Here is a 57,671-nt window from a genome sequence, read left to right as displayed (position 1 = left end):
CAATTTCTGCTGCTGTTGGGACAGTTGATCAATTTCGCTACCCACTTGTTCAGAAGCTGCGGCTTGATCCAAGATCTTCGCACTCAAATCACGGATATTAACGACACTTTGGTTCACTTCACCGGAAACCGATTGTTGCTCTTCTGCCGCTCTCACGATCTGGTTGTTCATATCACTGATCGCTTCTATAGAAGTAAAGATCGAACCCAGATCTTCGACCGCTTTTTGAACATGTAATGCCGTGTCGTTAGCGAGAATATTACCTTCTTGTATCGCTTCAACGACATCTTGAGTGCCCGCGTGGACCTTGTCGATCACGGTTCTGATTTCACCAACCGATGACTGTGTGCGACTTGCGAGGTTTCTTACCTCATCAGCAACGACGGCAAAACCTCGACCTTGCTCACCTGCACGAGCCGCTTCAATCGCCGCATTCAATGCCAGTAAGTTGGTTTGCTCAGAGATCCCTTCAATCACACTTAAGATCTCAGTGATGTTACCGTTATTTTTAGCCAACTCTTCAACAATAGGCACGGCGCTCGACATACGATCCACCAGCTTTCTCATTTCACCGGCAGAAAGTTCGATAACCTGTTGGCCTTGCTGAGCAGAACGATTCGCTTCACAAGCGGCATCAACGGCTATTTCAGCATTTTGTACCACTAAGCCCGAAGTCTGAGTCATCTCTTCTGCCGCGGTCGCCACAAGATCCACTTCTTTAAACTGAGACTCACTACTTTCACGAGTACTTGATGCAGAGGCCTTCGCCTGGCTTGTCGTGCTCGCCACTTGCTCAGTGGTCTGAATCACCTCTTTAATAGTGTGTTGAAGCTTGTCTAAGAACAGGTTAAACCCTTGTGACAACTGACCAATTTCGTCTTGAGATTTCACTTCCAAGCGTTGCGTTAAATCACCTTCACCAGAAGCAATATCGTTCAGTCTTTCAACTACCTGTCGAATAGGCTTAACAATGGACAGTGAAGCAAAAGCGATGATCGCTAGACCGAAAAGAATAAAGCTAATACCCGCAATCACTTCAGTCTTAATACCTTCACTTAGCTTAGTACTAATAATGGCATCCAATTGATTCGCGTCAGCAACCACACTCTCTCTTGGAATCTCAAACAGCACACCCCAAGTTTGGTTGGCGGCAACAACAGGTGCAAATGCGAGTAACCACTCACCATTCTCACTCCATTGAGTCGTGACTTCACCACCAAAGATAAAGTCCGTCATTAGATCGCTACTTGTATTGTTGCTTTGAAAACTCGAACCAACCGCAATACTTTGATCATCAGAAGCGATAACGGAACCATCTAAACTCACGACGTAAACCGCCCCTGCACCTTCAAACAAGCTTTGATCCGATTGAGTGACAACATTGGTCAAACCATCGAGCCTTAAGTCGATGCCCAAGAAACCAATCGCCACATCATCAACGATGATAGGCACCGAAATCGAAGACGTAAGCAGTTCTTGACCAACGCTACTCACAACTCTTGGCGTACTAATACACGTTTGGCCAGATGACAAAGGACAGAAAAAGCGTTCGCTATTGCTGTTATCACTCAATGTTGATTCTGATAACACGTTTGGAAGAACGTTCTCGCCATTATCTGCGACCTTCCAATAAGGAGCAAAACGCCCTCTTTCATTCGAGCCGACATAATCCGCATCGACATAATTCGCATCTTCAGCATCAAGTAAATCGGGCTTGAAGACTAGGTAAGCTCCTTGAATAGAATCAAAGTTCAAAACAGAACGACGAACCATTTCATCTAACGCAGTACGAAGCTCTTCACTTGGGGTAAAGTTTTCGTCTGCGTTGTTCTTTAGAAACTGAGCACTAGAAGCCAACATTTCTGCTCGATAAATAGCTTCATCGACATAACGTTGAGTTTCCTGAGCATTAAGCTGAGAAACGGATGCCAACAACTGTTGAGTTTTGTTAATCACCGATTCTGAGCTTTGAGATTTTATGACCTGTTGATTGCTCGTCGCGTTGTAGATCGAGAAACCAATGAGAGACAGTGACGTAATGATTAAACAACAACCTGCTAAGAGGGTTATTTTCCACTGTACTGATAGAGAGCGCATTTAATATCCTTATTTAAGCCAAAAGACTTCCATAACCGTAACCATCACATTAGTAACAAACTGCTATGCACAATGTGAATGAGTTAGACGAATAGCTTAGCGGATAATTACAGCACAAATTACGTGCATATAAAACGAAAGTTTATAGAAATGTTAATAAATCGTGTACTTTGTCTGTTATTGCTTTGATTTCAAGAGCTTTCAGCTTGTCAGACTTAGGCTTCTTTGTGCCTACGCTTCCGGTCATGAATAACGCAAATTGATTCAGAGTAATGCAACATTTTAAGGAAGCCAATGACTCCTTATTATTTTATAACCCCAATAAAATCGGATTAGTTTTTATAATCCAAGCTATAGATTTTTATCTTGATCAACTTCACACTTTTTGGTTGCTAAGTAGACGCTCAATCTCTAATATCTCGCGCCTAGATTCCCAGGTTACTTTACTTATTTGGCTCTCCTTAATGGAACGCCAAGGCTTTTTACGTCCTAATTTTTGGAGAGATACGCAAATGTCCGCCACGTTTCCATTAGCGAAACTTACCTTTTTAATCGCTATTCTGACTGCCGTGGGTCAAATGACTCAAACGATGTACGTGCCTTCTATCGGTCATATGGCGGGTGAGTTCTTGGTTTCAGCATCTTCGCTTCAAGCTGTGATGGCGTGCTACCTGATCCCTTATGGTCTGTCGCAATTTGCATACGGTCCACTTTCTGATCGCCTAGGTCGCAAACCAATCATCGTTGTCGGTTTGATCATCTACATCATCGGTACTTTGGTGGCATTGTTTGCTCACGAATATGAATGGTTCTTAGCAGGTAGCTTTATACAAGGTTTGGGCATCGGTTGTGGTGGTGCGATGTCTCGTACATTGACTCGCGACTGTTTTGAAGGCGCAGAACTGCACCGCGCAAACAGCTTAATTAGCATGTGTGTGATTTTCTCACCATTGATGGCTCCTGTATTAGGTGGGTACTTAACAGAAGCTTTCGGTTGGCGTTCTAGCTACTTGTTCCTGGCGCTGTTTGGTATCGCAGTGGTGATCACCATGATGACGAGCATGATGGAAACTCTGCCAAAAGAACGACGCAAACATGAATCGGTTGCCAACAGCTACAAGTTCGTTCTATCTGACAAACGTTTCCAAGGTTTCTTATTGGTATTGGTCGCAACATTTGCAGGTGTAGCGGTATTTGAAGCTGCGGCAGGTGTATTACTTGGCGGAGTACTTGGCTTGCCAGCAACCACAGTAAGCTTGTTGTTTGTATTACCCATTCCAGGTTACTTAGTCGGTGCTGGCCTATCCAGTTACATCGCACAACGTAGCAGTGAGCGCCGCGCTCTGAATGTTGGACTAGTTGCTATCTTGGTAGGGTCTACCGTGGTGTTGATACCAGGTCTATTTAGTCAAACAACAGCATTAACTTTGATCGGTGGTGCTACGATTTACTTTTTGGGCGCTGGTATCTTATTCCCGGCGGCAACAACAGGGGCGCTTTCGCCATTCCCGTACCACGCAGGTACTGGAGGTGCAATTTTGGGTGGTATGCAAAATCTAGGTGCTGGCATCGCAACACTACTGGCCTCGTTCTTCCCAGCTCAAGACCAACTTCCGCTCGGTTGCTTGATGATTGCAATGTCATTCATCGCCATGCTTGGTTTACGTTGGGTTAATCGTAAACCTGACCATTCAAACGAAATGCCATTGGCTATCTAAAGTAAACTCTACCTCAGCTCAAACAACGAAGAGGGACAGACTGAAAAGTGTGTCCCTTTTTCATTGCACGTTTCCCCCAGCTCACATCTACCATCGATTCCATTAAACATTACTTTGATTTATTGAAAACAATAACAGACACTTACGCTGAAAGTACCAATCCAGAATCCCATTATAAATAACATCACTGGAAGAAAACTAACCACTAAAGGATGCTGGCATTAAAACGAGTAAGGTACACAATAGGATATACAGATGCGTTTCGCTTTAACCACATTAGCCGTATCGGCCGCACTTGTCGCCGGATGCAGCAATCAAGGAATAACAACCATGGACCACAACTCTCCATCGCAACTCATCGCACATCAAACCCAAGCTCCCGTAGCTAAGAAAGTCCCTCATGCAATGACGATTCATAGTGATACCCGAATCGATGGTTATTACTGGATGCGTGATGATGAGCGCCAAGACCCAGAGATCTTGCAGCATCTTGAGCAAGAAAACCAGTACGCAGAGGCCGTGCTGAAACACACTGAAGCATCACAAGAACAGTTATTTGAAGAGATCAAAGGCCGAATCGCAAAAGACGACCATTCGGTTCCAGTTCGCAAAGGCAGCTACTACTACTCGAATGAAGTCACAGGTGACAACGAATACCCAGTTCACTTGCGTGAAAATGACTTTTTAGGTACAGACAAGCAAGTCATCTTAGATGTTAACGAACTAGCAAAAGACCATGAATTTTTCAGTATTGGTGGCTTAACGATCAGCCCAAGCGAAAACTTGTTGGCCTATGGCGAAGACACGCTGAGCCGCCGTATTTACACCATCAAGATTAAAGACCTCACGACAGGTGAATACCTAACAGATGAAATTGAAGGAGCTTCGAGCGCTATTGCATGGCAAAACGACAACCAAGCCTTTTACTACATCAAAAAAGATCCACAAACATTACTTGGTTATCAAGTTTACCGCCATGTGTTAGGCACACCTCAAACAAGCGATGAGCTAATCTACGAAGAAGCCGATAGCGCTTATTACACCTCTTTAAGTAAAAGCAAAGATGGTGAACAGGTCTACATTTGGCACTCGAGTACAGAAACCAGCGGTGTTTCAGTCATAGATGCCAACAACCCAAACGCTAAAGCTGAAGCTTTCTACCCACGAGAAACGGGTATCGAGTACAGCATCGCTAAGCTAGGTGATTGTTACTACATCTACACCAACTACCAAGCGGTCAACTTCCGTTTAATGAAAGTCACTGCTGAAGAGATGCATGACCGCTCTAAATGGGTCGATGTCATTCCTGCTGACGAGAATACTCAGCTTGTTGACTTCGAGCTGTTTGATGACCATCTGGTTTACGAGCAACGTGCGAATGGCTTGTCTACAGTGAAAGTTCGTCAACTCTCAACAGGGAAAGAGTTCCCACTTGAATTTAACGACACTGCTTTTGCTGCTTACCTAACAAGTAACTATGAATTAGATAACTCAAAAGTTCGCGTCTATTACAGCAGCTTAACCACACCAGGTACTTACTATGATTTCGACCTAAGTTCAGGAGAATCCGAAGTCATGAAACAAACACCTGTATTGGGTGATTTCGAAGCGGATAACTACCAATCAGAGCGAATTATGGTAACGGCTCGCGATGGTAAGCAAGTACCTGTCTCTCTGGTTTATCGCAAAGATTTATTCAAGAAAGACGGCACTAACCCAATCTACCAATACGGCTATGGCTCTTACGGATCTACGATCGAACCTACCTTCAGCTCAACTCGCCTAAGCCTACTGGATAGAGGTTTTGTTTTTGCGATCGCTCACATCCGCGGTTCAGAGATGCTCGGGCGCCCTTGGTATGAGGACGGCAAAAAGCTAACCAAGCAAAACACGTTCAACGACTTTATCGATGTAACCAAAGGGCTAGTTGAAGAAGGCTACGGCGCACAAGATAAAGTGTTCGCCGTTGGTGGTTCTGCTGGCGGTCTATTGATGGGCGCAATCATCAACCAAGCACCAGAACTGTACTGTGGCATCGGAGCACATGTTCCGTTTGTGGACGTTGTCACAACCATGCTTGACGAATCGATTCCTCTTACCACCAACGAGTATGACGAATGGGGCAACCCGAACGATAAAACCTATTACGATTACATGCTAGGTTACTCACCATATGACAATGTGAAGGCTCAAAGCTACCCGAACATGTTGGTAACAACAGGCTTGCATGACTCACAAGTACAATACTTTGAACCCATGAAGTGGGTGGCGAAGCTGCGTGAGATGAAAACAAACAACAACGTGCTGCTGTTCAAAACCGATATGGAAGCCGGTCACGGTGGCGCTTCTGGTCGATTTAAGCGATTAAAAGAAGACGCACTTGAATACGCGTTCTTTTTAGACTTGCTAAAGACTCAGTAGATTCTGCGTAAAAGTGAGTATTCACACCATTTTGTCGCCATTTAGGGGCGACAAAATGGCGACAGAAATTATTAAGCATGCTTAAATACGATTAATCATGAAACCCACCAAATCAGCAAGCCCTTGAAAAGCAAGCAATCACAAGGGTTTACGAGAGGTATAAAAACAAATGAAAGTAATTAGCTTCAACATCAATGGCCTTAGAGCCCGTCTTCATCAGCTTCAGGCTATTATCGATAAGCACCAACCTGATGTGATTGGTCTACAAGAGATCAAAGTGCACGATGAAGCCTTCCCACTAGCCGATGTTGAAGCTATGGGTTACAAGGTTTACTTCCACGGCCAAAAGGCTCACTACGGTGTGGCTATGCTGTGTAAGCAAGAGCCGATTTCGGTACAAAAAGGCTTTCCTACAGACAATGAAGACCATCAAAAACGCATGATCATGGCGACGTTTGAAGACGACAATGGTGAGAAGATCACTGTGCTAAATGGTTACTTCCCTCAAGGCGACAACATCAAGCATGAAACCAAATACCCGTACAAGCGAGAGTTCTACAAAGACTTAATGACGTACCTGAACGATTACCACAACAAAGATGAACAAGTGATCGTAATGGGCGACATTAATATCAGCCCTACCGATATTGATATCGGTATTGGTGAACCTAATGCGAAACGTTGGTTGAAAACCGGTAAATGTTCTTTCCAACCAGAAGAACGCGAATGGTTGAAAACATTGATGGATTGGGGCTTTGTGGACAGCTTCCGTTTGCTACACCCTGAAGTGAACGATCAATATTCGTGGTTTGATTACCGCTCAAAAGGTTTCGTGGACAACCGTGGCCTGCGTATTGATGTAGTCCTAGCAACTCAAAAGCTTGCTGATAAGTGTACTGAAGCGGGCATCGACTACGAGCTACGCGGCATTGAAAAACCGTCAGATCACGCTCCGATTTGGTCGACGTTTAAGTAGTTACTTTTAGGTAACAAAACTTAGCCATATAAAAAAGAGAGGAGTTAATATCTCCTCTCTTTTTTCTTCGTGACTCGATCTGCCATATACCTAATTAAGCGGCCAAGCGGTCGTGCCGTCAACATCTAACGGCGTCTTAGCAAATTCATCTAAGCAATAGCCTTGATTAGATGATGCAAAATATGTCAAAGGCATGTTACTTAGACTAAGAGCAGTGACTTGTTGCTTCGCTTTATCACTGAAACTGAATCCCCACATATCTAAGTATTGTGTCATATCCCTTTCTGCAACGTAGCTTAATGCGATAAGTAACCAGTCATTGTTGGTGATGCCTTCGGCTTCCTGTTTGGTGTAATCTGAAAAACCAATCGAGCCTTTACCGTTGTTCCAAAGAGTATCACTGGCTTTCAAGCGATTAAACTCGCGTTCAATCAAGTGTAAGCGCCCTAGTAAATGCCAACCTGAATTCAATACACCTTGCTGCTCAGTCAACATCATCATTTGAATGAACATACGAGCCCCCCAACTCCAACCCGTTTGATTTTGAGCCGCCATAAAAGCGTTTGGATCTGGTTGAGTTCGGCTCTGCTGTAAAAGTTGATACTGCCCTTTAAAGTCTAGGCTTTGGCAAGACGATACCTTTGTCGTGTCTTTGTAATACTTTGATTTACTAAAATACGAATAATAGTTGGTTGTTGAGTGGCCTTCCCATCCAGCGAATCTAAAACGTCCTCTTTCCAGTCCATGACCAAGCTCGTGCAAATCACCATGCCCTAGAGGATGAAAAGACCAATAAGCATCGTAAGGGTTTCCTGAACAACCGTAACCACAAGTCGCTTGATCGGCATTCATGTGCTTCACAATATCAATGTTCGCAATTTCCCAACCCTTTGCCTCTCCGTATTGATGAATTTCAGCAATTTCATCAATTCCTGGCCCTTTGAAACCTGCAAGTGCATGAGGAAGGTTGTGTACGTAACGCTCAGTGGCGAGAGCCATATCATGCGGCTGTGCCCAATCAGAAGCTCCAATAGACTCTTTCATCTTGTCTAGCTTAGAGTGAACTTCAAATCCGGGAGTCACCAACTCAGCCCAATCAAACTTTCCTTCTTCAAGCTGCGCGACAAAGCTATCGTTGTCCGCTTTACTTCGCCAAACAGGGTGTTGGGCAACATTTTCAAAACGGAGCTCTACATCGATATCGTTGGTATCAAAATGAACTTGTAATGTCCCGCCATAGGCAGAGGTCAGGTATATCGTTTCTCCATGTTTTACGGGGTAAGTTACCGAAGTCAAAAACTTCGGCCTTGCATAGCCGTCTTTACCCGAAAACTCATGAGTCGCACCACTACGTAGTGTGTTAAGGGCAATCGACGTTGCCACTTTGTTATTATCTAATCGCGTCACTTTGATCGTCTTACCCGGTAAGGCGTATACACCCGCCGCACGGAAATTTCTCTTTGACTCTAAAGTAATATTCTTGCTGATGAGAGGGACATTCTTAAAGTTCTTGGTGCTGAAGTTCCCTAAACTCGGCTGTGCTGCATTATGTTGTCGAGTGTTGTATGTCGCGTAATCACTGTAATACGATCGAAGAAAGTCGATTCTATCTGTTACGTCTTTACCCATTGGGTACTTAACGTCTTGTCGGTAGCGATCAGCAAGTAGCAGTAACAGCTTTTCATATTCGTAGTTCTTGGATGCAAAGAGATCAATTTTTTTGCTATCAAGCGTCGTTAGGTGTGAACGAATACTGTTCGCTGCCTTATAGAACTCTTCATCCATGTTGGACTCATCTGGGCAAGATTTGTCATCACATAAATTTAAGTCAACAGTGAAACTATCGAGTTTCAGGCGCTGTAAAAGTGCTTGCTGTTTGACGATATTATCTGGCATGCGATCAATCAGTTGCGTTGAATCCCAATTTGACAGCCCTAGCCTGCGCCAATAGTTATCACCAACATACGTCATATGCATTTCTGCAAATAGTGCGTTGCCTAAGTCCGTCATACCGCCATCAAGATGCAAGTACAGCACGGGAATCTTTCTGTTGAACGCCAAACGTAACCCCGTCATTACATCGTTAATTTCGTCACCATCATTTAACTTTTGAGACAAAATCAATAAATCAGGGTTGTTCGTTTCAATACATTGGCTTAATTTGCTGCCGTCACAGGCGTTATCATCATTGATAACCATCGAAGGATTGATGTTGCTCGTTAGCCAGTTTCGCGTTGCTTTGTCATCAGGAAAATAATAAGACTGATCCATCTGAGCCAAGACAACATTCTTAGGTGAACTTGTGCCTGATGCCCAACCCACCAAGTTTTTCAACCACACTTCCATTTCTGCGTTGACTGAATCCGTTGAACGTTGCTTAGTTCGAAATGGGTTACTTGCTAACGCAGCGTAACGACTACCGCTCGATGTATAACCTGCAATACCAATCGCAAGCTCTTGGTCAGTATATCCACTCTGCATCGCTTTATTGGTTTGCAGGATGACATCGTTGAAGCCGTAAGTTGGTAAGATTATCGCGGCATCGTGTGTTGGATCCCAATGAAGATTGCGCAGCGGCGTGCCGTCTGAATTTTTAGACAGAGACTGTTTAATTTGACTGTAATCAGATTTGTATTGGGCAACGAGCGTTTGGCTGGCGTCAATAAACTCATTGGCATTAGATACAAGGGATGCATCTCCGGATTCAAGCGCTTTTTGTACCGCCGTTTTACTCGGAGGTTGAGCGGAATCACTAGAACCACCACATGCAGAAAGTAGTAGAGACGGCGGCAGAATTAGACACAAAGATAAGATGTTTTTTTTCATTGTTATACGACACTCAAAAAAATTGGAGCAAGTGTATCTATGGGTTTACTTAAGTCAATTGATTCGACTAATGGGTTCGTAATTTATGGAGTGAATTTAACAAATACCACTTAAACTTATTAGAACCCGAACAATTGAATTGAAATTAAAAACGGCGCTACAAGAGCGCCGTTTATCTAAGAAAATCTGTATCGTAGAGTTAACTTAACGGCCTTAAGTAAGCAAGGAAACGCTTCTCTGCAAATTTGAAAATCGCAATGATGATAAACGTTAGCGCCATGTAGAATAGACCTGCAGTTAGAAAAGACTCGAATGGAGCGTAGTAGCGTGAGTTGACCAAACGTGCTGCGCCAGTTAGGTCCATAATGGTTACGATACCTGCTACTGCAGAGCCATGAAGCATAAAGATAACTTCGTTACTGTAAGCCGGTAATGCACGACGCAGAGCACTTGGCAAAATGATGCGGCGGTAAGTCTTTGGTGTGCTCATGCCGTACGCTTTTGCTGCTTCAACTTCACCTTTCGGTAAGCCATTAATAGCACCACGAATGATCTCTGCAGTATATGCTGATGTGTTTAGAATAAACGCAACTAAAGCACAGAACCACGCGTTTTCCCATAGTGTATCTTTTACTGGGAAGAATTGGTCCATACCGTAGTAAATCAGGTACAACTGCACCAATAACGGCGTACCACGGAAGAAATAAATGAACGACCAAGCTGGTGCATTAATCATCATATTTGGACTGTTACGAGCGATAGCTAATGGTATGGCTACGAATAAGCCAACAATCAAAGCGACACAAACCATCCAAGCCGTTGTCCACAAACCACCAAGGTAAATCGGCAGGCTTTCAATTATCAATGAAAAGTCCATAACTACCTCGCGTGGATACTGAATTTACGTTCAACCAACTTAAGTAAGCCCGTCGAAACACTGGTGAAGAATAAGAAGATGATTGCTACCGTCATATAGAAGGTAAATGGCATTTTGGTTGAACCCGCCGCCAGAGCGCTAACACGTACCATGTCTTCAAGGCCAATAATAGAAACCAGCGCGGTAGTTTTTAGTAAAACCAACCAGTTATTACCAAACCCTGGCAGTGCGTGACGAATCATTTGCGGTAATAGAATACGACGGAACGCTAAAACAGGGCCCATGCCATAAGCCTTTGCCGCTTCCATCTCACCGCTGTCGACAGCCATTATTGCACCACGGAAGGTTTCTGCCATGTACGCGCCAAAGATGAAGCCAATGGTTAAGACACCAGCAATAAATGGGCTAACATCAATATAATCAGGTAGGTAAGCGGTCCATTCGTGGTTAGGGTCACTTGATGTGAACCACTCATTGAGCCACTCATTGATGGAATACAAACTGTTGTTTAAAAGGATTTGTCCACCAAAGAAAATCAGCATCATCAATACGAGATCGGGGATACCTCGAATAACGGTTGTGTAGAGGGTTGCAATAGCACGAGCCCAGCGGTAAGGCGCTAGTTTTGCTAAGGCACCTAGCATACCAAGAACCATAGCTAAAATTAGCGACAGTAAGGCAACTTCGATTGTAAGCACCGCCCCTTTCAGGATCGACGCTTCATATCCTTGTAAATCAAACATAATGAATTCCAACAGAACTGCGAAAAAGTTGGTAAGACAGGGAGAGGTGAGCCTCTCCCTTAAGAAGTGACGCTAGAGATTACTTACCGTATACGTCGTAGTTGAAGTATTTAGCAGCGATATCTTGGTAGATGCCTTTTTCACGTAGCGAAAGGATTGCAGCATCTAATTGCTTAGTCAGATCTTTGTCTTGCTTACGTAGAGCAATACCAAAACCTTCACCGAACCACTTAGGATCAGTTAGTGATGGACCAACAAACTCGTAGTCTTCACCACCCGCTTTGTTTAGTACACCTTCTTCTAGAGCAGATGCATCACCCAGTACAGCAGCAACACGACCGTTAGCTAGATCAAGGTAAGCTTCGTCAAATGAACCGTAACGAACGATTTCTACTGTGTCGCCGTAGTTATCTGTTAGGTACTTGTCGTGAGTTGTTGCACGTTGAACGGCAATTTTTTGACCACTTAGATCATCAAAGTTAAGGCCTGCACCTTTTTTAGCGATGAACTTGTTTGGGATAAGTGCGTATTTACCTGTGAAATCGATCTTTTTCTTGCGCTCTTCCGTGATAGACATTGCCGCAATGATCGCATCATATTTACGAGCAAGCAGAGAAGGAATAATACCATCCCAATCTTGTGCAACGATCTTACACTTCACCTGCATTTCAGTACAAAGCGCGTTAGCCATATCGACATCGAAGCCTTTCAGCGAACCGTCAGCTTCTGTCCAGCTAAATGGAGGGTAAGCACCTTCAATACCGAAACGTACTGTTTTCCATTCTTTTGCTTGAGCTACGCCCGTTGCAGCAGTTGCAGCAAGTGCCGCGACTAATAACCACTTTTTCATATCCCTACTCCTGTGATTTAGGTTTTTATGTTTTGCTAATTTTAATATTGTGTTTGTTGTTACTTATTAACTTACTTGTTGTGTTTCATTGTTAACACTGTCGCCATTTACCTTAGCAACAGCATTTCAATTCTGATTAGTAAATCGATGAGATAAATTGTTGTAATCGCTCAGATTCAGGCTCAGTAAACAGTTTAGCTGGATCGCCCTGTTCTTCCACCAAGCCTTGATGTAAGAACATCACATGATTTGATACGTCACGAGCAAAAGCCATTTCATGTGTTACCACAAGCATGGTTCTTCCTTCTTCTGCTAGATCGCGCATTACACCAAGTACTTCCCCTACTAACTCAGGATCAAGTGCCGATGTTGGTTCATCAAATAGCATTACTTCAGGATCAACCGCTAACGCTCTTGCAATCGCCGCACGCTGTTGCTGTCCGCCAGATAAATGACCCGGGTAGTAATCTTTGCGTTCATATAGCCCTACTTTCTTCAGTAGCAGCTCAGCATTTTCAATCGCTTGTGCTTTAGGTACACCTAAGACGTGAACAGGCGCTTCGATAACATTTTCGAGAACGGTCAGATGAGACCACAGGTTGAAACCCTGAAAAACCATCGCCAGACGAGAACGGATTCGCTGTACTTGTTTTTCATTGGCAGGAACAGAAACACCTTGGCGGTTGTTTTTCATTTGAATTAATTCACCATTAACCCAAATCTCGCCAGCAGTAGGTGTCTCTAAAAGGTTGATACATCTAAGGAAAGTACTTTTACCCGACCCTGAAGATCCGATAATCGATACTACATCGCCTTTATGCGCAGAAAGTGAAATTCCCTTTAAAACTTCATTTTGACCAAACGTTTTGTGTAAATCCTTTATGTCCAGCGCTGGTACATCTTTCATGCGCTTTCTCTCCCAAGTTTGTGAAAATGCAAGGTACTCCGACCTTTTCATGCGATACAAACTAGCACCACACGAAACAACATGCAACAAATTATTAACCTAATAATTGAGAATAAATAGCGATTAACTCTGACTTATTATGCAATGAATAGCGTTTTAGTCTCAATTTACTGAATGAAATGTATCAACAAGCTGTAATTGCGACTCTGACATTGTTTAAATAAAGTTAATCAAAATGAGATTCTCGTAGCTTGATGCCTCACAAGAAAAACACGTTTTGTGAACTTAAAAACTGCGCTTCCGACAAAATCTAACACCCGCAGTAGTACACCAAACTCACTATACGAGAACGTCATTTAAAGGCCGTTGAGTGGTTAAAACTCCATAGGCAACTAAGAGACCAGTTGCTAATAGTAAAACCACTCAGTAAGTCAGAGGTATCCGGCTGATGCTATGTAGAGCAAGGCATGAAGAAGATAGCTAACGTCAATTTGTGAAAACTAATTACACAATTCATCAACGGTACGTTAATGAATCGCTTCGTTTTGTAGCTTTCTTTCACATAAACTCATAAAGTGATCAAGATCAATCACCCTAAAGGGTAAGCTTGTTAGACTCAGCAGCAAAGAATAAGGCGTTAAAAATGCCAAACATTTCTTTTAACTTAGCTGCATAAAGCACATCAAAACCGTGCAACATAATATTAATAAGTTATAACTAAGAAATAACGCAATTACGCAATTACGCAATTACGCGAAATTTTATAATTCAATTTTAGAATTACTAACATAAAAATATGAGGAATCTATGTCAGACGTTGTGAATAATGCGAACTCTGAAGTAGAAGAGAAAAGCTATAAAGAGCTACACCGCCCTGCTTCTGAATTTGAGAGCCGCTCAGATTACTTAGATCACGAACTTCAAATCATGAAGCCTCGTCGTTTTGGCCTAAACCTTCCAGGCCGTGATTTCCGTTTTGAACTTGAAGATCTTGTTCCTGCACTTGCTGGTACCATCGGTATCATCGCGATGTACTCTGCAGTAATGATGTCTTGGGCTGATGGCCTAACTCAAGCTTGGGATCACGTAAACCTAGGTAAAGACTTCGCGATTGAAGTTGCTCGTGTAGAAATGCTGATTCCTGCACTGCTGTTCTGTATCCTTGCTTCTGGTTTCTTCAACCCGAAAGCAAACCTTGCCGGTAACCACGGCCCAATGATTCCTCTTATTGGTACCATCGCTCTCGCTGGTGCTCACCCTCTTGCATTGGCTATCCTTATCGGTGTCTTCGGTCTAATCCTAAGTTTCCTAAAAGGCGGCTCCAAGCTGGTTAACCTGACTTCGGAAGGTACCGCTGGTGGCTTGCTCATTTTCTTAGGCCTAACAGGCACCATGAGCCAAATTAACTCAATTCAAGCATGGGCGGTTGGTCTTCAATCTTCTACTGTTGAAGCGGGTAGCATGGGTTACGTTGGTTTAATCGTTCTTGCTATTACTATTGCTATCTATGCTTTCTTAGCAAAAGTGAACAAGCGTTGGTTAGCTATCCCAGTTTGTGCATTCACAGGCCTTGCTATTGCATTAGCATTGGGCGCTGGTTTCGATATCGTATTCGAAACTGAAATGGGTATCCCAAACCTAAACCCAGTTTACTGGTGGGGTTCGACTTCTGAAGGTTGGATGCTTGGCTTGCCAAACGTTGAACACTTCATCGCTTCTCTACCATTTGCAATCCTAGCGGTAGCGATGTGGTCACCTGATTTCCTAGGTCACCGTATCTTCCAAGAACTAAACTACCCTAAAAAGTCTGAAAAAGTTCTGATGGACGTTGATGACACTATGACTATGTGTTCAGTTCGTCAAATGGTAGGTACAGCGGTTGGTGGTGGTAACATCACGTCTTCTTGGGGTACTTACATGATCCCAGCAGCAATCGCGAAACGTCCAATTCCTGGCGGCGCAATCTTGCTTGGTTCTCTATGTATTATTGTTGCGATTCTTGGTTTCCCAATGGACGTTGCAGTATGGCCACCAGTGATGCGTGTTGCGCTACTTGTAGGTGTATCTCTACCTCTACTTGAAGCGGGTATGCAAATGGTTAAGGATTCAAAGGATTCTCAAGCAGCTGGTATCTGTATCTTCGGTTCAGCGGTTGTTAACCCTGTATTAGCATGGGCTCTGACTATGCTTCTTGATAACAACGGTCTAATTGGTGATAAAGAGCGCGCGAAGCGTCTATCATTTGTAGACAAGATTGTAATCCCAGTTGGCGTTTTAGTTATCTGTTTAGTAGCAATGCTTGCAGTTGGTATGCTAGAAAGTCAGTATGGCCTAAAAGCTTGGCTATAATGCTCATTACTACACAAAAGTAGTATCGGGATTAAAAAAAAGTTTGGGTGGCAACCCCTGCCACTCAAATTTTTTCAACTTTTTTTGGCATTTATTGATTTAGTTTAAGGTTTGCAGAAATTTTTTAGCGTAGTCTTGAATACATAGAGTAAAGACAACATATAAAAGGTAGTGACAATATATATAACCATATGACGCTCATATGCTCATATATATTGTTATTAATAAGAGTGTACTACCCTTACGAGGGGCGCTGGCTCAACAGTGTTAATGTACGTATTTTTTCTACTAAAAAGGTAGGTATGTCATGGCAGAGCAATTTGCTAAAGCTTGGGAAGATTTTGCTGCAGGTGAGTGGCAAAGCGAAGTAAACGTTCGTGATTTCATTCAAAAGAACTACACGCCATATGAAGGCGACGAGTCTTTCCTAGTTTCTGAGGGTACTGAAGCAACTAACAAGCTTTGGTCTTCGGTAATGGAAGGTATCAAACAGGAAAACGCAACTAAAGCACCTGTAGATTTCGATACTTCTGTTATCTCTACCATTACTGCTCACGATGCAGGTTACATTGAGAAAGATCTTGAGACTATCGTTGGTCTACAAACTGAGAAGCCACTAAAACGTGCAATCATCCCTAACGGTGGTGTACGTATGGTTGAAGGTTCTTGTAAAGCATACGGTGAAACTCTTGACCCAATGGTTTCAAAAATCTACTCAGAATACCGCAAAACACACAATGCTGGCGTTTTCGATATCTACACTCCTGATATCCTAAAATGTCGTAAGTCTGGTGTTCTGACTGGTCTTCCTGATGCTTACGGCCGTGGTCGTATCATTGGTGACTACCGTCGTGTTGCACTTTACGGTATCAACTTCCTAATGAAAGACAAAGCTGCTCAATTCGCTTCTCTACAAGAGCGTTTCGAGAACGGCGAAGATCTTGCTGCTACAATGCAATTGCGTGAAGAGATCTCTGAGCAACATCGTGCTCTAGGTCAAATCAAGCAAATGGCTGAGAAATACGGTTTCGATATCTCTGAGCCAGCTCAAACTGCTCAAGAAGCTATTCAGTGGACTTACTTCGGCTACCTAGCTGCTGTTAAATCTCAAAACGGTGCTGCAATGTCTCTAGGTCGTACTTCGACTTTCCTAGACATCTACATCGAGCGTGATATCGCTGCTGGCAAAATCACAGAAGACCAAGCACAAGAGATGATCGACCACTTCGTAATGAAGCTGCGTATGGTTCGTTTCCTACGTACTCCTGAGTACGATGAGCTATTCTCTGGCGACCCAATCTGGGCTACAGAGTCTATGGGTGGTATGGGTGTTGATGGTCGTACGCTAGTAACGCGTTCGAACTTCCGTTTCCTTAACTCTCTATACACTATGGGTCCTTCTCCAGAGCCAAACATCACTGTTCTTTGGTCTGAGCAACTACCTGACGGCTTCAAGCGTTTCTGTGCGAAGGTATCTATCGATACTTCTTCTATCCAGTACGAAAATGATGACCTAATGCGTCCTGACCTTGGTTCTGATGATTACGCAATCGCTTGTTGTGTATCACCAATGATCGTTGGTAAGCAAATGCAGTTCTTCGGCGCTCGTGCTAACCTTGCAAAAACTATGCTTTACGCAATCAACGGCGGCGTTGATGAGAAGCTTAAAATGCAAGTTGGCCCAGTTGGCGACAAGATCACTGACGAAGTACTTAACTACGATGACGTAATGGGTCGCCTAGACACATTCATGGATTGGTTAGCTAAGCAATACGTGACAGCTCTAAACAGCATTCACTTCATGCACGACAAGTACAGCTACGAAGCGTCTCTAATGGCTCTTCATGACCGTGACGTTCGTCGTACTATGGCTTGTGGTATCGCTGGTCTGTCTGTTGCAGCTGACTCACTGTCTGCAATCAAATTCGCGACTGTTAAACCAATCCGCGACGAAGATGGCATTGCAACTGACTTCGAAATCGAAGGCGATTACCCTAAATACGGTAACAACGACTCTCGTGTAGATGACATTGCTTGTGAACTAGTTTCTACGTTCATGAACAAGATCCGTAAGCTTAAGACTTACCGTGATTCAATCCCTACACAGTCAGTTCTTACTATCACGTCTAACGTGGTATACGGTAAGAAAACAGGTAACACTCCAGACGGTCGTCGTGCTGGCGCTCCTTTCGCTCCTGGTGCAAACCCAATGCACGGTCGTGATGAGAAAGGCGCTGTAGCTTCACTAACGTCTGTAGGTAAACTACCGTTTGCTGATGCTCAAGATGGTATCTCTTACACTTTCTCTATCGTGCCAAACGCACTAGGTAAAGAAGAAGATAGCCAACGTGCTAACCTTGCAGGCCTAATGGATGGTTACTTCCACCACGAAGCTGGCATTGAAGGTGGTCAACACCTTAACGTGAACGTTCTTAACCGTGAAACTCTAGAAGACGCAGTTAAGCACCCTGAGAAATACCCTCAGCTAACGATTCGTGTTTCTGGTTACGCTGTACGCTTTAACTCTCTGACTACAGAGCAGCAAGCTGACGTAATCGCACGTACATTTACTGAGTCTCTATAAGCTCACGCTCAATAGACAGTAAAAACTATTAGCCTCGCCAATGTGCGGGGCTTTTTTATATCTACTCTAAATCTCATCAATACCCCCTCCCCCAAGAAAGATTAGATTGGCCACAAAAAGCACACTCGCATTCACTTTTTTTCTACAAATCCACTCAAACTACGGTACTATTTCTGTTCATCATTTTAGAGTAACCGCTACATGAAATACCTTCGTTATTTACCACTGATTCTCCTCTCTTGTTCATCACTGGCATCTGAACGCTCTACGTTAACTTTTGCGTTAGACAACGATGGTATCTTTGGTGTCGATCAAGACTATACCAACGGTTTATTTCTGGGTTACACATCGTCAAGTATTACGCCATACGCTTGGGTAAAACCATTGAGCCTTTCCTATTGGGGCGCAAGCTCTTTAGATAAGTGGGAAATCACCATTGGTCACAAGATGTACACGCCTTCTGACATTGAATTAGAAAAACCATCAGCCAATGATCGTCCATACGCAGGTTACCTACATACAGAATTCAACTACATCAGCTTGAACCCACAACAAGCCCAGCGTTTTAACATCACGTTTGGTACTACAGGCGAGCGAGCACTTTCCGAAGACGCTCAAAAACTGGTTCACTCAATCACTAAATCAGACGAACCTATGGGTTGGAAGTATCAAGTTGATGATGAGTACGCAGGTAGCCTTGGTTACTTAAGTCATTTCAACCTAATGCGTAATCAAGCATTAGCGAATACTGACTTCGAGATATCTAACGTATCAGAGATCAACGTTGGTAATTTTAGAAGCGACATTTCTACTGGATTTATGTTCCGTTGGGGTACTGACTTGGGCGGCAACTTTGGCGCAGCGAACATCAGCACAGAAAACCCATTCAAAGCAGGCATGATAGGTGCTTCAAATACAGGTTGGTTTACTTACGCAGGTCTTGAAGGGCGTTACCGATTTAATGACCTGACTGTCGAAGGGGATCGTTCCGGTGTTAATGATTATGCAAAGAAAAATGGCCAAGATCCTGCGATCTACGATGTCACTTTAGAGAACATTCAAGCGACAGCGATACTTGGTGTTGCTTGGTATAACCAATACGTTGGTGCATCTTTCGCACTTACCGCAAAAACACCCGATTACCAAGAAGCAACAAAGTCAGTGTACGGTACTGGTGGCATCACTATGTTTGCTTTCTTCTAGCCATAGAAAAGGCTTTCACCGCCTGCTTTTCAAGTTAAATAAAGGCAATCATCTTCACAGGTGATTGTCTTTATTTTTAAAGACCTAGTTACCATTTGACCCTATTTTATGTACCGTTTTTGTAATAAAATAAACGGTATAAATTCCTATACGAGAATAGCTCATGTCTACAACTGGTCGCATTCACTCATTCGAATCTTGTGGTACTGTCGATGGCCCTGGTATCCGCTTTATTGTGTTTCTTCAAGGCTGCTTAATGCGTTGTATGTACTGCCATAATCGCGATACATGGGATCTTCATGACGGAAAGGAAGTAACGGTCGAAGAGATCATTAACGAAGCAAAATCATACCGTCATTTCATGAAAGCCTCTGGCGGTGGTATCACCTGTTCAGGTGGCGAAGCGATGCTACAACCTGAGTTTGTTCGTGATTTTTTCCGCGCGGCTCAAGCTGAAGGCATCCACACTTGTCTTGATACTAATGGCTATATTCGTAAACACACTGAAGTGGTCGATGAAGTACTAGAAGCCTCTGATCTGGTAATGCTGGATCTTAAACATATGCGAGATGAAATTCACCACGATTTCATTGGTGTATCAAACCGACGTACTCTGGATTTTGCACGCTACCTACACAAAATAGGTAAGAAGACGTGGATTCGTTATGTGATTGTTCCTGGCTACACAGATACGCCAGAAGATGCGCATCTTCTGGGTGAATTCATTAAGGACATGGATAACATCGAAAAAGTAGAACTGCTTCCATACCACAAGCTAGGTGCTCATAAGTGGGAAGCATTGGGTCACGACTACCCTCTTGAAGGTACAAATCCGCCAAGCAAAGAAAAAATGGACGAGATTGTTGCTATCCTCAGTCAATACCATTCAAACGTAAAATACTAATTTAGACTTACGTTAATAGTGATTTCAAACGCCTCAATTTCGATTGGGGCGTTTTCTTTTTTGGTTAAAACAATCCTTTCACTTTTCTTTACAACTTTTGTTTATCAATTCAAAAAATCATATTAAATCCGTGTTGAGATCATGTTTCCACTCTTAGGAATGCTGTTACTCTTACTGCAACAAAATAATATAACATTTAGTTTTTTAGTGAGGTTCCTCCCATGGAAATGACCAATGCTCAGCGTCTAATTCTATCAAATCAATACTACCTAATGTCTCAAATGGATCCTGAGAACTCAGCTAAATACCAGCGTCTACAAACGATTGTAGAACGTGGTTACGAACTCCAAATGCGTGAGCTTAACAAAGAATTTGGTTGTTTAACTGAAGCAGAATGTCGCGAAATTATCGACATTATGGAGATGTACCATGCGATGCAAGAGTCGAATAAAATGCTTGCAGATCAAGAGCGTGCGGAAGTCGACCAACGTCGTCTACAATTCCTAGGTTTCGATATCGCTTCTGAAGCACAAATCGTACATTACGTGCGTTTCCTTGTTGACTCTGAAGGACTTTACCCTCAATTTGACAAAGCAGATCACCACTTCAATAGTCAAATGCCAATGTTAGAAAAGTACCGTCGCATGCTAACAACGTGGCGTAACTGCCCTCGTCAGTACCACCTATGTGCGACAGAGCTATCTCAAATATTTAGTGCTTAGTGCATTAGAAGATTAGCTTTAACTAGGCTTATAAAATTTCAAAAAAAGGGTTACTCATCATGAGTAACCCTTTTTTAATATTCATATATAAAGCGATAAGCCAAAGCACCTAGAATACATAAGCGACACCGACGTTAGCGGCCATGTTAATGCCACTTTCAAGTATTGGGCTATTTTCAATATCACCTTCAAGGTTGGTATAACGCACACCGCCGGTTACTCGAACATTTGGCGTCACATGCAGATAACCACCTAAGCCAATAAAGTATTGGCCATCCCAGTCAGCGTCAAATTCATCTAAATTGGTTCTCGCCGCTTCCGATGAACTCACTCCGTACAGGTGATTATTCAAACGCTTACTGTTATACGAGTAACCAATAGATGGTGTAATCGCCCAGCCATTACGACGAATTGGTAGGCGCCATGCCGCTTCTGCATAGATGCCATTGTGCCTAAACCCTAAGTCTGAGCCCGCTGTCGCTTCAAACATACCGACCAATGTAATCACTTGATAGCTTACACCTCCCAACACCGACGCTTTACGCTCATCTAACTTCTGGATATCAGCATTATCAGAGTCACTTGGCTTTAATGTTCTTGGATCATAAACCGCTCTAAACACAATATTCTGTGGTGAACCTGCAGGTAGCAAGCGATAACCCGCACTGAATCCACGCATGAAAAAATGCTCACCTTCATAACCAATCATGGGAATCACCGTACGATTTGACGGCGTCTCTTTATAGACAGCAGGAGAATAAGAAGCGGCAACGCCCAGTGACCACTGCGATATTTTTGCATGCGTTGCTGTCGAAGCCAGTAACGCCACACTGATAGCCACTATTTTTAACCCATTATTCTTCACTATATTTACCTATTTATTGAGCAACTTTGGATAACGCTGCGCATTATATGGTACTTCATTCCAAAAAATCAATAGAGCTCAGTTATACATCTAATACACATAAATCCAGTGTGAGTATTGTTAAGCGACCTAAAATCACAAAACAAACGGTTAGATCCGCTCGAATGTAAAATAATTCGATTCCACACGCCTCAAGTTGCCTATTGCGCTCGCTACGTTTTTCACACGCAAAATTGTAAATAAATACATAATTGTTAAGCAAAATTGTCGAAGCGGGTCTAACCTTAAAATGTAGGGAGAGCCTATTTTTCAATCGCTCGTCAGTTTTGACTGGTTAACAAGGGGAATGTGACTATGAGTATTTTTGACCACTATCAATCACGTTATGAAGCAGCCAAGGAAGAAGAGCTGACATTGCAAGAGTTCTTAGGGCTGTGTAAAGACGATAAAAGTGCTTACGCGAATGCTGCCGAGCGCTTATTACTCGCCATTGGCGAACCGGAGGTCATTGACACTGCTCAAGACCCTCAACTAAGTCGTATTTTCTCGAACCGTGTCATCTCACGCTACAGTGAATTTAAAGATTTCTACGGCATGGAAGACGCGATTGAACAGATTGTTTCTTATCTAAAACATGCAGCGCAAGGTTTAGAAGAACGTAAGCAAATCCTTTATCTACTTGGCCCTGTGGGCGGTGGTAAATCATCCCTTGCTGAAAAACTCAAGGCACTGATGCAAAAGCTACCAATCTATGTGCTGTCTGCCGATGGTGAGCGAAGCCCAGTGAATGATCACCCCTTCTGTCTATTTGACGTAAACGAAGATGGCGATCTTTTGAAACAAGAGTACGGAATAGAGAAACGTTACATACGCTCTATCATGTCACCTTGGGCAGCGAAACGCCTCCATGACTTCGGTGGTGACATCTCCAAATTCAAAGTCATCAAACTGCGCCCTTCTATTCTCGACCAAGTTGCAATTGCGAAGACAGAGCCTGGTGATGAGAACAACCAAGATATCTCGTCTCTGGTTGGTAAAGTCGATATTCGTAAGCTTGAGCACTTCTCTCAAGATGATCCCGATGCCTATAGTTACTCTGGTGCGCTGTGTAAAGCAAACCAAGGTGTTATGGAGTTCGTAGAGATGTTCAAGGCACCAATCAAAGTCTTGCACCCACTTCTAACGGCAACGCAAGAAGGTAACTTCAACGGTACCGAAGGGCTCTCTGCACTGCCATTTGACGGTATGATTCTAGCTCACTCAAACGAATCCGAGTGGCAGACCTTCCGTAACAACAAAAACAACGAAGCCTTTCTCGACCGTGTGTACATTGTAAAAGTCCCTTACTGTCTGCGCGTCTCTGAAGAAGTTAAGATCTATCAAAAACTGCTTGAGCACAGTGAGCTATCCAAAGCCCCTTGTTCGCCAAGCACACTCGATCTGCTATCGCAATTCAGCATCCTATCGAGATTGAAAGAGCCTGAAAACTCTTCTCTATTCTCAAAAATGCGGGTTTACGATGGTGAGACTCTAAAAGACACCGATCCAAAAGCGAAGAGTTACCAAGAGTACCGAGACTACGCAGGTGTTGACGAAGGCATGTCTGGGCTATCAACGCGTTTCGCCTTTAAGATCCTGTCTCGTGTATTTAACTTCGACCAAGCCGAAGTGGCTGCAAACCCGGTTCACTTGTTCTACGTGATTGAACAACAAATCGAACGTGAACAGTTCCCTCAAGAAACCGCTGAGAAGTATCTTGAGTTCTTGAAAGGATACCTAGTACCGCGTTACGTAGAATTCATTGGTAAAGAAATTCAAACCGCTTACCTAGAGTCTTACTCTGAGTACGGACAGAATATCTTCGACCGCTATGTCACCTACGCGGACTTCTGGATTCAAGACCAAGAGTACCGCGATCCAGAAACAGGACAGCTATTTGACCGTGCTTCTCTGAATGGTGAACTAGAAAAAATCGAGAAAACAGCTGGGATCAGTAACCCTAAAGACTTCCGAAATGAGATTGTGAACTTCGTGCTTCGTGCCAAAGCCAACAATAACGGTCAAAACCCAGTTTGGACGAGCTACGAGAAACTGCGCACTGTAATTGAGAAGAAAATGTTCTCTAACACAGAAGAGCTACTTCCTGTTATTTCGTTCAATGCTAAGACCTCAACGGATGATCAGAAAAAACACGACGACTTCGTTGCTCGTATGATGGAAAAAGGCTACACCGAGAAACAAGTGAGACTGCTATCTGAGTGGTACCTAAGAGTTCGTAAATCCTCATAACCAAACTGTATTGAGCTGCTCAATTGGGCAGCTCGTACAAACCAATAACTTTATACCCTAACGAACGAATAGCTTTAGTAAACTAATAACTCTTATACCCGAATAAAAAGTAGGATCGCAAAATCAGCTGAGAGGGAGTTCTTATGGCACAATTTATCGATCGGAGGCTCAATGGCAAGAATAAGAGTGCTGTGAACAGACAGCGTTTCTTACGACGCCATAAAGAGCAAATCAAAGAATCTGTGGCCGATGCAGTCAACCGACGCTCAATCACCAATACTGAAACCGGTGAAGACGTCACTATTCCTCATAAAGACATCAAAGAGCCAAGCTTTCACCAAGGTCAAGGCGGCGTAAGAGAACGCGTTCACCCAGGTAATGACCAGTTCATCACGGGCGATAAAATTGAACGTCCTAAAGGTGGTGGTCAAGGTGGTGGCTCAGGCCAGGGTGACGCAAGCCCTGATGGCGAAGGCCAAGATGAATTTACCTTCCAAATTTCAAAAGATGAATATCTTGATATTCTCTTTGAAGATTTAGCTCTGCCTAATCTAGAGAAGAATCAGGTCAACAAAATCACCGAATGGAAAACACACCGCTCTGGTTACCAAAGCGCGGGGATTCCATCTAATATCGCTATCGTTCGTTCACTGCAACAATCTCTGGCTCGTAGAACCGCGATGACAGCAGGTAAAAAGCGCGAGCTCAACCTACTGATGGAGCAACTTGACCAAGTAAAAATGACAGAACCAGCACAACCTTTCGAAGAGAGTCGCTTAAAAGAAGAGATTGCTGAGTTACGTAAAAAAATTGAAAGCGTGCCGTTCATTGACACCTTCGACCTGCGTTTTAAAAATTATGAGAAGCGCCCTATTCCATCTAGCCAAGCCGTTATGTTCTGTCTAATGGATGTATCTGGCTCAATGGATCAAGCTACCAAGGACATCGCAAAACGCTTCTACGTACTGCTTTACTTATTCCTCAATCGCACATATGAAAACGTCGATGTTGTGTTTATTCGTCACCATACTCAGGCTAAAGAAGTTGACGAACATGAGTTCTTCTATTCACAAGAAACTGGCGGCACGATCGTTTCTAGTGCACTGAAACTAATGAAAGAAATTGTCGCAGATCGTTATCCTGCTAATGAGTGGAATATCTACGCAGCACAAGCTTCTGATGGAGATAACTGGGCGGATGACTCACCTCGCTGTAAAGAACTGTTGGTCAATACGCTATTACCGACTTGCCAATATTACTCTTACATCGAGATTACTCGCCGTTCACACCAAACGCTTTGGCACGAGTACGAGAAGCTAGAAGCGAGCTTCGATAACTTCGCCATGAAGAACATTAAAACGGTGGATGATATTTTTCCTGTGTTTAGAGAACTGTTCCAGAAAGAGACTGCGTAAGGGAGTTTGCCATGACAGCGAAATCAAACGTTGCAGAGAAAGACAAATCTGCACAGAAGAAAAACAACAAGATGCTGCCTGATGGTCCAGATTGGACGTTCAACCTCTTGGAACAATATCACGTAGAAATTAAGCGTGTGGCGCAGCATTACCGTTTAGACACTTACCCGAACCAGATTGAAGTGATTACCTCTGAGCAGATGATGGATGCTTACTCCAGCATTGGTATGCCCATCAACTACAACCACTGGTCTTTTGGTAAGAAGTTCATCCAAACAGAGCAAAACTACAAACACGGCCAAATGGGCTTAGCGTACGAAATCGTGATCAACTCAGATCCGTGTATCGCTTACTTAATGGAAGAGAACACGGTCACGATGCAAGCGTTGGTAATGGCGCATGCCTGTTACGGCCATAACTCGTTCTTTAAGGGTAATTACCTGTTCCAAACTTGGACTGATGCAAGCTCGATTATCGACTATCTATTGTTCGCGAAAAAATACATTACCGATTGCGAAGAAAAGTATGGTGTGGCTGAAGTCGAGAAACTTCTCGATTCTTGTCATGCTCTCATGAACTACGGCGTAGACAGATACAAACGCCCAGAGAAGATTTCCATTGCGGAAGAAACCGCAAGACAAGAAGAACGTGAAGCTTACCTGCAATCTCAAGTGAATGAGCTGTGGAGGACCGTTCCCCAAAATAAAAGCAAGGAAGAAGAAACCAAGATACGTTTCCCTAGTGAGCCTCAAGAAAACATTCTCTACTTTATTGAAAAGAACGCCCCACTGCTTGAACCTTGGCAACGAGAGTGTGTTCGTATTGTTCGCAAGGTAAGTCAATACTTCTATCCTCAGAAACAAACTCAAGTAATGAACGAAGGCTGGGCAACCTTCTGGCATTACACCATTCTTAACCATCTTTACGACGAAGGCTTGGTGAGTGATAAGTTTATCTTAGAATTCCTACACAGCCACACCAGCGTGGTCGCACAACCCGCCTACAACAGCCCTTATTTCAGTGGGATAAACCCTTATGCGCTTGGCTTTGCAATGTTTAGAGACATTCGACGTATCTGTGAAGAACCAACCGATGAAGACAAAGAATGGTTCCCTGAGTTAGCCGGAAGTGATTGGTTAGAGGCGGTGCACTTTGCCATGCACAATTTCAAAGATGAAAGCTTTATCAGCCAATACCTTTCACCAAAAATCATTCGAGACTTTAAGTTGTTCTCTGTTCTCGACGACGACCGCAAAAACACCATTGAGATAAGCGCTATTCACGACGATCCGGGCTATCGCTTAATTCGTGAAAAGCTTGCGGCGCAGTACAATCTAAGCAACCTTGAGCCGAATATTCAGGTGTTTAATGTCGATGTTCGCGGTGACCGCTCGATGACACTGCAATATGTACCTCACGGCCGTATCCCGCTTGATAAAGGCTACGACGAAGTGATGAAACATCTCTATCGCTTATGGGGCTTTGATGTGATTCTGGAAGAGCTCAAAGACACAGGTCATCGAGAGATTCTGACCACTTGTCCAAAACGCAATGACTATGGAGCCAAGATTTAATATCAATCACAGTAAGTCAGTGCTTGGTATAAAACTCCGCTCCCCCTACAACATAGTGGTCACCCGCTCGGAAGTGGAGCAATAAAAAAGCGCATAAGTCTTATGACTTATGCGCTTTCTTTTTAAGGCTCAAACGTCTTCAATAGACGCAAGGCACTAAACCTAGATACTAGATACTAGATACTAGAGCTAAAACTAAATAAGCTTAAACAATCGGCTTTTGACCACGTTCAATCAGCTTCATCAGCACGCTGTCTGCAGATTTACCTGCCACGCCCGCTAGTTTGTCTGAAAGCTTTTTCTTCTGTACGTAGTGAATCGCTAGAACTGTTTTGTCCTTACATGCCGCTACGACTAAATCATCAGAAGTGCTAATCTCATCCACCAGCCCAAGTTCATGCGCTTGTGTACCAAACCAGTGCTCACCCGTTGCTACTTTTTCAAGATCTAGCGCAGGTCGGTGGTCACGGATGAAATCTTTAAACAAACCATGAGTTTCCTCTAGCTCTTCTTTAAACTTCTCGCGTGCTTTATCACTGTTCTCACCAAACATAGTAAGCGTGCGTTTGTACTCACCTGCCGTTAGCTGTTCGAATTCAATGTCGTGCTTTTTAAGCAGTTTGTTGAAGTTTGGCAGTTGAGCGATAACACCAATAGAACCAACAATAGCAAACGGTGCAGATACGATTTTGTCTGCGATACATGCCATCATGTAACCGCCACTTGCTGCGACTTTATCTACCGAGATAGTCAGAGGCAGACCTGCCGCTTTGATACGGTCAAGTTGAGAAGACGCCAGACCATAGCCGTGAACCATACCACCGCCAGACTCAAGCTTAAGCAATACTTCATCACCTTCACGAGCAACAGCCAGAACCGCCGTTACCTCTTCACGTAATGAAGCCACTTCTTTCGCATCAATGCTGCCATTAAAATCAAGAACGAATAGGTGTGGTTCACGCTTGCTATCAAGCTCACCCTCTTTCGCTGCTTTCTTCACTTCTTTGCCACGTGATTTTACTTTTTCTTTTTCCGCTTTCTTTTCTGCTTTATCACGTGCTTTGATGAAAGCATCATCATGCAAATGGTGCTCTAGTTGTTCAATCGTTTGTTTGTGATGCTCAGATAGGTTCGTGATTTCCAGCTCACCTTTAATTGCGCTTGATTTTCCACCCACAGATTTAGCTATCACTAAAATTGCAATGATGGCGATTACAACGGTCGCAATCTTGGCTAAAAACAAGCCGTAGTCCAACAAAAATTCCAATGTCATATCCCCTATTGTATGAATTAGTGTATTGTAACCATCTTGTCACGATTACCAAGAATTTCTCATCATTCCTGCGGTTATCTGTGTGATTAAACATCAATGGAATGACGAACATAATAAAAGAAAGAAGGATAAGCACAGTGGATTACCCAATCTCTACAGATGCCCTCAAAGATAAAGTAATTTTGGTTACAGGTGCCGGTGCTGGCATTGGTCGCCAAGCCGCGCTAAGTTTCGCTCAACATGGTGCAACTGTTATTCTGTTAGGCCGCAATGTCAAAAACCTTGAATTAATTTACGACGAAATCGAAAGCGCTGGTTACCCACAGCCTGCGATTATCCCATTGGATTTAAAAGGCGCGACAAAACAGAACTACATCGACATGGCTGAAACCATTGAATCACAGTTCGGTCGTTTAGATGGTCTACTGCATAACGCAGGTGTGCTTGGCACGTTAAGTCCATTCGATCAAATCGATGAAGAAACGTTTGATGGCGTCATGCAAATCAACGTTAAAGCTGAATTTCTAATGACTCAAGCATTACTGCCTGTCATTAAGAAAGCGGAAGCGGGTCGTATTGTCTTTACCTCTTCAACGGTTGGTCACTCTGGTCGTGCGTTCTGGGGCACTTACGCGATTTCAAAGTTTGCTACAGAAGGCATGATGCAGATCTTAGCCGATGAGCTTGAAGGTACCGATATCCGTGTTAATGCGATTAACCCAGGCGGTACTCAAACACGCATGCGTGCAAAAGCGTACCCAGGTGAAGATGCGAACAAGCTAAAAACGCCACTCGACATCATCCCGTTGTATCTACACTTAATGAACCCAAGTGTGACAGACATTCATGGCCAATGTATCGATGCTCAACCTAAGTAACTGATATCATTAATCAATAGTAAAAAGTCGCTTCCATAGCGGCTTTTTTTGTATCTAAATCAATCAACTAACACTTACTTCCGCTAATTTTCATCATTTCTCTTTGCATCTTTTTCATTGTTAAATATACTGTATAAATATACAGGTATTTAATTATGCATGAACTAATAAAAAACTTACAAGACCGCCAGCTAATCTGGACAGGGTTACAATCAACAGCGCAAGGAAGTACTACTTCAACAGGCTATCCTCAACTGGATAAACAGCTTGATGGTGGCTTTCCGACGCATGGTGTTATTGAGGTTGAATCGCAACAAGGGATCGGCGAACTTCGCCTGCTTACACCCTATTTAGCTCAACAAAACTCACAAAAATTGGCCATCTTCATTAACCCACCGGGGAAGATCTGTGCCGAATTTTTTAGCAGCCAAGGTATTGAGCTCGATAACATCTTGGTGATCGAGCCTCAACGCGACCTCGATGCATTATGGGCAGCCGAGCAATGCCTCAAGAGTGGTGCTTGTCACTCGGTATTGTTATGGGGAGCCGATCTCGAAATCCACCAAACCAAACGCTTACAAGCAGCAAGCGAAACGGGCAAATGCCTGCAATTTCACTTTAAAGCCACCAGCCATAATCAGTTATCCCTGCCCGTTTCTTTAAGCATGAAGCTGTCTTTTCACATCCAAGGGTTAAAGGTTGAGGTGACTAAGAGAAAAGGCAGTTGGTCGTATGGAAGTTTTATTCTGGACATGAACCAGAACTGGCCGTTACTCACAGAAAAAGTCATCGATGAAAACAACTCAATTCATGCGTTGTCTGGTAACACTGTGCTTGCTTTCCCTATTGCGAAGCAAGGCTAGCGTATGTTATGGCTTTATCTGCACTTTCCATCTCTGCAGTTGGATACCTTGTTTAATTCTGAGCTATCTAACTCCGAGAAAGTTCACTCTAATGAAGAGTTACACGAGCAACCTATTATCATCGTGGATGAAAAAGATCACCGTGTGCTGCAAGCTAACCAAGCTGCGCTGCAATCGGGAATTTCACTTGGTATGGGGCTAGGGTCTGCGGCGGCGCTGTGTCACAACTTACACGTCCACCCTTACAGTATTGAGCTAGAAAAAAGTAAGCTCAAAGAGATCGCTCAATGGGCGTATTTGGTCACTTCTGACATGGCTTTACTGCCACCCAATGGATTATTGATTAAGTCCTCTAACATGCTGTCGCTTTATGATGGGCTAGATAACTACTGGCATGAACTCAAAAGCCATTTAGAAACGCTCAATATCCAGTTCAGCTTTGCTACAGGTTATTCGCCGCTTTCTGCAATCCTTTTAGGCAAACAATCCATCAACCAAGCGACGAACAATGTTGAGCAGATGAAAGCTTGGGTTAACCAACAAGCACTGAGTTCAAGCGAACTTCCTGCTAAACAAGTTGAGCGCCTGAATCGTGTTGGTATCAATGTCGTTGAAGACTTATTGAAACTGCCTTTGCAAGATGTCGCGCGCCGCTTTGATATCGACTTGGTGAACTATGTTGGTCGTCTTAATGGGCAGTTCAAGCACCCGATTGATTTCTATCACCCACCAGAGAGTTTCCAACAATATTTGGAGCTGCTGTTTGATATTGAAAACATCCTGTTCATCGAAAAGCCTTTGCTGAAATTGTTGAATCAGCTCGAGTGTTTTTTGAGGTTACGCGACCGAGTGGCTTTCGAGTTAACGCTGACTTTGCACCTAAGGGATAAAGACGACCACCCTGTCTCTTTTTATTCCGCGCAGGGCGATTACCTTGCTGTCAAATGGGCAAACCTAACGCATCTAACCTTAGAGTCACTGAAGATAACAGCACCCGTACAGGGGCTGACTCTCTCTTTGATTCGTCATGGAGAACCGCAAGTCGCCTACCATGATCTTTTCGATGGCAATACAGGAACGCTTGCTGCGCTAGATTTGCTCTCGCTGCTTCAAGCAAAGCTCGGGCAAGCTTGTATTCAGACTCCCAAAATACTGCACGATCCAAGGCCAGAAAAGGCCAATCAGTATTCGCTCCCAACACTGAGTAAGTCTGTGGCAAAAAAGCAAACGCCCCCAGAGAGCGAGCAACAAACCATAGTTCTCAACGTCCATCAACAACGACTCCGGCCCAGTATTTTACTGCCAGAGCCCGAAGCCTTAACCGAAAGCGTCACCTTATTTCAAGGCCCTGAGCGCATTGTGTCTGGCTGGTGGGATGGTGAAAAAATCATTCGTGACTACTTTATTGCTCACAGTGAAAACGGTCGATGGTTATGGGTATTTAGAACACCAGATAAACAGTGGTTTTTGCACGGCTTATTTAGCTAACCAACAAAAGTTGAATCGCCAACCCGCACCATTTACTCAATTTAAACGCCCTTTTCAATCATGTTCACTCGCAATGGTTAAGTGAGATTACGTTATGTCTCAGCAATACTCAGAGCTATTTTGCCAAAGTAATTACTCCTTTCTAGAGGGAGCTTCGCATGCGGAAGAGCTTGTTTTACAGGCCGACTTCTTACGTTACAAAGCACTCGCGGTTACTGATGAGTGCTCAGTCGCGGGCATCGTTAAGGTTCACTCAGCAATCAAGCAACATAAACTGTCGCTCAAGCAAATTGTCGGGAGCATGTTTTGGTTAAATGAAGAGTGCCAAGTGGTTTTGCTATGCCCAAATAGAGAGGCCTATGCCGAGCTGTGTCGTATTATTACCAACGCGAGACGTCGTAGCAGCAAAGGACATTATCAGCTCTCTGAGTGGGATATCATGTCGGCTAAGCACTGCTTCATTCTTTGGTTTCCTCAACAGAAAAATGAAGACGCGCACTGGGGGCAATGGCTCTCCCAGCACCATTCAGGTCGGCTTTGGATCGGCTTACAACGACACCTAAAGCAAACCGACCAGCAATACACAGATTACTGCGTTGAGCTGTCACAACATCACCAACTGCCGATTACAGCTTGTGGTGGCGTGCTGATGCACAACGCGAACCGCTTACCCTTACAGCACTCACTCACTGCAATAAAGTACCAACAGCCCATTACCGAAGTGGGCAATCACTTACTCGCCAATGCCGAGCGCTGTTTACGCAGCATCAATAAGATCTCTCATATATTCAAAGCTGAGTGGCTAGAAGAGAGCAACCGAATCGCTGAGCTGTGTGAATTTGATTTAGATAGCTTGCGCTACGAATACCCAAGCGAGCTGATCCCTCAAGGTGAGACACCCATGAGCTACCTACGCATGTTAGTCGAAAAGGGAAAACGAGCTCGCTTCCCGCAAGGTGTACCTAATGACATTCAACAAATCATAGATAAAGAATTGAGGCTAATTGACGCGCTTGACTACCCTTTCTTTTTTCTCACCATTCACGACATAGTCATATTTGCCAAAAGCCAAGGCATTCTTTACCAAGGTCGAGGTTCAGCGGCCAATTCCGTGGTCTGTTACTGCCTAGAGATCACCTCTGTCGACCCAAGACAAATCTCAGTGCTATTTGAACGCTTCATCAGTAAAGAGCGCGATGAGCCGCCCGATATTGATGTCGATTTTGAGCACGAGCGCCGTGAAGAAGTCATCCAATACATCTACAAAAAATACGGTAGAGAACGTGCAGCACTTGCCGCAACTGTCATTTCATATCGCTTTAAAAGCGCGGTCAGAGATGTCGGCAAAGCTTTAGGGCTACAAGAAACTCAGCTTGATTACTTTATAAAGAACACCAATCGCAGGGACAAAAGCTTAGGTTGGCAGGCTCAGCTCACTCAATTGGGGCTACAGCCTGATTCTTTGAAGGGACAGCAGTTTATCCATTTGGTTAATGAGATCATCGGCTTTCCACGTCACCTGTCTCAGCATGTTGGCGGCTTCGTGATCTCTTCTGGGCCTTTGTATGAATTGGTTCCCGTCGAAAATGCGGCTATGCACGATCGAACCATAATTCAATGGGATAAGGATGATCTTGAAACATTGGGGCTGCTGAAAGTTGATGTACTCGCGTTAGGTATGCTCTCTGCGATTCGTAAATGTTTCGACCTGATCAAACGCATTCACGGGCGATCACTGACCATTGCTGAGATCACCCGCCTTAAGGATGACCCTCAGGTTTACGGCATGATTCAGCGAGCAGACACCGTCGGGATCTTCCAAATAGAGTCACGCGCGCAAATGAGCATGCTGCCAAGGCTCAAACCAAGGACTTATTACGACTTGGTGATTCAAATTGCTATCGTACGTCCTGGGCCTATTCAAGGCGATATGGTTCACCCATTCTTAAAGCGCCGAGATGGTATTGAGCCAATCAGTTATCCATCTAAAGACGTGGAGTCGGTACTGTCGCGCACTTTGGGTGTGCCGATATTCCAAGAACAAGTGATTAAGCTCGCGATGGTTGCCGCAGGATTCACAGGTGGAGAGGCGGATCAGCTCAGACGCGCGATGGCCGCTTGGAAGAAAAATGGCAACGTCTTTAAGTTTAAAAACAAACTCATCGAGGGAATGCAAAAGCGTGGCTATGAGACAGAATTTGCTGAGCAGATCTTTAAACAGATATGCGGCTTTGGCGAATACGGTTTTCCTGAAAGTCACTCGGCTTCGTTTGCGGTGTTAGCGTATTGCTCAGCTTGGTTGAAATGCTACTACCCAGAATGCTTCTATACTTCCTTGCTCAATAGCCAACCTATGGGGTTTTATAGCCCATCACAGTTGGTACAAGACGCACAACGACACAATGTGGTAGTTCTTCCGGTATGTGTGAACGCCTCACAAGACAACCACACTGTCATCGCTCATCAGAATGGTTTAGCGATTCGCTTAGGGCTGCGACAAATCAAAGGATTCAGCGAACATGGGATTCAAAGCGTGCTCGCCAATCGGCCACAATCCGGTTATCGCCACCCTAGCCAGGTGAAACAGTTATCGATGAATAAGAAAGATATCGAGCTACTGGCATCGGCCAATGCGCTACATAACGTATCGGGAGACCGCTTCCAGACTCGCTGGGCAATCATGGACTCCGCTTCTGATTTACCTCTGTTTAGCCAAGTCTATGACGATGTTGGGGATGGACATGACGAACATGCACTGCACAAACCCAATGAGATGCAAGATCTACTCGAAGACTTCACCAGTGTCGGAATTTCATTGAACAAACACCCAATCACTTTGCTAGAAGAAGCGGGACGATTAGGTCGATTCACACACATGAAGGATTTAATACAGCAAAGACACAAATCTATGGTCACGGTTGTTGGATTAGTCACAGGAAAACAAGCTCCCGGAACCGCGGCAGGTGTTACCTTTGTTACATTAGAAGATAACACGGGCAATATTAATGTCGTGGTATGGGGAGCAACCGCGCGCTCTCAACAGCAAGCTTATCTGACAGCCAAAGCGTTAAAAGTACAAGGCATATTAGAAAAGGAAGGCGAAGTTGTGCATGTTATAGCGGGTAAACTCATCGATATTACCGATGACATTATTGGTTTGAACACCAAATCCCGAGATTTTCATTAACGAATCAAGTTGCCCTCCAAGAAACGCTAGAAACGAAAAAGGGAAGCATCCGCTTCCCTTAAATTCAAGTTGTTGAGTTATACCTCAACGTCCGCTTCCGTACGTCTTTTCTTAAATTCCCTATACAGTAATAAGCTCAAAGTCATGACGACTTTAGACGTTAACCATATCATTCAGAGGAACTACCTTAGATTGTGCATGAAAAGTTACGTTAGTAGTTGAGCATATTTTGTTAAAAAACATGCTGTATCAAATACTAGCAAACGTTTTCGCCAAGGTCATTCGAAACAAACCGTACAGCTGCATTAATTACAAAATCTGACGCATTCGCTCTTGAGTTACTTCAACTAAGAGGTCTGGTTGGAATTTAGAAATAAAGCGATTACACCCTACTTTCTCAACCATGGCTTCATTGAAACTACCACTTAATGAAGTATTTAGCGTAATAAACAAGTCATGCATTCGAGGATCAGTTCGAACTTCATGAGTCAGTTTGTAGCCATCCATTTCTGGCATTTCAGCATCGGTGATCATCAATAGTATTTCTTGATTGATGTCTTTGCCTTCATCACACCACTTCTTAAGTAAAGTCAGTGCTTCTAAGCCGTCACAACATTCGATAATGTTCAAACCAAGTTGCGACAAGGTGCCTTTGATCTGGTTGCGTGCTGTTGAAGAATCATCCACGATAAGTACATTACGGCCAACCATTTCATTCGCTAACTGCTGATCTAGAACACCGTCAGAAATCGACACATCGTAGTCGATGATCTCCGCTAACACCTTTTCAACATCGATGATCTCAACGATTTTGTGCTGCTCTTCTTCTTGGATATGCGTGATAGCAGTTAAATAGTTTGCTCGACCCGTAGTCTTTGGTGGCGGTTGGATTTCTGTCCATGTCGTATTCACGATATTACGAACTTGTCCAACCAAGAAGCCTTGTACGGTTCGGTTGTATTCGGTAATGATCAAGTTGTTTTCTTGAGTCTCATCACGTGATGGTGGGAAACCAATCGCACTGCGTAAGTCAATCACAGGTACAGATTCACCACGTAAAGAAGCAACACCCGTAATATGATGGTGAGAGCCTGGCAAGCGAGTGAGTACAGGCACTTTTAAGACTTCTTTCACTTTAAATACGTTAATCGCAAATAGTTGGCGACTATTTAAGCTAAATAACAAGAGTTCCAGACGGTTTTCACCGACGAGTTTAGTTCTCTGATCAACAGAATTTAAAACGCCAGACATACAACACCTTAGTGACAAATAATAACTGTGGCTACAATAGCCTAATTCGATAGGTTAAAGCAAAGCGCAAATACACAGATGCTTAAACTAAGTACAACAAATGCTGTTATACATAGTTTAAGTGCATGGAAAGGGTTAAAGGAAGGCTAAAAACGATAAAAAAAGGGTTAGCCTTCAATCACTTTCATTAACAATTGGCCATCATATAAAGCTTGTTTAACAAGCGCAGCACCTGGCATGGTGGCTTGTTTATAGAATCGAGATTCCACCAGTTCTAAATCTTGATGGTAAACCGATAAACTCTGCTCTTCGATACACTTTTGAATCGCAGGATACAACACGCTTTTAGCCTGATTGATAACACCACCTATCAAGATTTTCTCAGGATTGAAAAGGTTGATCACAATCGCTATCGCGGCACCTAAGTAACGACCTAACTGTTCAATCACTTCAACAGCCAGTGGATCACCATCAGCAGCAGCAGCGCAGATCTGTTCAATTTTGACATCTTCAAACGCCGTTAGTGATGATGCCTCGCCATTAGCCAATCTTTCTTTGACTTGCTCACGGAGAGCCTGTGAACTCGCAACCGTTTCTAAACAGCCATGATTACCACAATGACAAAGCTTGCCTTGTTTATCGATCTGAATATGACCTAGCTCACCGATGTTACCGTGGCGACCTTGCAATACTCGGCCGTCGAGAATGATCCCTGCACCTACACCGTGGTGAATCGAGATCAAAACGGAATTATCGTTATCTTGAGAGTGACCAAACAGCTTCTCTGCTAATGCCCACGCTCGGGTATCATTGGCAATAAAGACAGGTAGACCTGTTTCTTTGTAGATCTCAGGACCCAACGCTAAGTTTTTAACGTTGTAGTGTGGCATCTGCAACACAATTCCCTGCTCAGAATTCACAAGCCCAGGTAGCGTAACCGCAATACTTGTTACCCTATCGAGTTGCTCGGCATAAGTTTGAAAAAACTCATCAATTTCATGCAGAAGACGCGCAAGTACATCGTCTTGGTCACGTTCATGAATATCAATCTTAGTATCGATAAGTACATCGCCGCCCAATTCATGAAGCGCGATAGTGAGATACCCACGACCAAGACGCATCGACAGAAACTGCCAACCTTCGTTATTGGTTTGCAGACCGACAGCAGGACGCCCACGAGTCGTGGCTTCTTGAACCGTCGTTTCGTGAATAAGGTGAGCTTCAATGAGTTCACGGGTAATTTTAGTAATACTCGCCGGGGCCAACTCACTTTGCTTGGACAGATCGATACGAGAAATAGGACCTTTAAGGTCAATTAGTTTATATACACGACCAGCATTGACCTGTTTGATATGATCAATATGGCCCGGTTGAGCCATGTACATTTTACGCTCCAGAAATCATCAACGCGGTAATTTTTTTACTTTGCGAAGTAATTGTGAAGTCACTTGGTATATCGCCGTGACCCGTATCACGTATATACATGAATCTTTGTGTATCTAGTCAAATAGTTCGAGAAAAATTAGTACCTACATCGATAAATTGAGACTTAATTTTCTTAATGAAACATCGTTATTGAGTCCTGAATACAATAATTGGATACAAATAAAGAAATATCCTCCTAGCTCCCAATAAATAATCAATTAATGCATATACTTAATTAAGTCTTTTAAAAGATTACTTGGCCTCACTCTAGGAGTATTCATGACAGCCGAATTAAGAAAAACGAAAATCGTCACAACGCTAGGCCCTTCTACTGATAAAGGTAACGTGCTTGAAGAGATCATCAAAGCCGGCGCCAATATCGTCCGTATGAACTTCTCTCACGGCACTAGCGACGACCATATACAACGTGCAGAAAATGTCCGAGCAATAGCCAAAAAACTTGGTACTCAGATCGCTATTCTCGGTGACTTACAAGGTCCCAAGATTCGAGTGTCAACATTCAAAGATGGCAAAATCCAACTTGCCGTTGGTGACCAATTTACTCTCGACAGTAGCCTTGGTTTAGGCGAAGGCAACCAACAAGCGGTCGGCCTTGATTATAAAGAATTACCTAACGACGTTTCAGCTAACGACATCCTGCTGCTAGACGATGGTCGTGTACAGCTAAAAGTAACCGAAGTGGAAGGTTGTCGCGTTCATACCGAAGTCATCATTGGCGGCCCTCTCTCGAATAATAAAGGCATAAACAAGAAAGGCGGCGGCCTGTCCGCAGAAGCGCTGACAGAAAAAGACAAGCGCGACATCGTCACCGCCGCACAAATCAAAGTGGATTACCTTGCGGTGTCTTTCCCACGCAACGGCGAAGACATGCACTACGCTCGTCAACTCGCACGAGAAGCAGGTTTAGAAGCTCACCTTGTAGCAAAAGTAGAGCGAGCAGAGACGGTAGCCACTGTTGAGAACATGGATGACATCATAATGGCCTCAGATGTGGTCATGGTAGCTCGTGGTGACCTCGGAGTCGAAATTGGCGACCCTGAATTGGTCGGAGTACAAAAACAGCTTATACGTCGTGCTAGAGCGCTTAACCGAACGGTGATCACCGCAACTCAAATGATGGAATCGATGATTTCAGCGCCAATGCCAACCCGTGCCGAAGTCATGGACGTTGCCAATGCGGTACTTGATGGAACAGATGCGGTCATGCTTTCAGGTGAAACAGCTGCAGGTGATTACCCGGTCGAAACCGTAAAATCGATGGCTGAAGTGTGTATTGGTGCTGAGAAAATGGCGGGGATTAACAACCAATCCAATTACCGAATTGACCGCACGTTTGTGACCGCCGAAGAAACCGTTTCGATGGCGACTATCTACTCGGCAAACCATATGGAAGGCATTAAAGGCGTAGTCACTCTCACTGAATCAGGCCGTACTGCACTGATGATGTCTCGTCTAAGTGCAGATATGCCTATCTACGCACTATCTCGTAACGAAGGAACACTTAATCGCTGCACCTTGTACCGAGGTGTAACACCTATCTACTTCGAGACAGAAGCCAAAGACAGTTTTGACATTGCCCTATCTACGCTCACCTGCCTAAAAGAGCAAGAGCATCTTAAGTTTGGCGATCTCGTTATCGTCACTCAAGGCGACATTATGGATGTGGCGGGATCAACCAACTGTATGAGAATCTTGCCTGTCACCTAATGTTTGCCCGTAAGGCGAAACGATTTGCCTAATCTCATGACAAAAAAGGGTTATCGAACCAAGTTCAATAACCCTTTTCATTTCAGAGCACGACTCACTAACGATCAGTTTAAACAGCACGATCAGCTCACAGCATGCTAACTCATCAACTTCAAATATTATTAATCAACCTCAAGCATTACTTCTCAGCAGCAATGGTTGCCAACTGTGGCATGTGTGAACTGCGGGCATTTTTCGTAGAGGTATAAGTTTCAACAAATCGGTAACCGGCTTCTAAACCCAATTCATAATCGTGCAGTAAATCTTCTTTATTACTCATTAATGAATTGGATTTCAGCGGCTTACTCGGGGCAATTTGCACGACAAAAGCATCGTCTGGTGGGGAGTTCAAAAAATCCTGAGTCAATGAGTAAGTTTGGTAATGCACCATCAGCATATCTGCTAAGCCGGAATCAAACTTATCACCAATTAAATGACTTAATCTATAGATGTCATCCGCCCCGAATAACCATCGACCACCATTCAGTAAATCCAAATGTGATCTGTCGCGCTTCTGTTCTTTTGAGCTGAGAATTTGTTGTTGAAAGAACGAGCTCCAATCGGTTTTCCACTGTTCCACTTTTTGTTGCCAATGACCTTGAACACTGTCAAAAGATTCGCGGAACCATTCCAGTTCTTCGGCTGATATCGGTTTGGGTGTTTCTAATCGCGTACTGTTAGCTTGAACCTCTTCCTCTAACGCTGGCTCAGTTCGGATCACAACAATGGAACGGGCTTGTCTACGCCACGCTTCTTGAACCGGGATGCAAGCTGATACACCACCATCCACATAAGCATTGTCGCCAATAAAGATTTCATCATTGTATAAGCGAGGGATCGCACAGGTTGCAATCATCACTTTGTACCAATCTTCACCCAATACTGGGAAGTAGTGATCTCGTAAGTCTTTAGAATCCGTGACGGCTGCATAGAAATGGCGCTCGCCTAGCGTTTGTCGTCCTAAATCCAAATCAAGCTTATATGGGTAAGCCATGATTTGTTCTAAGGCCCATTCTAATCCAAGGTTCTTTCTGTGTCGTATATAAGAAAAGAGATTGAAGAATTCAGGTGATGTTGTGAGGTCGAGAAGGAAAGAACGGCCAAGGCCTTTATCGCGGCACAGATAAGCACACAAATTAAGAGCACCTGCAGAGGTACCAAAAAACTCGTCGAAGGGATCAAAATTTGAAAGAAGAAAGGCATCCAGCACTCCAGAAGTAAAAATACTTCTCTGTCCACCACCTTGGGCGACCAGTGCTGTTTTTCCAGCAATAAACTTAGCGTAATAATCTAAGTCTATTGCTGTATCAATATTGGTTATAATCCCACTATTCATTATTCCCTGAGTATAAAAACCCAGCCTCGCAATAAATGGTATTAACTACCAATTGCAATAAAGCCAAATGAGAGAATGATTGCGTAGATGACAACCGTTATTTGTAGGGCATTTTTCAGATTATGGTCCATAGACACCTCTGTCTTATTATTAATTTGTCGAGTCTCTATTTAAGTACTATCAGGTGTGTGAAGTATCTTCAAGAATCGTCGAAATTAGTCGCACAATATTGATGTAACCATCACAATTAGTAAGTGTATGGATAAGGATATACTCATGAATAACAAAGCAAATATAATGGCACTGATTACGCTTCTCTCCGTTTCGAGCGTATATGCCTCGCCGGAGATCATCATTACTCCGATGGTGGGCTATACAGGCGGTGGCAGTGTCGAAGACCAGGACGGTAAAACCTATGATATGAAAGGGTCTGAAAACTACACCTTTTCGATTGAAACGCCATTTGAAAAAGGACGCATCGGCTTTTTCTATTCTAATCAAAGCTCTGAATTAGAAACACTCAACCTAAGCTCCTCCATCCAATACCTGCACTTTCAAAGTAGCATTTACTACCCAGCTTCTTCTGTGTTGTCTGGTTATTTGGGATTAGGCCTTGGTGCTTCTTACGTCGATGTAGACTGGGCAAAAGATAAGTATGGGTTCTCAACCTCTATCTTTGGTGGTTTAGAGTACAAATTTAGTGACCGATTAGCGTTAAACACACAACTACGTTGGTTAGGTACCGTTGTCGATAACGACACCTCCGGTGTTTGTAACATCCCAAGTAACGGGCAAGAGTGCATCATCCGCTTTGATACCGACTGGATGAACCAATTCCAAGCCAATGTCGGACTGAGTTTTACTTTCTAAGTATCGATGACCATCTCATACCAATAGAACCTCCGAATAGTTGGTCAGTTCAACTATAGAGTGTATGAATTTCAGTCATACGCTCTACTTTTAAATAAAGTCATATAACCTAATAAAACAGAAAAAATTAGACACATAAACCAATCAGAAAACCCCAAACCAATTCATACCTCTAAAATAACCATCATTTAACATCTTAAAGACCATAAGACCACAGTTATTAAACATACCTAATCTATTGCTTTAACCATTCTAACTAGGTAGGCTCATTAGCACGCATCAGCTGAATATTTCAGGTTATGCAAACACACATCAAACAATTAAGAATTATCCGCTGAGTTCTCCAATCGCTAACAACATAATAATCTAAACTTTTGCTTAATCACGGAAGATAAAGTAAACAGTCAAACCGTTTGCCTGTTTTAACTATCATCTCCTTACCAAGCACAGCGTGACGAGAAGCTTCATACCTCAGGGAAGTTGTAAAGGAGTTAAATATGAAGCGAGAACAGTGGGGATCCCGAGCAGGATTTATCCTTGCCGCAGTAGGATCTGCTATTGGTTTAGGAAACATTTGGCGTTTTCCATATATGGCTTATGAAAATGGCGGCGGTGCTTTTTTCATTCCATATCTATTTGCCATGCTTACGGCTGGTATCCCATTTATGATCCTAGAGTTCAGTATGGGTCAAAAATATCGTGGCTCTGCACCTGCAACCTTAGCGCGCATCAACTCAAAATTTGAGTGGCTTGGCTGGTTCCAAGTGGGTGTAGCGGCTGTCATCGCGGTCTACTATGTTGCCGTTATCGGTTGGGCAATTTCATACTTCGGTATGTCATTCAATCAAAGCTGGGGAACAGACACTAACGCATTCTTCTTCAGTGAATATCTAGCTCTAGGTGATAACTCACCGACGAACCTAGGTAGCATCCAATGGGGCATCGCTGGCGCAATGTTACTCGCTTGGGCAATCACTTATGCAGCTATCGTGGGTGGTGTTAAAGCTGGTATCGAACGTGCTTCTAAAGTAATGATGCCAGTGTTGTTCATAATGGTGATTTTGCTTATCGGACGCATGGTTTTCCTTCCTGGTGCTCTAGATGGTGTGAACTACATGTTCGAACCTGATTTCAGCAAGATCTGGGACGTAAAAGTATGGGCTGCTGCTTATGGACAAATCTTCTTCACGCTAAGTATCGGTTTTGCGATCATGCTGGCTTACTCAAGCTACCTGCCTGAAAAATCAGATATTACGAACAACGCGTTCATGACGGTTCTTATCAACTGTGGTTTCTCAATTCTTGCGGGTATTATGATTTTCTCTGTTCTTGGCTACATGGCTCAAGAACAAGGTAAACCATTAACTGAAGTTGTATCAGCAGGCGTTGGCCTTGCGTTTGTTACGCTACCTGCTGCGATTAATTTACTTCCAGCACCGTATATTCTGGGTCCACTATTCTTCTTTGCACTTGTTGTGGCTGGTTTAAGCTCTCATATCTCAATTATGGAAGCAGTAACATCTGCAATTATGGACAAGCTGAACTGGAGCCGTAAAAAAGCAGCAAGTATTGTTATTGGCGTTGGTGTTGTGGTGTCTATGGCATTTGCAACTAACGGCGGCCTACTTCTACTAGACCTAGTCGATCACTTCGCTAACAACGTCGGCATCATGGTAGGCGGATTCATTGAAATCCTTCTAATGGCATGGTTACTAAACAAAGTTAGCGATGTACGTGCGTACGTCAATGAGATTTCAGATTTCTCTATTGGCGTATGGTTTAACGTATGTTTACGCTTCGTCACTCCAGTTATGCTTGCAATCATTCTTGCAACAAAACTAAGCGCATTGTTTACAGACGGTTACGGTGGCTACGACCTGACTCTTGGTTGGGCAATGATCGCAGGATTACTAGCGATTGGCATTATCATAAATATGACAAGTAAGAAGGAAGCATAATCATGACAACGAGTGCGATTATTATGATGGTTCTTGGTCTTGGTATCACTTGGGGTGGTGCTGCAATTTGCATAAAGCGTGCAATGGACAAACAGAAATAACCTTATTTAAACCATTCAAAAATGCCAGCTACTAAGCTGGCATTTTTTTGTCTCATCACCTAGAACTTGTAGGTGATACCCAGTGCACCACCCACTTGTAATTCAACACCTTTATACATGTCGAGCTCAGGGTGAACTTGCACGTACGCATTCCAACCTTCGTAGAAATTCACTTTAATACCTAAAGGCAAACGTAAGCCAAAATCATTATTCCACTCAGCCCAAGCACCTGCACCGACATACCAACTCAACGGAGCTTCAGCCTCAAACTGACCACGCTTCAAAATGTAGTCAAATGCAGCACCGTCGTTGCCAATCGTGGCACGGTATTTCTGATCAAATTCGACAACGACACTCAGGTCTTGGTCTATGGCTAATCCAACTTCCAAATCTGGAGCTTCAGAAGCATGCACAAACGCGGCTCCGCTGCAGCACATAAGGCCGATCAAATAACGATGTTTCATAATATTCTCAGACTGTTTTTAAAAATGATAGTGTACTGGGTTCACAAAGAGAGGTGTCATCGCTAGGTAAAAGCGAACTGGTGCTCAAGGTTCGGTATCGGCCTTTAACACATAGAGTTGAGTAGAACTAGTTGAGTAAGAAGAGCTTAAGCGTGAGGATATTTTGCATATTGCAGAAAACAAAAAAGGAGGCCGTAAGGCCTCCTTTCAATTTATTGAATCAGCGAATTAACCGTTGTTACGGATCCACTCATCCATGTCTGTCTTAAGGTTGTCAGACTTAGTACCGAAGATAGCTTGTACGCCACCAGCAACTACAACAACACCTGCAGCGCCTAGTTTCTTCAGTTTGTCTTGGTCAACAAGAGCGGTATCAGCTACTGCAACACGTAGACGAGTAATACAAGCGTCAAGACCAGTGATGTTCGCTTTACCACCGAATGCAGCAACTAGCTCACCAGCAAGTTCAGAACCTGTAGCAACTACTTCTTCTTCAGATTCGTCTTCACGGCCCGGAGTTTTAAGGTCAAGTGCTTTAATCACAGTGCGGAATACGATGTAGTAAATTGCAGCGTAAGCAACACCACATACAACCATTAGACCCATCTTAGACGCGTTGCCAGATAGAACTAGGAAGTCGATTAGACCGTGTGAGAAAGATGTACCGTGTACAAAACCTAGAGTGTTCGCAAGAACGTATGCAGAACCAGCTAATAGAGCGTGGATTGCGTACAGTACAGGAGCAACGAATAGGAATGAGAATTCGATTGGTTCAGTGATACCCGTTAGGAATGAAGTCAACGCAGCAGAAGCCATGATGCCCATTACTTTAGCACGGTTTTCAGGTTTAGCTGAATGTGCAATCGCGATTGCAGCAGCAGGTAGACCGAACATCTTGAACATGTAACCACCAGCTAGCTGACCGAAGCCATTGCCCGCTGCACGAGATGCGTCATCAGCAACTAGGTAACAAGTAAGAACACCGTTTTGAGTTTCGCCAGCAGCATTTACACAAGTACCAGCTTCGAAGAAGAAAGGTACGTTCCAAACGTGGTGAAGACCAAATGGAATCAGAGAACGCTCAACGATACCGTAGATACCAAACGCCACTTGTGGGTTTTGGTGAGCAGCCCAATCAGAGAACGCAGAAATAGCGCCGCCAACTGGTGGCCATACTACAGATAGTAGGATTGCTAGACCAATCGCAGAGAAACCTGTGATGATTGGCACAGCACGCTTACCAGCGAAGAAGCCAAGGTACTCTGGTAGTTGAATACGGAAGAAACGGTTGAATGCCCAAGCAGCAACACCACCGACTAGGATACCACCTAGTACACCAGTGTCGATTTTATCAACGCCCATTACACCAGCCATTACGCCTAGTGTAGCAGTCATGATGCCGTAACCAACGATAGCAGCTAGACCAGCTACACCGTCGTTATTAGTAAAGCCAAGTGCTACGCCTACTGCGAACAGTAGTGCCATTTGACCGAATACTGAACCACCCGCTTGTTCCATTAAGTTTGAAACGATTTCTGGAATGAAAGGAAGGTCTGCTGCACCGACACCTAGCAAAATACCCGCAACTGGTAAAACTGATACTGGTAGCATCAGAGACTTACCAACTTTCTGCAGGCTAGCAAAAAGGTTCTTAAACATGTTTATGCTCCTGATAAAGATAAAATAATTATATGGGTCCTAACGGCACACCCCCGTAGCCTATATGTTAGCACCCAGTGAAAATGTAACCATGTATTGCATTATATTTTCTGCCGCTAAATATATATTGATGGGGAACTAACTTTCTAGTCACTTACGAAATTTAGTTTCAAAACACGTCTTGGATCACATGTCAAATATAGAAATGCAATGCTTTACAACCCACTAACTAACTGAAAAACAAACAAATTATAATCACCCTCTATTATTTTACTGAGTAAATAAAATAGAGGGTAATGTTATTTTTAGTAACAAAATTACAAATGTTGCAATTCACGCTCTCAAGTTCAACATATTCCGTAAACATTAAAAAAAAACGCATTTTTGGTGATCAAAAACACAAAAAGGGAGCTTTCGCTCCCTTTTGTTTGTTTAGTTAGATTTCTATCGCAAAAAAAGTTTTTGGTAATTTTTGGTCGTTTGTTCAGCAACCTCTTTCATTGATACCCCTTTTAACTGGGCGATATAAGCCGCAACTTCGACTACATATGCAGGCTGATTCTCTTTACCACGATATGGAATTGGCGCCAAATATGGCGAATCCGTTTCGATCAGCAACCTATCTAGAGGTAGGTTTTTCACAACGTCTTTAAGTTCTGTGGCTTGTTTAAAGGTCACAATTCCTGAGATCGAGATATAGAAACCTAATTCCATTGCCGCTTCAGCGAACGCTTGATCTTCAGTAAAGCAGTGAATCACACCACCACACTTCTCTGCTCCACCATCGCGTAAAATAGCTAACGTATCTTCACGCGCGTTACGCGTGTGGATGATCAAAGGTTTATTAAGCTCAACAGCCAACTCAACGTGCTGCTTGAACCTGAGCTGTTGTAGCTCTGCAGTCTCTGGTTGGTAATGATAATCTAGGCCAGTTTCACCAATCGCCACCACTTTAGGGTTGCTCGCGTACTCACGCATTCTGTCTAAACAGAAGTCGCTCTCTACGTCGAGAGGGTGAACGCCACACGAAGCCTTAACGTTATCAAACGGCGAGATCATCTCAAGCATGTTTTCAAACGAATCCAACGTCACACCGACAGAAAGCAGTTGGTCAACGTTGGCTGCTTTCGCTTTATTAACCACGTCTTCTACGCTGGTGTGTAAATCTTGGTAATCCAGTTTGTCTAAATGACAATGGGAATCTACGAACATGTTTCCTCGCAAGTGGCTATCAGCCAATTCATTATGAGTAGCTCCGTATTGAGCCCAGGGTGTAGCTTGAACTGCTCAATCAATATCAGCAGTTTATTCGACGCTGCATAAGCACTTTGATAAGACATCACCTCACACAGTGCTTTCGCACTCGGAATGATAGCCTGATTAGCTAAACCAAAATGCAGCTTTTGTACATCTGACAATAAATGCCAAAGCCAGCTAAGTTGAATCAAAGGGTCTTTGCTAAGCTCTGTAGAGAACTTCAGCATGTCGGGTTGAGTGCCTTTTATCACATTCACAAAGCCATCGAGCGCTTTTGTTGAAGCTTCGACGCCACCTTGATCAAACATTGCTTTCGCTTTCAGGGGGGCGTTGTCGTTCAATGTCAGTATGTACTGAGGAACCGTTTTACCGACTTCTCCATTTAACCATGCCGATCCTGCATCTAATTGTGGACACACCACATTAAATTGCTGGCAACGGCTAAGAATAGTTGGCATTAAGCGATTACTGTTACGCGTTGAAAGGATGAAAATACAATTACTCGCAGGTTCTTCCAGTGTTTTCAACAGCGCATTAGACGCCGATTCATTCATCGCTTCAGCCGGACTCAGCAAAATGACACGCAAGCCACCCAACTGTGACGATTGTTGAGCCCAGCGGTTACTCGCACGCACTTGGTCAACGGTAATCGATTTACCTTCTTTCTCAGGTTCGATCACATGGAAATCCGGGTGACTCCCCGACTTCATCAGTTCACAACTGTGGCAAAATCCGCACGCTTCACTTTCGTAATTAACACACATCAATGCATCGGTAAGTTGGCTAACCAGCGCTTCCACACCAAGCCCTTCAGGCGCATTAACGATCACAGAGTTAGGAAAACGTTCTGCATCGAGACTTTTTTTCCACTCACTCCATACCGGTGTGAGCCAAGAATACACTTCAGCCATGACTACCTACTGTTTATTGAGCCAAGCACTGAGCGCGACTTTAATATCAGCGGCTACTTGCTCAAGCTCTTGCTGTGCATTAATCACGAGTACAGAATCGTCTTGCCCTGCAATTTCTAAGTAACGCTCACGCGTGCGATCGAAAAATGAGATGTCCATCTTTTCGATTCTATCAAGCTCACCACGACCTCTAGCACGCTCTAGCCCGACTCTAGGGTCTAGGTCCAAATATAGTGTTAAATCTGGCTTAAAACCGCCTAGCGTGGTTTCTTTCAGTGATTCCATCGTAGTGCGTGCGATCTGACGACCACCACCTTGATAAGCTTGAGATGACATATCATGGCGATCACCCAACACCCATTTACCACTGTCTAGTGCAGGCTTGATGACGTTTTCTACTAATTGAACACGCGCTGCGTACATCAGCAGCAACTCAGTCATGTCTTGAAGCTTCTCGCCCTCGTGTTCTTCTTTGACCAACGAGCGCATCTTCTCGGCAAGCACGGTACCACCGGGTTCACGAGTATTAACGATGTCAGCGACACCGGCTGTTTTCAATGTCTCAACGATGGCATTGATTGCTGTACTTTTGCCAGCACCTTCAAGGCCTTCAACCACGATAAATTTCGACTGATTCATAATTCTTTCTTTATTTGTTTTTTCTTAATTGCTTTAAGTAAGCTCGTACTGCACGGTTATGCTCAGTCAAACTCTTTGAAAATACGTGACCGCCCGTTCCACTCGCAACAAAATACAGGTAGTTGCTCTTCTCTGGATTCAGAGCCGCGTTGATAGACGCTTTACCCGCCATCGCGATCGGTGTTGGCGGTAAACCGCTCATTGTATAGGTGTTGTACGGCGTTGGTGTGCGTAGATCTTTCTTTCGAATATTACCCTTGTAGCTAGCACCCATGCCGTAGATAACCGTTGGATCAGTTTGCAAACGCATACGCTTGTTCAAGCGGTTAACGAACACAGAAGACACACGCTCACGCTCAGAAGCGACAGCAGTCTCTTTTTCGATGATAGACGCAAGAATTAAAGCTTCATACGGCGATTTAAGAGGCAGCTTATCGGCTCTGTTTTCCCACTCATCATTGACCACGTTCATTAGATCTCGGTGGGCGCGTTTCAACAAATCTAAATCCGTTGTGCCATAGGTGTAGTGATACGTTTCCGCTAAGAAAAGACCTTCAAGCTTTTCATTTTCGATACCAAGCTTTTGTGCGATCTCTTTTTCAGAAACATCATTCAACGTCTGCTGAATGAATTCGTTGTCTTTTAGCTGAACAAGCCACTCATCAAAACGACTGCCCTCTACGAAGGTAATAGTAAATTGGTGCTCTTTCCCTTCTACAAGCACTTGTAACGCCTGTTCTAGGGTTAAACCTGGTTCGAGCAGGAATGTACCCGCTTTTACGTCTACAAGCTCAGGATGTAACTTACGGATTAATTTCTCGTAAGGAGAAGCCTCAAACAGCCCTTCATTAATCAACTGTGCGAGGACGCGGTTAAAGCTGCTGCCTGAAGCAACAGTAACAACTTGTGGTTTTTCCAATTGAATAACTTGTTTCAGGTTATCTTGCGCTTGGTTGTAAACATAAAAACCAGCAGCCACGGCTGCGATTAGGCACAAGATAATAAAAATAAATAACTTTTTGATCACGAGTTTAGTTGTCCTTGAAGGCTACGAGTAACGGTTCCAATGTTGAATTGGGTATCACTAATACGGGTAACTGGGGCAACCCCTAAAATGGAGTTGGTCATGAAAACCTCATCAGCTTGCATGAGTTGAGATAAGCAGTAGTCACTAATAGTAACGGAAAGTTCAGCTTGATTCAGCGCGGTTAACACTTGCTTACGCATAACCCCTGCAACGCCACTTTGCGTCAGTTGAGGAGTGTGAATCGTCTGCCCTTTTCGCCAAAACAGATTAGCCATGGTGGTTTCAATCACGTTACCTGATATATCCAGAACCACGCCATCCACTTCACCGGCCTGATCCATTTCATCTTTCATCAAGATTTGCTCAAGGCGATTATTGTGCTTATGACCGGCCAATAATGGGCTCAAACCCAGTGCTTGTTGGCAGATACCGAGTTCTACACCGGAATCTTGCCACGCGAAATAATGACTTGGGTAATCAAATGTACTGATGGTTATCGTTGGCTTGGCGATATTCTTGGTACTGTAGCCACGACCGCCTGCCCCACGGCTAACGTGCAGCTTGAGCCCTGCTTTTTCATTATGAGGCTTGTTTTTTTCTTGAAGATTCGTTGAACCATCAAGGCTCTTTGTACCAGGAGGCGCATTGTGTTGGATATGTTCAAGTGCATTATCGAGCCAAAGGTTAACCGTATTCCAATCAAGTTCGGAAATGCGTAACGCTTTAAGACAATCATCAACACGACGCTGATGATCGTGAAAATATTGAATCTGGCCATCTTGAACAAGCATGGTAGTAAAACAGCCGTCTCCATACTGAAACGAGCGATCTAAGATATCGACAGTTTGCTGACTTTCTCCATCAACCCAAAACATGTTTTTCCCCATAAAAAGAAACGGCTCAATGCTAAAGCATCGAGCCGTTTAAAAACAGTTCTAATTATGACTATCTACGATGTTTGACTCTTATATAAGATGATTAAATCTTTTTGAAGATCAAACAGCCGTTAGTACCACCGAAACCGAATGAGTTACATGCAGCATATTCCATGCCGCTAACTTTACGCGCGGTGTGAGGTACTAAGTCAATATCTAAGCCTTCTTCAGGATCATCTAAATTGATTGTTGGTGGAACAATTTGATCAATTAGAGACATCGCTGTGATGATAGCTTCAGCAGAACCCGCAGCACCTAGAAGGTGGCCTGTCATTGACTTCGTAGAAGAAACCAAGACTTGCTTGCTGCCTGCTTCGCCAAGAGCACGCTTGATGCCCTTCACTTCCGCTACGTCACCTGCAGGAGTCGAAGTACCGTGTGCGTTAACATAACCGATTTGTTCACCAGTAATGCCAGCATCACGCATAGCCGCTTCCATTGCTAGTGCGCCACCAGAACCATCTTCACTTGGAGATGTCATGTGGTAAGCGTCACCCGACATACCGAAGCCAACTAGCTCACAGTAAATCTTAGCGCCACGAGCTTTAGCATGTTCATACTCTTCAAGAACCATCATGCCTGCACCGTCACCAAGAACGAAGCCGTCACGGCCTTTGTCCCATGGACGAGAAGCTTTTTGAGGCTCATCGTTACGAGTAGACAGTGCTTTAGCCGCACCAAAACCGCCCATACCTAGTGGTGTCGATGCTTTTTCAGCACCACCCGCTAGCATTGCGTCAGCATCGCCGTATGCAATCATACGAGCCGCGTGGCCAATGTTATGTAGGCCAGTCGTACATGCTGTAGAGATCGCGATGTTTGGACCGCGTAGGCCACGCATGATAGACATGTGACCCGCAATCATATTCACGATCGTCGACGGTACGAAGAACGGGCTGATTTTACGAGGGCCTTTTTCAGTTAGAGCCTTGTGACCGGCTTCGATCAAACCAAGACCACCAATACCAGAACCGATAGCAACGCCTACACGAGGAGCGTTTTCTTCAGTAATAGTTAGGGCTGAATCATCTAAAGCTTGAATACCTGCTGCGACGCCGTACTGGATGAACAAGTCCATCTTACGAGCATCTTTTTTAGTCATATACTCTTCGCAGTTAAAGTCTTTAACTAGACCTGCAAAACGAGTTGAGAAATTGGTTGCATCAAAATGATCGATATTAACGATACCACTTTGACCAGCTAGCAGGGCTTTCCAAGAAGATTCTACAGTGTTGCCTACCGGCGACAACATACCCATGCCAGTGACAACTACACGACGCTTGGACACGATATTACACTCCGGGGATTGAGGTGATTTAAGATGAGGATAGATGAGTTAGATAAAACACAGGCGGTCGAGGTGACCGCCTGGGAGAGATTATTACTGAGCGCTAGTTACGTAATCGATAGCAGCTTGAACAGTAGTAATTTTCTCAGCTTCGTCATCTGGAATCTCAGTGTCGAATTCTTCTTCTAGAGCCATTACTAGCTCCACTGTGTCTAGAGAATCTGCACCTAGGTCATCAACGAAAGAAGCTTCGTTTTTAACTTCAGCTTCGTCTACACCTAGCTGTTCAACAATGATTTTCTTTACGCGTTCTTCGAGGTTGCTCATTTTTTCTTTTCCTTTACAGAGTTCGCTTTATGCGATGTTTTCCGTAGTTTATTCAATCTATTGAAAGTTGCAAGGTCAACTTTTCTGGTCAAACCACAATTTTCACGATTTTAACCGAAATTACGTATGATCTTGACTTAAATCATGCACAAATGTTGCACATAATTTACACCATGTACATACCGCCATTGACGTGAAGTGTTTCACCTGTGATATAAGCTGCCGCAGGTGACGCCAAAAATACCACAGCTTCAGCGATTTCGCGAGGATCACCTAGTCGACCTGCTGGTACATTCGCCAAAGTTACTGCACGTTGGTCATCATTTAGCGCTTTAGTCATGTCAGTTTCGATGAAACCAGGTGCTACAGTGTTCACTGTAATACCACGAGACGCAACTTCACGAGCCATTGATTTAGTAAAACCAATTACGCCTGCTTTTGCAGCTGCGTAGTTAGCTTGACCAGCGTTACCCATAGTACCGACTACAGAACCAACGTTTACGATACGTCCTTGACGCTTCTTCATCATGCCACGCAATACAGCTTTAGACATGCGGAAGATAGGCGTTAGGTTAGTATCGATGATGTCATTCCATTCATCGTCTTTCATACGCATAAGTAGGTTATCACGAGTGATACCTGCGTTGTTAACCAGAATGTCAATCGCACCGAATTCATCGTTGATGGTTTTCAGTGTAGCTGCAATTGAGTCAACATCCGTTACATTAAGAGCAAGACCTTTACCGTTCTCACCTAGGTACTCACTGATTGCAGCAGCGCCGCCTTCAGACGTAGCAGTACCGATAACTTTAGCACCACGCTCAACTAAAAGTTCAGCGATTGCACGACCGATACCACGGCTTGCGCCTGTAACTAGTGCAACTTTGCCTTCTAAATTCATCATAACTTCTCTATTAAGTGTTTATTTACTTAGCAGCTTCTAGTGATGCAGTGTCATTAACTGCAGCAGCTGTCATAGTTTTTACGATTCGTTTTGTTAGACCGGTAAGAACTTTACCTGGGCCTAATTCTAGTAGCTTCTCTACGCCTTGCTCATTCATAGCTTGTACACCTTCAGTCCAACGAACGGGGCTGTACAGCTGGCGAACAAGTGCGCTTTTGATTTTTGCCGGGTCTGTTTCAGCAATAACATCAACGTTATTGATAACAGGCAGTGCCGGCGTGTTGAACTCTAGAGCTTCCAGAGCAACCGCTAGCTTGTCTGCTGCAGGCTTCATAAGGGCACAGTGAGATGGCACAGATACTGGTAAAGGAAGAGCACGTTTAGCGCCCGCTTCTTTACATAGTGCACCAGCGCGCTCTACTGCTGCTTTGTTACCCGCGATAACAACTTGACCAGGTGAATTGAAGTTAACTGGTGACACAACTTCGTCTTGTGCCGCTTCTTCACACGCTTTAGCAATCGCTTCATCATCTAGACCGATGATTGCGTACATTGCACCAACGCCCGCAGGAACCGCTTCTTGCATCAGTTGACCACGTAGCTCAACTAGCTTGATCGCTTCTTTAAAGTCGATAACACCCGCACACACTAGTGCAGAGTATTCGCCTAGGCTGTGACCTGCTAGGTTTGCAGGTTGCTCTAGACCAAGCTCTTGCCATACACGCCAGATTGCAACAGACGCTGTTAGTAGAGCCGGTTGAGTACGGAAAGTTTCATTTAGATTTTCTACTGGACCATCTTGAACCAATGCCCATAGATCGTAACCAAGTGCTTCTGAAGCTTCAGCAAATGTCTTTTTAACAACATCATACTGTTCGCCTAGGTCAGCAAGCATACCGATAGCTTGAGAGCCTTGGCCTGGGAATACGATAGCAAATTTGCTCATAGTAATTTTCCTTTAAGCAAAGCAAAAAAATTGAACAAGGCACATAAGTTATGTGCCTTGTTTGTTGATTATCGCTTGGGGTTAGAATTTAACTAACGCAGAACCCCAAGTGAAGCCGCCGCCAAACGCTTCAAGTAGAAGCGTTTGGCCACGTTTAATTCGCCCGTCGCGAACAGCCTCATCAAGGGCCGTTGGTACGGTAGCTGCCGACGTATTGCCGTGCTTATCAAGAGTAATCACAACTTGATCAAGCGACATCGTCAGCTTTTTAGCGGTTGCCGAAATAATGCGGTAGTTCGCTTGATGTGGAACTAACCAATCAAGCTCTGACTTATCCATATTGTTCGCCGCTAATGTGTCTTTCACAAGCTTAGAAAGCTGAGTTACCGCCACTTTAAATACTTCGTTGCCCGCCATGTGCAACCATTTGTCGGCATCACCGCCACGCTCTGGAACTTCTAGGCTTAGAAGCTCACCATATTTACCATCAGAGTATATGTGAGTAGACAAAATACCTGGCTCTTCGCTTGCGCCAACAACCACCGCACCTGCAGCATCACCAAATAAGATGATAGTAGAGCGGTCAGTCGGATCACAGGTTTTTGACAGTGCATCCGCACCGATTACCAAAACGTTCTTACACATGCCAGTCTTGATGTGTTGATCAGCAACAGACAGTGCGTAGACAAAACCAGAACACGCCGCAGCCAAATCAAACGCAGGGCAGCCTTTGATACCAAGCTTGCCTTGTACCTGACATGCCGAAGACGGAAATGTGTGGCTACTGCTGGTTGTCGCAACGATGATTAAATCAATATCTTCTTTGTCGATACCTGCCATTTCAATGGCATTCTCAGCAGCGTAAAACGCCATATCCGCAACGGTTTCGTTTTCCGCTGAAATACGACGCTCTTTAATACCTGTTCTAGCCACGATCCACTCATCGCTAGTCTCTACCATTTTCTCTAAGTCTGCGTTAGTACGCACCTGAGATGGCAAGTAGCTGCCAGTACCTAAAATTTTGCTATACATGAAGACTAATAATGCCTCTCGAGTAAAACCGCTTCCAAACGATCGCTAATGCGACTGGGGACTTGTCGTTTGACCTCGTGTACTGCCTCACCAATCGCGTTGACGACTGCAGACACATCAGCACTTCCATGGCTTTTAATGACAATGCCGCGCAATCCTAACAAACTTGCGCCGTTATACTGGTCGGGGTTCAAGGTTTTTAATTCAGTAAATAGCTCAGAAAACAACATTCTGGCGATCCACCCCTTTATTGTTGAAGCCATCATGCGCGTTTTTAGCTTATCAATAAAGAGCTGAGCCGTACCTTCACACGTTTTTAAGCAGACATTGCCCACAAAACCATCACATACGACGACATCAGCCGCATCTTGAAGTAATTGATTACCTTCAATATAGCCTATGAAGTTCACAGACTGAGTATTCGACAACATTTCAGCGCATCGTTTTACAAGGTCATTGCCTTTGATTTCTTCAGCGCCGATATTCAAGATAGCGACACGAGGCACGCGACCTAAATGTTGTTCTGCTAATGCACTGCCCATTACGGCAAACTGAAACAGTGAATCCGCGTCACTAGAAACGTTCGCTCCTAAATCAAGCATCCATGTACGGTTGCCAGAAGCGGTAGGCAAAGCTGAAACCAATGCAGGCCTATCAATACCAGGAAGGAGTTTGAGTCGGAAACGAGATAACGCCATCAGTGCGCCGGTGTTGCCACCACTCACACAAGCATCAGCTTGTGACTCGGCAACCAGATCGATAGCAGCACGCATAGAACTACCCTGACTATTACGTAAGGCTAGTGAAGGTTTTTCAGAATTGGAAATAACTCGATCACAATGCTGGATACTCAAACGAGAATCAGGCATTCGACCTAATGAAGATAATTGAGATGTGATCGCATTTCGATCACCTATGAGAATGACTTTTAGCTCTGGGAAATACGACAGTGCCTGCACGGCGGCAGGCACTGTTACACGAGGACCGAAGTCCCCGCCCATTGCATCAAGCGCAACGGTTAGATTTTGCAAAGGTCAACCTTACTTGTTGATAACCTTTTTGCCGCGGTAGAAACCTTCGGCAGTCACGTTGTGACGTAGGTGAGTTTCACCTGAAGTTGCGTCTACAGAAAGTGCAGCTGTAGTTAGCGCATCGTGTGAACGACGCATGCCACGCATTGAACGTGATTTCTTGCTCTTTTGTACGGCCATTGACCCTACTCCTATGTAAATTCTTAAAGATACTTACTAATAAGTTATTTCTTTAAGTTTTTTAAAACATCAAATGGATTCGGCTTTTTATCTTCCTCAATTTCTTCAGGAAGTTCACCAAACACCAAGTTATTTGAGTTAACGCTACATTTCGCATCGTCGTGCATTGCTATTTGTGGCAATCCAAGGATGAACTCGTCTTCAACTAATTGAATCAGGTCTAACTCACCGTACTCGTTCAGATCTACCAAATCGTACTCTTCCGGTGCTTCCTCTTCACTTTTCTCGCTGTAAACAGGAGTATAAGTAAATTGGACATCGCACTCATGTGCGAAAACCTCATTACAACGTTGACACTCTAAATCGACTTCGACGTTAGCTTTACCAGAGATAACGACTAATCGTTGTTCATCAAGCCCAAATGACATTGAGACTTGCGCGTCACGTTTTACGCCTTCAGTTGTTTCGGTTAAACGCTTTAAAAGACTGACTTGAATGATACCATCCATATCGAGTCGTTTTTGAGCCGTTCTTGCCGGATCAACTGTACGCGGTATTTTTTCCTTTTGCATAGGGCGCGAATCTTATCTTCCAAATCGTGTTTAGTCAAAGGAAATGGCAAAAAAAATGTACTTTCCTACCTTTCCTGTTCAGAGCATTATGAATAGCAGGATAAGTTACGTTATCCTGAACTAAATGCTTACACGAATTGTAAATTAAAATGAGAAATTACCAACTAGTTTTAGCTTCTACATCTCCATTTAGGCAAGAGATCCTCAAAAAACTACAGTTAGACTTTGTCACAGCAAAGCCTGACTGCGATGAAACGCCACTTCCAGAAGAGACTCCTCAACAATTGGTAATGCGTCTTGCTGAGACCAAAGCCAAGTCTTGTGCTGTCGAACAACCAAGCCTAGTGATTGGTTCCGATCAAGTATGTGTGATCGACGAAGAAATCATTGGCAAACCTCATACTCGTGAGAAAGCGATTGAGCAATTGTCTCGTCAAAGTGGTAAGAGCATCACTTTCTATACTGGGATAACGGTATGGAACAGCGAGACCAGTAAAGCTGACACGCGTCTCGACACCTTTGTTGTGCATTTCCGCGATTTAACTGAGCAACAGATCATTTCTTATGTTGAGAAAGAGCAGCCTTATTACTGCGCGGGCAGTTTTATGTGCGAAGGGTTAGGTATTGCATTGTTTAAACAGATGGAAGGTAAAGACCCAAACACGCTGATCGGCTTACCTCTGATCGATTTAGTCGATATGCTTGAGGCACAAGGAATGAACGTGTTGTAAGCGATACTTACCACTCTGTTGGAGATTCCCTACTCCTTCCTTCGTCAGTCT

At 43.9% G+C, this 57,671-nt stretch carries 47 protein-coding genes (1 of these 47 cut by a window edge); 20 read left to right on the top strand and 27 right to left on the bottom strand.

Annotation, left to right across the window (positions count from 1 at the left end; genetic code table 11):
* Window positions 1–2,097, bottom strand: partial view of a methyl-accepting chemotaxis protein gene (locus AB4513_RS10865; protein ID WP_009846326.1) — the 5' portion only. It extends 21 nt beyond the left edge of the window; 2,097 of the gene's 2,118 nt are visible here — the first part of the coding sequence; its start codon is at window positions 2,095–2,097; its stop codon lies off the left edge, out of view.
* Between the two features lie 512 nt (window positions 2,098–2,609).
* On the opposite strand from AB4513_RS10865, the gene emrD reads away from it, so the two are divergent.
* The 3 genes from emrD to xthA all read left to right on the top strand — a co-directional run bounded on the left by emrD (window position 2,610) and on the right by xthA (window position 7,212).
* Window positions 2,610–3,815 carry a multidrug efflux MFS transporter EmrD gene (gene emrD, locus AB4513_RS10860; protein WP_009846325.1) on the top strand — a complete coding sequence of 402 codons (1,206 nt, stop codon included), beginning with the start codon at window positions 2,610–2,612 and terminating at the stop codon, window positions 3,813–3,815.
* A gap of 330 nt (window positions 3,816–4,145) precedes the next feature.
* Complete coding sequence (locus tag AB4513_RS10855; RefSeq protein WP_009846324.1) at window positions 4,146–6,236, top strand: S9 family peptidase; 2,091 nt, start codon at window positions 4,146–4,148, stop codon at window positions 6,234–6,236.
* A 169-nt stretch (window positions 6,237–6,405) separates the two neighbouring features.
* Window positions 6,406–7,212: an exodeoxyribonuclease III gene (xthA, locus tag AB4513_RS10850; protein ID WP_009846323.1), complete on the top strand. Its 807-nt coding sequence runs from the start codon at window positions 6,406–6,408 to the stop codon at window positions 7,210–7,212.
* A 90-nt stretch (window positions 7,213–7,302) separates the two neighbouring features.
* Here the strand turns inward: xthA and AB4513_RS10845 are convergent, their stop codons facing one another.
* The 5 genes from AB4513_RS10845 to AB4513_RS10825 all read right to left on the bottom strand — a co-directional run bounded on the left by AB4513_RS10845 (window position 7,303) and on the right by AB4513_RS10825 (window position 13,415).
* A complete protein-coding gene (locus AB4513_RS10845; protein WP_009846322.1) occupies window positions 7,303–10,038 on the bottom strand; it encodes an ImpA family metalloprotease in 2,736 nt (911 codons plus the stop codon).
* Window positions 10,039–10,237: 199 nt separating this feature from the next.
* Complete coding sequence (locus tag AB4513_RS10840) at window positions 10,238–10,915, bottom strand: ABC transporter permease (protein ID WP_009846321.1); 678 nt, start codon at window positions 10,913–10,915, stop codon at window positions 10,238–10,240.
* Window positions 10,916–10,917: 2 nt separating this feature from the next.
* Entirely contained in the window at window positions 10,918–11,658 is a 741-nt protein-coding gene (locus AB4513_RS10835) for an ABC transporter permease (protein WP_012603591.1), read from the bottom strand.
* 79 nt (window positions 11,659–11,737) lie between these two features.
* Window positions 11,738–12,508: an ABC transporter substrate-binding protein gene (locus tag AB4513_RS10830; protein WP_009846319.1), complete on the bottom strand. Its 771-nt coding sequence runs from the start codon at window positions 12,506–12,508 to the stop codon at window positions 11,738–11,740.
* 136 nt (window positions 12,509–12,644) lie between these two features.
* Window positions 12,645–13,415 (bottom strand): ABC transporter ATP-binding protein, encoded by a 771-nt coding sequence (locus AB4513_RS10825; protein WP_004736532.1) that lies wholly within the window; start codon window positions 13,413–13,415, stop codon window positions 12,645–12,647.
* An 807-nt stretch (window positions 13,416–14,222) separates the two neighbouring features.
* Here AB4513_RS10825 and AB4513_RS10820 point away from each other — a divergent pair.
* The 5 genes from AB4513_RS10820 (at window position 14,223) to AB4513_RS10800 (ending at window position 21,177) form a co-directional block, all read left to right on the top strand.
* Entirely contained in the window at window positions 14,223–15,764 is a 1,542-nt protein-coding gene (locus AB4513_RS10820) for a DUF3360 family protein (RefSeq protein ID WP_009846317.1), read from the top strand.
* Between the two features lie 307 nt (window positions 15,765–16,071).
* Window positions 16,072–18,348 (top strand): formate C-acetyltransferase, encoded by a 2,277-nt coding sequence (gene pflB / locus AB4513_RS10815; protein ID WP_012603590.1) that lies wholly within the window; start codon window positions 16,072–16,074, stop codon window positions 18,346–18,348.
* Between the two features lie 201 nt (window positions 18,349–18,549).
* Window positions 18,550–19,551: a lipid A deacylase LpxR family protein gene (locus tag AB4513_RS10810; RefSeq protein ID WP_102257369.1), complete on the top strand. Its 1,002-nt coding sequence runs from the start codon at window positions 18,550–18,552 to the stop codon at window positions 19,549–19,551.
* Between the two features lie 163 nt (window positions 19,552–19,714).
* On the top strand, window positions 19,715–20,455 hold the full coding sequence (pflA, locus tag AB4513_RS10805) for a pyruvate formate lyase 1-activating protein (protein ID WP_009846312.1): 741 nt from the start codon (window positions 19,715–19,717) through the stop codon (window positions 20,453–20,455).
* A gap of 221 nt (window positions 20,456–20,676) precedes the next feature.
* Window positions 20,677–21,177 (top strand): YfbU family protein, encoded by a 501-nt coding sequence (locus AB4513_RS10800; protein ID WP_009846313.1) that lies wholly within the window; start codon window positions 20,677–20,679, stop codon window positions 21,175–21,177.
* A gap of 109 nt (window positions 21,178–21,286) precedes the next feature.
* Here AB4513_RS10800 and AB4513_RS10795 read toward each other — a convergent pair whose 3' ends face one another.
* Window positions 21,287–22,042, bottom strand: a complete 756-nt coding sequence (locus tag AB4513_RS10795; RefSeq protein WP_017102808.1) for a MipA/OmpV family protein — start codon at window positions 22,040–22,042, stop codon at window positions 21,287–21,289.
* Between the two features lie 354 nt (window positions 22,043–22,396).
* Here AB4513_RS10795 and AB4513_RS10790 point away from each other — a divergent pair, with 354 nt between their 5' ends.
* The 3 genes from AB4513_RS10790 (at window position 22,397) to AB4513_RS10780 (ending at window position 27,320) form a co-directional block, all read left to right on the top strand.
* Window positions 22,397–24,331: a PrkA family serine protein kinase gene (locus AB4513_RS10790; RefSeq protein WP_029222896.1), complete on the top strand. Its 1,935-nt coding sequence runs from the start codon at window positions 22,397–22,399 to the stop codon at window positions 24,329–24,331.
* A gap of 143 nt (window positions 24,332–24,474) precedes the next feature.
* A complete protein-coding gene (locus AB4513_RS10785) occupies window positions 24,475–25,746 on the top strand; it encodes a YeaH/YhbH family protein (protein WP_009848997.1) in 1,272 nt (423 codons plus the stop codon).
* An 11-nt stretch (window positions 25,747–25,757) separates the two neighbouring features.
* A complete protein-coding gene (locus AB4513_RS10780) occupies window positions 25,758–27,320 on the top strand; it encodes a SpoVR family protein (RefSeq protein ID WP_102257370.1) in 1,563 nt (520 codons plus the stop codon).
* A gap of 205 nt (window positions 27,321–27,525) precedes the next feature.
* On the opposite strand, the gene sohB is transcribed toward AB4513_RS10780, so the two are convergent.
* Complete coding sequence (gene sohB, locus AB4513_RS10775) at window positions 27,526–28,587, bottom strand: protease SohB (RefSeq protein WP_009849001.1); 1,062 nt, start codon at window positions 28,585–28,587, stop codon at window positions 27,526–27,528.
* Window positions 28,588–28,730: 143 nt separating this feature from the next.
* Between sohB and AB4513_RS10770 the strand changes: the two genes are divergently transcribed.
* The 4 genes from AB4513_RS10770 to AB4513_RS10755 all read left to right on the top strand — a co-directional run bounded on the left by AB4513_RS10770 (window position 28,731) and on the right by AB4513_RS10755 (window position 35,009).
* Entirely contained in the window at window positions 28,731–29,471 is a 741-nt protein-coding gene (locus AB4513_RS10770; protein WP_009849000.1) for a YciK family oxidoreductase, read from the top strand.
* A 155-nt stretch (window positions 29,472–29,626) separates the two neighbouring features.
* On the top strand, window positions 29,627–30,334 hold the full coding sequence (imuA, locus tag AB4513_RS10765; protein WP_102257371.1) for a translesion DNA synthesis-associated protein ImuA: 708 nt from the start codon (window positions 29,627–29,629) through the stop codon (window positions 30,332–30,334).
* Between the two features lie 3 nt (window positions 30,335–30,337).
* A complete protein-coding gene (locus tag AB4513_RS10760; RefSeq protein ID WP_102257372.1) occupies window positions 30,338–31,822 on the top strand; it encodes a DNA polymerase Y family protein in 1,485 nt (494 codons plus the stop codon).
* Window positions 31,823–31,916: 94 nt separating this feature from the next.
* Window positions 31,917–35,009 (top strand): error-prone DNA polymerase, encoded by a 3,093-nt coding sequence (locus tag AB4513_RS10755; RefSeq protein ID WP_009848993.1) that lies wholly within the window; start codon window positions 31,917–31,919, stop codon window positions 35,007–35,009.
* Window positions 35,010–35,318: 309 nt separating this feature from the next.
* Here AB4513_RS10755 and AB4513_RS10750 read toward each other — a convergent pair whose 3' ends face one another.
* Together AB4513_RS10750 and AB4513_RS10745 are read right to left on the bottom strand one after the other, a co-directional pair.
* On the bottom strand, window positions 35,319–36,260 hold the full coding sequence (locus AB4513_RS10750) for a chemotaxis protein CheV (RefSeq protein ID WP_009848992.1): 942 nt from the start codon (window positions 36,258–36,260) through the stop codon (window positions 35,319–35,321).
* A 167-nt stretch (window positions 36,261–36,427) separates the two neighbouring features.
* Entirely contained in the window at window positions 36,428–37,645 is a 1,218-nt protein-coding gene (locus AB4513_RS10745) for an ROK family protein (RefSeq protein ID WP_009848991.1), read from the bottom strand.
* A gap of 319 nt (window positions 37,646–37,964) precedes the next feature.
* Here AB4513_RS10745 and pyk point away from each other — a divergent pair, with 319 nt between their 5' ends.
* Entirely contained in the window at window positions 37,965–39,413 is a 1,449-nt protein-coding gene (gene pyk, locus AB4513_RS10740) for a pyruvate kinase (protein WP_009848990.1), read from the top strand.
* A 178-nt stretch (window positions 39,414–39,591) separates the two neighbouring features.
* Here pyk and AB4513_RS10735 read toward each other — a convergent pair whose 3' ends face one another.
* Both AB4513_RS10735 and AB4513_RS10730 read right to left on the bottom strand, forming a co-directional pair.
* Window positions 39,592–40,788 (bottom strand): patatin family protein, encoded by a 1,197-nt coding sequence (locus AB4513_RS10735; RefSeq protein WP_009848989.1) that lies wholly within the window; start codon window positions 40,786–40,788, stop codon window positions 39,592–39,594.
* Window positions 40,789–40,829: 41 nt separating this feature from the next.
* Window positions 40,830–40,919 carry a YnhF family membrane protein gene (locus AB4513_RS10730; RefSeq protein WP_102248935.1) on the bottom strand — a complete coding sequence of 30 codons (90 nt, stop codon included), beginning with the start codon at window positions 40,917–40,919 and terminating at the stop codon, window positions 40,830–40,832.
* 145 nt (window positions 40,920–41,064) lie between these two features.
* Here AB4513_RS10730 and AB4513_RS10725 point away from each other — a divergent pair, with 145 nt between their 5' ends.
* The 3 genes from AB4513_RS10725 to AB4513_RS10715 all read left to right on the top strand — a co-directional run bounded on the left by AB4513_RS10725 (window position 41,065) and on the right by AB4513_RS10715 (window position 43,717).
* A complete protein-coding gene (locus AB4513_RS10725) occupies window positions 41,065–41,658 on the top strand; it encodes a hypothetical protein (protein WP_009848988.1) in 594 nt (197 codons plus the stop codon).
* Between the two features lie 497 nt (window positions 41,659–42,155).
* Entirely contained in the window at window positions 42,156–43,616 is a 1,461-nt protein-coding gene (locus tag AB4513_RS10720; protein ID WP_009848987.1) for a sodium-dependent transporter, read from the top strand.
* A 2-nt stretch (window positions 43,617–43,618) separates the two neighbouring features.
* Entirely contained in the window at window positions 43,619–43,717 is a 99-nt protein-coding gene (locus AB4513_RS10715; RefSeq protein WP_009848986.1) for a methionine/alanine import family NSS transporter small subunit, read from the top strand.
* Between the two features lie 59 nt (window positions 43,718–43,776).
* Here the strand turns inward: AB4513_RS10715 and AB4513_RS10710 are convergent, their stop codons facing one another.
* The 15 genes from AB4513_RS10710 to yceD form a co-directional block, all read right to left on the bottom strand.
* Window positions 43,777–44,181, bottom strand: a complete 405-nt coding sequence (locus tag AB4513_RS10710; protein WP_009848985.1) for a hypothetical protein — start codon at window positions 44,179–44,181, stop codon at window positions 43,777–43,779.
* A 228-nt stretch (window positions 44,182–44,409) separates the two neighbouring features.
* Entirely contained in the window at window positions 44,410–45,840 is a 1,431-nt protein-coding gene (gene ptsG, locus AB4513_RS10705) for a PTS glucose transporter subunit IIBC (protein ID WP_009848984.1), read from the bottom strand.
* A gap of 444 nt (window positions 45,841–46,284) precedes the next feature.
* Entirely contained in the window at window positions 46,285–47,052 is a 768-nt protein-coding gene (locus tag AB4513_RS10700; RefSeq protein WP_009848983.1) for a TatD family hydrolase, read from the bottom strand.
* Entirely contained in the window at window positions 47,043–48,008 is a 966-nt protein-coding gene (locus tag AB4513_RS10695; RefSeq protein ID WP_009848982.1) for a DNA polymerase III subunit delta', read from the bottom strand. The genes AB4513_RS10700 and AB4513_RS10695 overlap by 10 nt, the downstream gene beginning before the upstream one ends.
* Before the next feature lie 6 nt (window positions 48,009–48,014).
* A complete protein-coding gene (gene tmk, locus AB4513_RS10690) occupies window positions 48,015–48,647 on the bottom strand; it encodes a dTMP kinase (protein WP_009848981.1) in 633 nt (210 codons plus the stop codon).
* 10 nt (window positions 48,648–48,657) lie between these two features.
* Entirely contained in the window at window positions 48,658–49,674 is a 1,017-nt protein-coding gene (mltG, locus tag AB4513_RS10685) for an endolytic transglycosylase MltG (RefSeq protein WP_009848980.1), read from the bottom strand.
* On the bottom strand, window positions 49,671–50,549 hold the full coding sequence (pabC, locus tag AB4513_RS10680; protein ID WP_009848979.1) for an aminodeoxychorismate lyase: 879 nt from the start codon (window positions 50,547–50,549) through the stop codon (window positions 49,671–49,673). The genes mltG and pabC overlap by 4 nt, the downstream gene beginning before the upstream one ends.
* Before the next feature lie 103 nt (window positions 50,550–50,652).
* The gene (gene fabF, locus AB4513_RS10675) at window positions 50,653–51,897 is read right to left on the bottom strand and encodes a beta-ketoacyl-ACP synthase II (protein ID WP_004736554.1); all 1,245 of its coding nucleotides are present in this window, start codon (window positions 51,895–51,897) and stop codon (window positions 50,653–50,655) included.
* A gap of 93 nt (window positions 51,898–51,990) precedes the next feature.
* On the bottom strand, window positions 51,991–52,224 hold the full coding sequence (gene acpP, locus AB4513_RS10670; RefSeq protein WP_012603569.1) for an acyl carrier protein: 234 nt from the start codon (window positions 52,222–52,224) through the stop codon (window positions 51,991–51,993).
* A 166-nt stretch (window positions 52,225–52,390) separates the two neighbouring features.
* A complete protein-coding gene (gene fabG / locus AB4513_RS10665) occupies window positions 52,391–53,125 on the bottom strand; it encodes a 3-oxoacyl-ACP reductase FabG (RefSeq protein ID WP_029222897.1) in 735 nt (244 codons plus the stop codon).
* Window positions 53,126–53,150: 25 nt separating this feature from the next.
* Window positions 53,151–54,074 (bottom strand): ACP S-malonyltransferase, encoded by a 924-nt coding sequence (gene fabD / locus AB4513_RS10660; RefSeq protein ID WP_012603567.1) that lies wholly within the window; start codon window positions 54,072–54,074, stop codon window positions 53,151–53,153.
* A gap of 81 nt (window positions 54,075–54,155) precedes the next feature.
* A complete protein-coding gene (locus AB4513_RS10655) occupies window positions 54,156–55,106 on the bottom strand; it encodes a beta-ketoacyl-ACP synthase III (protein ID WP_010437276.1) in 951 nt (316 codons plus the stop codon).
* Between the two features lie 5 nt (window positions 55,107–55,111).
* The gene (gene plsX, locus AB4513_RS10650) at window positions 55,112–56,137 is read right to left on the bottom strand and encodes a phosphate acyltransferase PlsX (RefSeq protein WP_012603565.1); all 1,026 of its coding nucleotides are present in this window, start codon (window positions 56,135–56,137) and stop codon (window positions 55,112–55,114) included.
* 9 nt (window positions 56,138–56,146) lie between these two features.
* Window positions 56,147–56,317, bottom strand: coding sequence for a 50S ribosomal protein L32 (gene rpmF / locus AB4513_RS10645; RefSeq protein WP_004737376.1), 171 nt, complete (start codon window positions 56,315–56,317; stop codon window positions 56,147–56,149).
* A 44-nt stretch (window positions 56,318–56,361) separates the two neighbouring features.
* Complete coding sequence (yceD, locus tag AB4513_RS10640) at window positions 56,362–56,889, bottom strand: 23S rRNA accumulation protein YceD (protein ID WP_004733994.1); 528 nt, start codon at window positions 56,887–56,889, stop codon at window positions 56,362–56,364.
* 149 nt (window positions 56,890–57,038) lie between these two features.
* Here yceD and AB4513_RS10635 point away from each other — a divergent pair, with 149 nt between their 5' ends.
* Complete coding sequence (locus tag AB4513_RS10635) at window positions 57,039–57,620, top strand: nucleoside triphosphate pyrophosphatase (RefSeq protein WP_009848611.1); 582 nt, start codon at window positions 57,039–57,041, stop codon at window positions 57,618–57,620.
* Window positions 57,621–57,671 lie beyond the last annotated feature (51 nt).

Origin of the sequence: Vibrio sp. 10N.222.54.E6 (genome assembly GCF_041473955.1) — a bacterium.
GTDB lineage: Bacteria > Pseudomonadota > Gammaproteobacteria > Enterobacterales > Vibrionaceae > Vibrio > Vibrio tasmaniensis_A.
This window is presented reverse-complemented; position numbering and strand designations above follow the sequence as displayed.

Coding starts and splice junctions, on each gene's coding strand:
- AB4513_RS10755 (WP_009848993.1), top strand. CDS start 31,917: ATGTCTCAGCAATACTCAGAGCTATTTTGCCAAAGTAATTACTCCTTT.
- AB4513_RS10725 (WP_009848988.1), top strand. CDS start 41,065: ATGAATAACAAAGCAAATATAATGGCACTGATTACGCTTCTCTCCGTT.
- AB4513_RS10840 (WP_009846321.1), bottom strand. CDS start 10,915: ATGGACTTTTCATTGATAATTGAAAGCCTGCCGATTTACCTTGGTGGT.
- pabC (WP_009848979.1), bottom strand. CDS start 50,549: ATGTTTTGGGTTGATGGAGAAAGTCAGCAAACTGTCGATATCTTAGAT.
- tmk (WP_009848981.1), bottom strand. CDS start 48,647: ATGAATCAGTCGAAATTTATCGTGGTTGAAGGCCTTGAAGGTGCTGGC.
- pflB (WP_012603590.1), top strand. CDS start 16,072: ATGGCAGAGCAATTTGCTAAAGCTTGGGAAGATTTTGCTGCAGGTGAG.
- AB4513_RS10825 (WP_004736532.1), bottom strand. CDS start 13,415: ATGAAAGATGTACCAGCGCTGGACATAAAGGATTTACACAAAACGTTT.
- AB4513_RS10715 (WP_009848986.1), top strand. CDS start 43,619: ATGACAACGAGTGCGATTATTATGATGGTTCTTGGTCTTGGTATCACT.
- AB4513_RS10700 (WP_009848983.1), bottom strand. CDS start 47,052: ATGTTCGTAGATTCCCATTGTCATTTAGACAAACTGGATTACCAAGAT.
- xthA (WP_009846323.1), top strand. CDS start 6,406: ATGAAAGTAATTAGCTTCAACATCAATGGCCTTAGAGCCCGTCTTCAT.
- emrD (WP_009846325.1), top strand. CDS start 2,610: ATGTCCGCCACGTTTCCATTAGCGAAACTTACCTTTTTAATCGCTATT.
- AB4513_RS10760 (WP_102257372.1), top strand. CDS start 30,338: ATGTTATGGCTTTATCTGCACTTTCCATCTCTGCAGTTGGATACCTTG.
- AB4513_RS10655 (WP_010437276.1), bottom strand. CDS start 55,106: ATGTATAGCAAAATTTTAGGTACTGGCAGCTACTTGCCATCTCAGGTG.
- AB4513_RS10820 (WP_009846317.1), top strand. CDS start 14,223: ATGTCAGACGTTGTGAATAATGCGAACTCTGAAGTAGAAGAGAAAAGC.
- AB4513_RS10785 (WP_009848997.1), top strand. CDS start 24,475: ATGGCACAATTTATCGATCGGAGGCTCAATGGCAAGAATAAGAGTGCT.
- AB4513_RS10835 (WP_012603591.1), bottom strand. CDS start 11,658: ATGTTTGATTTACAAGGATATGAAGCGTCGATCCTGAAAGGGGCGGTG.
- AB4513_RS10800 (WP_009846313.1), top strand. CDS start 20,677: ATGGAAATGACCAATGCTCAGCGTCTAATTCTATCAAATCAATACTAC.
- ptsG (WP_009848984.1), bottom strand. CDS start 45,840: ATGTTTAAGAACCTTTTTGCTAGCCTGCAGAAAGTTGGTAAGTCTCTG.
- imuA (WP_102257371.1), top strand. CDS start 29,627: ATGCATGAACTAATAAAAAACTTACAAGACCGCCAGCTAATCTGGACA.
- acpP (WP_012603569.1), bottom strand. CDS start 52,224: ATGAGCAACCTCGAAGAACGCGTAAAGAAAATCATTGTTGAACAGCTA.
- AB4513_RS10845 (WP_009846322.1), bottom strand. CDS start 10,038: ATGAAAAAAAACATCTTATCTTTGTGTCTAATTCTGCCGCCGTCTCTA.
- pyk (WP_009848990.1), top strand. CDS start 37,965: ATGACAGCCGAATTAAGAAAAACGAAAATCGTCACAACGCTAGGCCCT.
- fabG (WP_029222897.1), bottom strand. CDS start 53,125: ATGAATTTAGAAGGCAAAGTTGCACTAGTTACAGGCGCAAGCCGTGGT.
- AB4513_RS10710 (WP_009848985.1), bottom strand. CDS start 44,181: ATGAAACATCGTTATTTGATCGGCCTTATGTGCTGCAGCGGAGCCGCG.
- AB4513_RS10790 (WP_029222896.1), top strand. CDS start 22,397: ATGAGTATTTTTGACCACTATCAATCACGTTATGAAGCAGCCAAGGAA.
- fabD (WP_012603567.1), bottom strand. CDS start 54,074: ATGAGCAAATTTGCTATCGTATTCCCAGGCCAAGGCTCTCAAGCTATC.
- AB4513_RS10745 (WP_009848991.1), bottom strand. CDS start 37,645: ATGTACATGGCTCAACCGGGCCATATTGATCATATCAAACAGGTCAAT.
- rpmF (WP_004737376.1), bottom strand. CDS start 56,317: ATGGCCGTACAAAAGAGCAAGAAATCACGTTCAATGCGTGGCATGCGT.
- AB4513_RS10735 (WP_009848989.1), bottom strand. CDS start 40,788: ATGAATAGTGGGATTATAACCAATATTGATACAGCAATAGACTTAGAT.
- yceD (WP_004733994.1), bottom strand. CDS start 56,889: ATGCAAAAGGAAAAAATACCGCGTACAGTTGATCCGGCAAGAACGGCT.
- AB4513_RS10830 (WP_009846319.1), bottom strand. CDS start 12,508: ATGAAAAAGTGGTTATTAGTCGCGGCACTTGCTGCAACTGCTGCAACG.
- AB4513_RS10810 (WP_102257369.1), top strand. CDS start 18,550: ATGAAATACCTTCGTTATTTACCACTGATTCTCCTCTCTTGTTCATCA.
- pflA (WP_009846312.1), top strand. CDS start 19,715: ATGTCTACAACTGGTCGCATTCACTCATTCGAATCTTGTGGTACTGTC.
- AB4513_RS10695 (WP_009848982.1), bottom strand. CDS start 48,008: ATGGCTGAAGTGTATTCTTGGCTCACACCGGTATGGAGTGAGTGGAAA.
- AB4513_RS10720 (WP_009848987.1), top strand. CDS start 42,156: ATGAAGCGAGAACAGTGGGGATCCCGAGCAGGATTTATCCTTGCCGCA.
- AB4513_RS10635 (WP_009848611.1), top strand. CDS start 57,039: ATGAGAAATTACCAACTAGTTTTAGCTTCTACATCTCCATTTAGGCAA.
- AB4513_RS10855 (WP_009846324.1), top strand. CDS start 4,146: ATGGACCACAACTCTCCATCGCAACTCATCGCACATCAAACCCAAGCT.
- AB4513_RS10750 (WP_009848992.1), bottom strand. CDS start 36,260: ATGTCTGGCGTTTTAAATTCTGTTGATCAGAGAACTAAACTCGTCGGT.
- AB4513_RS10780 (WP_102257370.1), top strand. CDS start 25,758: ATGACAGCGAAATCAAACGTTGCAGAGAAAGACAAATCTGCACAGAAG.
- AB4513_RS10730 (WP_102248935.1), bottom strand. CDS start 40,919: ATGGACCATAATCTGAAAAATGCCCTACAAATAACGGTTGTCATCTAC.